The organism is Terrabacter sp. Soil811 (assembly GCF_001429655.1).
Taxonomy (GTDB): Bacteria; Actinomycetota; Actinomycetes; order Actinomycetales; family Dermatophilaceae; genus Terrabacter.
On record NZ_LMSX01000001.1, the window covers coordinates 401062 to 458036 of the forward strand.

55 protein-coding genes and 1 tRNA gene (2 of these 56 only partly in view) are annotated in these 56975 nt (G+C 72.7%); 23 read left to right on the plus strand and 33 right to left on the minus strand.

Annotation, left to right across the window (positions count from 1 at the left end; translation table 11 throughout):
- Together ASH01_RS01805 and ASH01_RS01810 are read right to left on the minus strand one after the other, a co-directional pair.
- Positions 1–262: the beginning of a phosphomannomutase/phosphoglucomutase gene (locus ASH01_RS01805; protein ID WP_056770624.1), read on the minus strand. 1229 nt of this gene lie to the left of the window's left edge; 262 of the gene's 1491 nt are visible here — the first part of the coding sequence; it begins with the start codon at positions 260–262; its stop codon lies beyond the left edge, outside the window.
- 8 nt (positions 263–270) lie between these two features.
- Positions 271–663, minus strand: a complete 393-nt coding sequence (locus ASH01_RS01810) for a DUF3499 domain-containing protein (RefSeq protein WP_056770627.1) — start codon at positions 661–663, stop codon at positions 271–273.
- 128 nt (positions 664–791) lie between these two features.
- On the opposite strand from ASH01_RS01810, the gene ASH01_RS01815 reads away from it, so the two are divergent.
- Entirely contained in the window at positions 792–1226 is a 435-nt protein-coding gene (locus tag ASH01_RS01815) for a metallopeptidase family protein (RefSeq protein WP_081633808.1), read from the plus strand.
- 31 nt (positions 1227–1257) lie between these two features.
- On the opposite strand, the gene ASH01_RS01820 is transcribed toward ASH01_RS01815, so the two are convergent.
- The 3 genes from ASH01_RS01820 to ASH01_RS01830 form a co-directional block, all read right to left on the minus strand.
- Positions 1258–2727, minus strand: a complete 1470-nt coding sequence (locus ASH01_RS01820; protein ID WP_056770630.1) for a DUF5719 family protein — start codon at positions 2725–2727, stop codon at positions 1258–1260.
- Positions 2724–5852 carry a glycosyltransferase family 2 protein gene (locus ASH01_RS01825; protein ID WP_235509500.1) on the minus strand — a complete coding sequence of 1043 codons (3129 nt, stop codon included), beginning with the start codon at positions 5850–5852 and terminating at the stop codon, positions 2724–2726. Before ASH01_RS01825 ends, ASH01_RS01820 begins: the two co-directional genes overlap by 4 nt.
- A 178-nt stretch (positions 5853–6030) precedes the next feature.
- Positions 6031–6297 (minus strand): WhiB family transcriptional regulator, encoded by a 267-nt coding sequence (locus tag ASH01_RS01830; RefSeq protein WP_020143018.1) that lies wholly within the window; start codon positions 6295–6297, stop codon positions 6031–6033.
- 244 nt (positions 6298–6541) lie between these two features.
- Here ASH01_RS01830 and cofD point away from each other — a divergent pair, with 244 nt between their 5' ends.
- Complete coding sequence (gene cofD / locus ASH01_RS01835) at positions 6542–7546, plus strand: 2-phospho-L-lactate transferase (protein ID WP_056770635.1); 1005 nt, start codon at positions 6542–6544, stop codon at positions 7544–7546.
- Entirely contained in the window at positions 7543–8601 is a 1059-nt protein-coding gene (locus ASH01_RS01840; protein ID WP_056770640.1) for a coenzyme F420-0:L-glutamate ligase, read from the plus strand. Before cofD ends, ASH01_RS01840 begins: the two co-directional genes overlap by 4 nt.
- Before the next feature lie 34 nt (positions 8602–8635).
- Here the strand turns inward: ASH01_RS01840 and ASH01_RS01845 are convergent, their stop codons facing one another.
- Entirely contained in the window at positions 8636–9607 is a 972-nt protein-coding gene (locus ASH01_RS01845) for a zinc-binding dehydrogenase (RefSeq protein WP_056770642.1), read from the minus strand.
- A gap of 52 nt (positions 9608–9659) precedes the next feature.
- Between ASH01_RS01845 and ASH01_RS01850 the strand changes: the two genes are divergently transcribed.
- Genes ASH01_RS01850 through ASH01_RS01860 form a run of 3 tightly spaced genes read left to right on the plus strand, consistent with a single transcriptional unit; the run spans position 9660 to position 11756 of the window.
- Positions 9660–10373, plus strand: a complete 714-nt coding sequence (locus ASH01_RS01850) for a biotin transporter BioY (RefSeq protein ID WP_056770645.1) — start codon at positions 9660–9662, stop codon at positions 10371–10373.
- Between the two features lie 7 nt (positions 10374–10380).
- A complete protein-coding gene (locus tag ASH01_RS01855) occupies positions 10381–11091 on the plus strand; it encodes an energy-coupling factor ABC transporter ATP-binding protein (protein WP_056770646.1) in 711 nt (236 codons plus the stop codon).
- Between the two features lie 41 nt (positions 11092–11132).
- On the plus strand, positions 11133–11756 hold the full coding sequence (locus ASH01_RS01860; RefSeq protein WP_327191904.1) for an energy-coupling factor transporter transmembrane protein EcfT: 624 nt from the start codon (positions 11133–11135) through the stop codon (positions 11754–11756).
- Here ASH01_RS01860 and ASH01_RS01865 read toward each other — a convergent pair.
- The 3 genes from ASH01_RS01865 to ASH01_RS01875 all read right to left on the minus strand — a co-directional run bounded on the left by ASH01_RS01865 (position 11753) and on the right by ASH01_RS01875 (position 15710).
- Positions 11753–12925: an NAD(P)-dependent malic enzyme gene (locus ASH01_RS01865; protein WP_056770649.1), complete on the minus strand. Its 1173-nt coding sequence runs from the start codon at positions 12923–12925 to the stop codon at positions 11753–11755. The genes ASH01_RS01860 and ASH01_RS01865 overlap by 4 nt on opposite strands.
- Before the next feature lie 173 nt (positions 12926–13098).
- Complete coding sequence (locus ASH01_RS01870) at positions 13099–14391, minus strand: HD-GYP domain-containing protein (RefSeq protein WP_056770653.1); 1293 nt, start codon at positions 14389–14391, stop codon at positions 13099–13101.
- Entirely contained in the window at positions 14388–15710 is a 1323-nt protein-coding gene (locus tag ASH01_RS01875) for an HD-GYP domain-containing protein (RefSeq protein WP_056770656.1), read from the minus strand. Before ASH01_RS01875 ends, ASH01_RS01870 begins: the two co-directional genes overlap by 4 nt.
- Positions 15711–16161: 451 nt before the next feature.
- Between ASH01_RS01875 and ASH01_RS23970 the strand changes: the two genes are divergently transcribed.
- A complete protein-coding gene (locus ASH01_RS23970) occupies positions 16162–16236 on the plus strand; it encodes a 50S ribosomal protein bL37 (RefSeq protein ID WP_369791897.1) in 75 nt (24 codons plus the stop codon).
- A gap of 90 nt (positions 16237–16326) precedes the next feature.
- On the opposite strand, the gene rsrA is transcribed toward ASH01_RS23970, so the two are convergent.
- From rsrA to ASH01_RS01895, 4 genes are read right to left on the minus strand one after another with little or no spacing between them, the layout of a single operon-like run.
- Positions 16327–16626 carry a mycothiol system anti-sigma-R factor gene (rsrA, locus tag ASH01_RS01880; protein WP_056770661.1) on the minus strand — a complete coding sequence of 100 codons (300 nt, stop codon included), beginning with the start codon at positions 16624–16626 and terminating at the stop codon, positions 16327–16329.
- The gene (locus tag ASH01_RS01885; protein WP_056770664.1) at positions 16623–17498 is read right to left on the minus strand and encodes a sigma-70 family RNA polymerase sigma factor; all 876 of its coding nucleotides are present in this window, start codon (positions 17496–17498) and stop codon (positions 16623–16625) included. Before ASH01_RS01885 ends, rsrA begins: the two co-directional genes overlap by 4 nt.
- Positions 17499–17515: 17 nt before the next feature.
- Positions 17516–18157: an alpha/beta hydrolase family protein gene (locus ASH01_RS01890; RefSeq protein ID WP_056770668.1), complete on the minus strand. Its 642-nt coding sequence runs from the start codon at positions 18155–18157 to the stop codon at positions 17516–17518.
- A complete protein-coding gene (locus ASH01_RS01895; RefSeq protein WP_056770669.1) occupies positions 18154–19008 on the minus strand; it encodes an SOS response-associated peptidase in 855 nt (284 codons plus the stop codon). The genes ASH01_RS01890 and ASH01_RS01895 overlap by 4 nt, the downstream gene beginning before the upstream one ends.
- 192 nt (positions 19009–19200) lie before the next feature.
- Between ASH01_RS01895 and ASH01_RS01900 the strand changes: the two genes are divergently transcribed.
- The 5 genes from ASH01_RS01900 (at position 19201) to ASH01_RS01920 (ending at position 23729) form a co-directional block, all read left to right on the plus strand.
- On the plus strand, positions 19201–19731 hold the full coding sequence (locus tag ASH01_RS01900) for a DoxX family membrane protein (protein WP_056770672.1): 531 nt from the start codon (positions 19201–19203) through the stop codon (positions 19729–19731).
- A gap of 31 nt (positions 19732–19762) precedes the next feature.
- Positions 19763–21145 carry a 3-phosphoshikimate 1-carboxyvinyltransferase gene (gene aroA / locus ASH01_RS01905; RefSeq protein WP_056770675.1) on the plus strand — a complete coding sequence of 461 codons (1383 nt, stop codon included), beginning with the start codon at positions 19763–19765 and terminating at the stop codon, positions 21143–21145.
- Positions 21142–22188 carry a ribosome small subunit-dependent GTPase A gene (gene rsgA / locus ASH01_RS01910; RefSeq protein WP_020143035.1) on the plus strand — a complete coding sequence of 349 codons (1047 nt, stop codon included), beginning with the start codon at positions 21142–21144 and terminating at the stop codon, positions 22186–22188. Before aroA ends, rsgA begins: the two co-directional genes overlap by 4 nt.
- A 65-nt stretch (positions 22189–22253) precedes the next feature.
- Complete coding sequence (hisN, locus tag ASH01_RS01915) at positions 22254–23045, plus strand: histidinol-phosphatase (protein ID WP_056770676.1); 792 nt, start codon at positions 22254–22256, stop codon at positions 23043–23045.
- 57 nt (positions 23046–23102) lie between these two features.
- Positions 23103–23729, plus strand: coding sequence for a GNAT family N-acetyltransferase (locus tag ASH01_RS01920; protein ID WP_082619343.1), 627 nt, complete (start codon positions 23103–23105; stop codon positions 23727–23729).
- A 54-nt stretch (positions 23730–23783) separates the two neighbouring features.
- On the opposite strand, the gene ASH01_RS01925 is transcribed toward ASH01_RS01920, so the two are convergent.
- The gene (locus tag ASH01_RS01925) at positions 23784–25172 is read right to left on the minus strand and encodes a M16 family metallopeptidase (RefSeq protein ID WP_056770678.1); all 1389 of its coding nucleotides are present in this window, start codon (positions 25170–25172) and stop codon (positions 23784–23786) included.
- Positions 25169–26503, minus strand: coding sequence for a M16 family metallopeptidase (locus ASH01_RS01930; protein ID WP_056770681.1), 1335 nt, complete (start codon positions 26501–26503; stop codon positions 25169–25171). The genes ASH01_RS01925 and ASH01_RS01930 overlap by 4 nt, the downstream gene beginning before the upstream one ends.
- A 152-nt stretch (positions 26504–26655) precedes the next feature.
- Between ASH01_RS01930 and ASH01_RS01935 the strand changes: the two genes are divergently transcribed.
- Together ASH01_RS01935 and ASH01_RS01940 are read left to right on the plus strand one after the other, a co-directional pair.
- Entirely contained in the window at positions 26656–26994 is a 339-nt protein-coding gene (locus ASH01_RS01935; protein ID WP_156415375.1) for a hypothetical protein, read from the plus strand.
- An 84-nt stretch (positions 26995–27078) separates the two neighbouring features.
- A complete protein-coding gene (locus ASH01_RS01940; protein ID WP_056772553.1) occupies positions 27079–28779 on the plus strand; it encodes an aminotransferase class V-fold PLP-dependent enzyme in 1701 nt (566 codons plus the stop codon).
- Positions 28780–28797: 18 nt separating this feature from the next.
- Here ASH01_RS01940 and ASH01_RS01945 read toward each other — a convergent pair whose 3' ends face one another.
- From ASH01_RS01945 to ASH01_RS01960, 4 genes are all read right to left on the minus strand, one after another.
- On the minus strand, positions 28798–29697 hold the full coding sequence (locus tag ASH01_RS01945) for an NADP-dependent oxidoreductase (RefSeq protein WP_056770686.1): 900 nt from the start codon (positions 29695–29697) through the stop codon (positions 28798–28800).
- Positions 29694–30293, minus strand: coding sequence for a hypothetical protein (locus ASH01_RS01950; RefSeq protein WP_056770689.1), 600 nt, complete (start codon positions 30291–30293; stop codon positions 29694–29696). Before ASH01_RS01950 ends, ASH01_RS01945 begins: the two co-directional genes overlap by 4 nt.
- A 306-nt stretch (positions 30294–30599) precedes the next feature.
- Complete coding sequence (locus tag ASH01_RS01955) at positions 30600–33176, minus strand: polynucleotide kinase-phosphatase (RefSeq protein ID WP_056770692.1); 2577 nt, start codon at positions 33174–33176, stop codon at positions 30600–30602.
- On the minus strand, positions 33173–34639 hold the full coding sequence (locus tag ASH01_RS01960; RefSeq protein ID WP_056772555.1) for a 3' terminal RNA ribose 2'-O-methyltransferase Hen1: 1467 nt from the start codon (positions 34637–34639) through the stop codon (positions 33173–33175). Before ASH01_RS01960 ends, ASH01_RS01955 begins: the two co-directional genes overlap by 4 nt.
- 105 nt (positions 34640–34744) lie before the next feature.
- On the opposite strand from ASH01_RS01960, the gene ASH01_RS01965 reads away from it, so the two are divergent.
- Positions 34745–35305, plus strand: coding sequence for a DUF1990 family protein (locus ASH01_RS01965; RefSeq protein WP_056770693.1), 561 nt, complete (start codon positions 34745–34747; stop codon positions 35303–35305).
- Between the two features lie 63 nt (positions 35306–35368).
- Here ASH01_RS01965 and ASH01_RS01970 read toward each other — a convergent pair whose 3' ends face one another.
- The 3 genes from ASH01_RS01970 to ASH01_RS01980 all read right to left on the minus strand — a co-directional run bounded on the left by ASH01_RS01970 (position 35369) and on the right by ASH01_RS01980 (position 39261).
- Complete coding sequence (locus ASH01_RS01970) at positions 35369–35875, minus strand: hypothetical protein (RefSeq protein ID WP_156415377.1); 507 nt, start codon at positions 35873–35875, stop codon at positions 35369–35371.
- A 144-nt stretch (positions 35876–36019) separates the two neighbouring features.
- Positions 36020–36093 (minus strand) — tRNA-Met (locus tag ASH01_RS01975).
- Positions 36094–36237: 144 nt separating this feature from the next.
- A complete protein-coding gene (locus ASH01_RS01980; protein ID WP_056770700.1) occupies positions 36238–39261 on the minus strand; it encodes a UPF0182 family membrane protein in 3024 nt (1007 codons plus the stop codon).
- A 283-nt stretch (positions 39262–39544) separates the two neighbouring features.
- Between ASH01_RS01980 and ASH01_RS01985 the strand changes: the two genes are divergently transcribed.
- The gene (locus tag ASH01_RS01985; RefSeq protein ID WP_082619344.1) at positions 39545–40075 is read left to right on the plus strand and encodes a PPA1309 family protein; all 531 of its coding nucleotides are present in this window, start codon (positions 39545–39547) and stop codon (positions 40073–40075) included.
- A 26-nt stretch (positions 40076–40101) separates the two neighbouring features.
- Here ASH01_RS01985 and ASH01_RS01990 read toward each other — a convergent pair whose 3' ends face one another.
- Positions 40102–41220 (minus strand): YlbL family protein, encoded by a 1119-nt coding sequence (locus ASH01_RS01990; protein ID WP_235509502.1) that lies wholly within the window; start codon positions 41218–41220, stop codon positions 40102–40104.
- Between the two features lie 14 nt (positions 41221–41234).
- Positions 41235–41684, minus strand: coding sequence for a molybdenum cofactor biosynthesis protein MoaE (locus tag ASH01_RS01995; protein WP_056770703.1), 450 nt, complete (start codon positions 41682–41684; stop codon positions 41235–41237).
- Between the two features lie 172 nt (positions 41685–41856).
- On the opposite strand from ASH01_RS01995, the gene ASH01_RS02000 reads away from it, so the two are divergent.
- The gene (locus ASH01_RS02000; RefSeq protein ID WP_056770705.1) at positions 41857–43695 is read left to right on the plus strand and encodes a zinc-dependent metalloprotease; all 1839 of its coding nucleotides are present in this window, start codon (positions 41857–41859) and stop codon (positions 43693–43695) included.
- Positions 43696–43715: 20 nt separating this feature from the next.
- Positions 43716–44330 (plus strand): NUDIX hydrolase, encoded by a 615-nt coding sequence (locus ASH01_RS02005; RefSeq protein ID WP_056772563.1) that lies wholly within the window; start codon positions 43716–43718, stop codon positions 44328–44330.
- A gap of 73 nt (positions 44331–44403) precedes the next feature.
- Here the strand turns inward: ASH01_RS02005 and ASH01_RS02010 are convergent, their stop codons facing one another.
- Positions 44404–44955 (minus strand): M48 family metallopeptidase, encoded by a 552-nt coding sequence (locus tag ASH01_RS02010; protein WP_056772564.1) that lies wholly within the window; start codon positions 44953–44955, stop codon positions 44404–44406.
- Positions 44956–45144: 189 nt separating this feature from the next.
- Here ASH01_RS02010 and ASH01_RS23300 point away from each other — a divergent pair, with 189 nt between their 5' ends.
- From ASH01_RS23300 to ASH01_RS02020, 3 genes are all read left to right on the plus strand, one after another.
- Positions 45145–45306 (plus strand): DUF5679 domain-containing protein, encoded by a 162-nt coding sequence (locus ASH01_RS23300; RefSeq protein ID WP_020143053.1) that lies wholly within the window; start codon positions 45145–45147, stop codon positions 45304–45306.
- Between the two features lie 250 nt (positions 45307–45556).
- Positions 45557–46531, plus strand: a complete 975-nt coding sequence (locus ASH01_RS02015; RefSeq protein WP_056824152.1) for a hypothetical protein — start codon at positions 45557–45559, stop codon at positions 46529–46531.
- A 172-nt stretch (positions 46532–46703) separates the two neighbouring features.
- A complete protein-coding gene (locus tag ASH01_RS02020) occupies positions 46704–48035 on the plus strand; it encodes an ABC1 kinase family protein (RefSeq protein ID WP_056770709.1) in 1332 nt (443 codons plus the stop codon).
- 50 nt (positions 48036–48085) lie between these two features.
- Here ASH01_RS02020 and ASH01_RS02025 read toward each other — a convergent pair whose 3' ends face one another.
- The 6 genes from ASH01_RS02025 to ppk2 all read right to left on the minus strand — a co-directional run bounded on the left by ASH01_RS02025 (position 48086) and on the right by ppk2 (position 52702).
- Positions 48086–48316: a hypothetical protein gene (locus ASH01_RS02025; RefSeq protein ID WP_056770712.1), complete on the minus strand. Its 231-nt coding sequence runs from the start codon at positions 48314–48316 to the stop codon at positions 48086–48088.
- Between the two features lie 215 nt (positions 48317–48531).
- The gene (locus ASH01_RS23820; RefSeq protein WP_255358381.1) at positions 48532–48666 is read right to left on the minus strand and encodes a hypothetical protein; all 135 of its coding nucleotides are present in this window, start codon (positions 48664–48666) and stop codon (positions 48532–48534) included.
- A gap of 74 nt (positions 48667–48740) precedes the next feature.
- Positions 48741–49028 (minus strand): WhiB family transcriptional regulator, encoded by a 288-nt coding sequence (locus ASH01_RS02030; protein ID WP_020143058.1) that lies wholly within the window; start codon positions 49026–49028, stop codon positions 48741–48743.
- Positions 49029–49317: 289 nt separating this feature from the next.
- Complete coding sequence (locus ASH01_RS02035) at positions 49318–49581, minus strand: hypothetical protein (RefSeq protein ID WP_056770716.1); 264 nt, start codon at positions 49579–49581, stop codon at positions 49318–49320.
- Between the two features lie 155 nt (positions 49582–49736).
- Entirely contained in the window at positions 49737–51866 is a 2130-nt protein-coding gene (locus ASH01_RS02040; RefSeq protein ID WP_056770720.1) for an ATP-dependent DNA helicase UvrD2, read from the minus strand.
- Positions 51863–52702, minus strand: a complete 840-nt coding sequence (gene ppk2, locus ASH01_RS02045) for a polyphosphate kinase 2 (RefSeq protein ID WP_235509504.1) — start codon at positions 52700–52702, stop codon at positions 51863–51865. Before ppk2 ends, ASH01_RS02040 begins: the two co-directional genes overlap by 4 nt.
- Positions 52703–52785: 83 nt before the next feature.
- On the opposite strand from ppk2, the gene ASH01_RS02050 reads away from it, so the two are divergent.
- Positions 52786–53055, plus strand: coding sequence for a mycoredoxin (locus ASH01_RS02050; protein WP_020143062.1), 270 nt, complete (start codon positions 52786–52788; stop codon positions 53053–53055).
- Between the two features lie 19 nt (positions 53056–53074).
- On the opposite strand, the gene nudC is transcribed toward ASH01_RS02050, so the two are convergent.
- On the minus strand, positions 53075–54052 hold the full coding sequence (gene nudC, locus ASH01_RS02055) for an NAD(+) diphosphatase (protein WP_327191897.1): 978 nt from the start codon (positions 54050–54052) through the stop codon (positions 53075–53077).
- 118 nt (positions 54053–54170) lie between these two features.
- Here nudC and ASH01_RS02060 point away from each other — a divergent pair, with 118 nt between their 5' ends.
- Positions 54171–55628 carry a phosphotransferase gene (locus ASH01_RS02060; RefSeq protein ID WP_056770727.1) on the plus strand — a complete coding sequence of 486 codons (1458 nt, stop codon included), beginning with the start codon at positions 54171–54173 and terminating at the stop codon, positions 55626–55628.
- A gap of 172 nt (positions 55629–55800) precedes the next feature.
- Here the strand turns inward: ASH01_RS02060 and ASH01_RS02065 are convergent, their stop codons facing one another.
- Positions 55801–56975, minus strand: partial view of an ATP-dependent helicase gene (locus ASH01_RS02065; protein ID WP_056770730.1) — the end only. It continues 2326 nt past the right edge of the window; only the last 1175 of its 3501 coding nucleotides appear in the window; its start codon lies beyond the right edge, outside the window; the stop codon is at positions 55801–55803.

Genomic DNA, 56975 nt, shown 5'->3' on the forward strand with positions numbered 1-56975 from the left:
GGCCGTCGGTCGAGCAGAGCCCGATGACGGTCACGTCGACGCCGCGCGAGGTCACACCGGCGGCGAAGGCCGCGGAGAGCTCCGGCGAGCTGGGGCGCATGTCGTGGCCGATGACGACACCGCTGGCCCCGTCCGGGACGGCGACGACCTCGGCGAACGCGGCGCCGAGGGCGTGGGCCACGTCGGGTGAGAGCTGGTCGGGCACGATTCCACGTACGTCGTAGGCCTTGACGAAGTCTGCGAGGTGGGGCACGCCGAACACCCTAGTGGTCAGGAGTCCTTGAGGATGCGCAGGTGTCCGCGGCGGCCGGACTCGACGGCGCCGGACTCGGCCTCCGCGGTGGCCTGGCCCCGTGACGTCGTGCGGGTCTCTCCGGGGCGGCTCGTGCGCGGGCGGCCGGCCTCGCGGACGGCGTCGGCCAGGGCGAGGAGGTCGTCGGCGGCCAGGGCCGGCTCGGGGAAGTCTCCACCCACACGCACGACCTCCCAGCCACGGGGAGCGGTCATCCGCTCGGCGTGCTCGAGGCACAGGTCGTAGGTGTGCGGCTCCGCGTAGGTCGCGAGCGGGCCCACGACGACCGCACGGTCGGCGTATGCGTACGTCAGGGTCGCGACGGCAGGACGGGCGCATCCCGTCTTCGAGCAACCACGTGTCAGACCCACGATCCGGGACTCTAGTCCGCCCTCCCGAAGAGGACGAATCACCACGCCGTCCGAGCACGAGATCACCGAGGGCGTATGCCGCCGGGTGGCGTCCGTGCGCGAGGTGACGGTCGATCTAGAGTGGAGACGTGGACACCGCCTCACCCCGCACGCCCGGGCGCCGTCGTCGGCGTGACCGGCACGGACGTGGCCGCCGGGGGCCTCTGGCCTGGCCGCCGGTCCCCGCCATGACCTCGCGCCGCGACGAGTTCGACGACTTCGTCCTCGACGCCGCGGCCCGGCTCGAGGCGACGTGCGGGCGTGCCTTTCCCGCAGTGGAGTTCGCCGTCGAGGACGTGCCCCGCGGACCTGCTCCGTGGGACCACCGCGAGGTGCCGCTCGGCCGGCTCTACCCGGCGACGAGCGCGCGTCCGGCGCGGATCGTCGTCTATCGTCGGCCCGTCGAGACGCGCGTCACCGACCGGCGAGACGTCGCTGCCCTCGTGGCCGACATCGTGACGGAGCAGGTCGCCGGGCTGCTCGGGGTCGCTCCCGAGGAGCTCGACCCCGGCTTCGGCGAGTGACCCGCCGACACCGGGCCGGGCGGGGCCGTCGCTAGTTGCGCACCTGACGCACCGGCACCGACAGGGCCCGCACGGGCGCGTCACTGAGCGAGGCCACCGAGAAGAACGGCACTCCCCCGTCGATCCCTGCCACGGAGACGGCGCCTCGCAGTGTCCCCTTCGTCGGCACGACCCACGCGCCCTTCGCGTCCTTGGCGTCGACGGCCACGGTCGAGTCGGCCGGCACGTCGACGGTGGACACTTGGGCGCTGTCGCCGGAGCCGAGCCGCACCTGAGCCGTCGCGGGAGCCGAACCTGCTGTGAGAAGAAGGCGTTTCGTGGTGCCGTCGAGTCCGGGCAGCAGGACTCCGGCGACTCCCCGGAGGGCCGGGGTCGCGGGCGTCCAGGCGAAGTCGCCCATCTGGTCCCCGGTCGTCGCCCGGCGCTCGGTCCAGGCCGCAGCCACGAGCGGCTGGTCGGACCGGACACCGACACCCATGGCAGCCGGGTTGGACGGGATCGCCACGTCGAGCGTCGAGCCCGCCGGCACGCGTACGGCCCGGAGGTCCTCCGGCTGAACCGCCCCCTTGTCGGTGAGCAGTCGCACCTGGGCCAGGGCCTCGGTGCTGCCGGGGTTGGCCAGGCGCAGCGAGACGCCGCCGCCGGTCTCGACACCGGGCACGACGAGGTCGGTGCTCGGCGAGGCGGCGCGGGTCGCGTCGTCGATGCCGCGGCCGGTGGCACCGAGGATCCACTGCTCGTCGAGCACGGCCGACACGACGCCACCGGTGGCGGTGACGTGGACGACCGGACCGGCCTCGTCGGGCGCGAGGGCGTCGAGCGAGACGACCTCCCGCGAGAGAGGCGGGATGGAGATGCTGCGCGCGCCGGCCGCGTCGACGGGCCCCACTCGCCCCAGGACCTCGAGGGAGACGGACACGGCGTTGGCTCCGGGGTTGCTGACGATGACGCGCTCGGTGCGCGAGGGCCCCCCACCGCCACCGACGAGCCAGACGTCGGACGACGGCAGCTGGCAGGGGGTCACGGTCAGACCGCGGTCGTCGTCACCGCCGTGGCGCCACACCTGGGTGGCCACGAGCCCCGGGGCGAAGGCGCCCCGCGCCCTCGCGATGACGACGTCGGGGGCGGCGGTGCCGGCCGAGACCTCCGTTCCCCGGTCTGAGCTCTGGGCGAGCCCGGTGGACGACGACCCGCCGAGCAGCGCCACGGTGCCGGAGCCGCCCGCCGGCGCACCGGCGACGACACCCTGGTCGGGAGTGGCCGCCGCGACGGTGACGGTGCCCTCGACGTCCCTCAGCCCCGTGGCTCCGAGTCGCTGCTGGCCTGGGCACACGAGGGAGGACTCGTCGAGCAGGACGGTGGAGGACTCGGGCAGGCCGGCCTGCCCGCCCGGGGTCGCGAGCTGCACGGAGCCGCTCACCCGGGTCGCTCCGACCGCGAGTCCCGCGGCGACGAGCGCCACGGCACCCGCCCGGACCATTCCGGGCACGTTCGTCGTCATGTGCGCCTCCTCGAGCGTCGGTTGCCGAAGGGCACGGCCATGAACACCACGAAGCCGAGCAGCAGACCCTGGCCGAGCCGCCACCACGGCTGTGCTGCAGCGAGATCGATCTCGAGCTCCCCGGCGGTGGGGGGCACGGCATACGTGGGCTGGGCGGCCCCGGCCACCGGTAGGAGCTCTCGGCCGTCGAAGGTCACGAGCGCCTGCTGCGACCACTCGGCGGGCTCGGCCAGGACGACGAAGCGTGCAGCTTTCCCGGCCGGAAGCATCGTGTCGACCGCGGCGTGCGGTCCCGACGTGGGCACGACCCGCAGCAGCGCTCCGTCGGCGTCGACGAGGCGGGCCCGGGACGGAGCGGTCGCAGCGACCCCGCCGTCGGCGGCCGGCAGCGGCTGCACCTTCCAGAGGATGCCGCGCTCGCTCGTGCCGAGACGGCTCAGACCCTCGGAGGAGTCGAGGCGGCGGGCGAGCGCGGAGTCGGCCGTCGCCCGCACCTGCACGAAGCCGACGCCGAGGCGGGCCAGGGCGGTGGAGTCGAGGGAGTCGGCCCCGCGGCCGCCCACGAGGTTGGCCACGGCATCGACGAGCGGCGCGTCATCGGCGTCGGGGGTGCGGTCGAGGTCACGCAGCAGCTCGCCCGGCTCCTGACCGGCGAGGACGAAGTCCACGACGTCGTCGGACGGGCGCAGGAGCAGCAGGCGGTTGCCGAGCGGGCCGCTGCCCTGCTCGATCGCGACGGCGGGGAGGGTGGCCTGCCCCACCGAGAGCGTGTGGCCGATTCCTTGGACGCCCCAGGAGGCGGCGCTTGCCAGGACCGGGACGACGGCGAGCGCCGCGGCGGCGACGGCTGCGGCGAACCCCCAGCGACGACCCGGACGGGCCAGCGACTCGAGCACGGGCCTGCTGCCCGCCAGCACCCCGACGAGCAGGCCGGCCAGCCAGAGCTGCACGCCGACGCCCGCCCAGAGGTGTGCCGTGGCGGACTGTCCGACCCCGGTCTCGGCCGAGCCGAGGACGACCCGCCCGGACAATAGGGCGGCGGCGAGCCCGAGCAGCGCGAGCACCCCACCGACGACCAGACCGACGGACTCGGCGCGGCTGCGTCCCCGCGTCGCGAGTCCGAGGACCCCGAGCACGACGAGCGGCGCACCGAGCCACACGGCCCAGCTGGTCGCCCCCGGCTCGCCGAGGACGTGCGCGAGCACCTCCGACGGGCCGCGGTCGTCGACGGTCGTGACGAGGCCGGGACCGGAGAGGAGCAGCCGTGCGTCCTCGACGAACTGGGCCACCCACGGTCCGAGGAGCGCGGTGGGCACGACGAGCAGGACGAGAGCACGGGCCCGGCGCAGGCCCGGGCCGAGGACGAGGACCAGCAGGGCCGCGACGACCGAGAGCGCGAGCAGCGGCGGCGCGAAGGCCCCGACCACCGCCGTCGCGAGCGCCGTCGCGAAGGAGGCGGTGAAGGTGCCGTCGCGGCGGGCCGCGAGGCAGAAGCCGGCGAGGACGAAGGGCAGCAGGACGTGGACGACGGCCACGCCGACCCGGCCCTGCGCGATGCCGGTCGCGGCGACGCCGGCCGTGCCCCAGGCCAGGGCACCCAGCGCCCGGGCGACCCGCGAGGAGGTGACGACGCGTCCGGCGAGGTAGGCCGACCACGTCGCGAGCACCGGTGTGAGGAAGAGCAGCCAGGCGATGGTCACCCCGGCGCTCGACCGGCTCTCGGCGACGCCGGGGACCCGCTCGGCGAGCCACGTCAGGGCGGAGAGCACGGCGAGATGGGGGCCGGACTCGGCGCCGGTGCCGAGTCCCGCGCCGTGCCAGGCGTCGCGGAACGCGTGCCACAGGCCAGAGGCGTCGGTCGACATGGGTCGCAGCTCGCCGCCGGCCACGCCTGCGTTCGTGGGTGAGAGCGCCCCGGCCCGGATGGCGTCGCGCCAGGCGGCCGTCGTCGCGACGAGCACGGCGAGGACGGCGAGGAACCCGGGGTGCGAGACGATGCGACGCGGCAGCGATGCCGGCAGGTGGTCGAGCGACTCGGAGTCGTCGGCGACGGGGCCGGTCTCGGTGGTGAGGGCCGCCTCGCGCCGCGCGCGGCTGCGCTCGGGGGTGATGGCGTCCTGGATGTGGTCGATGGTGGTGCGGGCGGCCACGGCCGGTGCGACGAAGAGCGTGCCGAGGTGGTCCCGACGCAACCGCTTGGTCCGGCGTCCACGCCAGCGGGCGCCGAGGGTCGCGAACGGGTGGAGCAGCGCGCTGACGTCGGTCAGCTCGCGCCAGGCCTGCCTCGGGCGCTTGGCCACGAGCAGGGTCACGGACGACACGAGGGCGGACAGCGCCATCCAGACGGCGAGGAACGGTGCGGCCAGCGGCGAGCAGCGGGCCAGCGTGACCTGTCGGGCGGCCCGGCGCCCGCGGCGTTCGAGCTCACGTGGCCTGGGGACACCCGGGCGCTCACCGTCGATGCCGGCGGAGGCGTCGCGCACGACCGCACCCGGCACGACGATGACGCGGTGGCCGGCGAGCTGCGCCCGCCAGCCGAGGTCGAGATCGGCTCCATGCTCGACGAACGCGGGGTCGAAGCCACCGATGTCGTCGTAGGCGGAGCGTCGCACGAGCATGCCGCTCGTGCTCACCGCGAGGACGTCCGCGCGGTGGTCGTACTGGCCCTGGTCGGCCTCCCCGCGGGCGGGCGAGGCCAGGCGGCGGCCCGTGCGGGTGATCTGGATGCCCATCTCGACGAGGCGTCGCGGGTCGTCCCAGTCGACGATCTTGGGCCCTGCCACCCCGACGGACTTCGAGCGGAGCCCGGCCTGGAGCAGCTGGGCGAGCGCGTTGGCACGCGGCACGGTGTCGTCGTGGAGCACCCACACCCAGCTCGTGGACGCGTCGGCGCCGACGGGGAGCGCCGCCACACCGGCGTCGATGGCGCGACCGATCGGCACGCGGCCGTCGAGACGCACGATCTCGACGGAGGGGATCGCCCGACGCACGCCGGTGTGGGCGCGCGCGATGGCGTTCGACGTGTCGCTGCTCGCGACGTCGACGATGACGAGCCGCGCTGGCGGCAGTGTCTGGGCGGCCAGGCCGTCGAGACACTGCGCCAGCCACGCAGCTCCGTTGTGCACGACGACGATCGCGTCGACCGTTCCGTTCGGTCGCTGCCCGGTGGAGGGAGGGGCGGACAACGACACGGACGACGCACTCCCCGCGCCAGCGGGGGTGCTCAGGTCTTCGGCGAGCTCGTCGGGCACAGCGGCTACCTGCACCCGGACACCAGCGAGGTGCCGGGCTGGAACCTCACGATCAGACCGCGCGCTTCTTCAGCTTGCGGCGCTCTCGCTCGGACAGTCCGCCCCAGATGCCGAATCTCTCGTCATTGGACAGGGCGTACTCGAGGCACTCGGATCGCACCTCGCATCCCACGCAGACCTTCTTGGCCTCGCGGGTGGAGCCGCCCTTCTCAGGGAAGAACGCCTCCGGGTCGGTCTGGGCGCAGAGCGAACGCTCCTGCCAGGAGAGCTCACCCTCCTGCTCGCCCGTGTCCGACCAAACCACCATCAACTCGTGCATGACCCCTCCTCGACCCTGACTGCACTTTGTGTCAGCACTGTCGCACCGAGCGGCACCGTTCTCCGGAGGTTCCGGACAAATGCGTCCAAGATTCCCAGCGATCCAACCCCGACCGAATACAACAATGAAATTACATGCGTGTCATATGCCCTACGTCAAGCCCGTTGGTGATATTCGCAGGTTCGAAATGTCCGGGCCGACCCCGCACGACGGGACGGGGGCAGACTGCTGAGAGGATCGGCGCATGCGCATCACCGCCCTGGCCGGAGGAGTCGGCGGCGCCCGGTTCCTCCGGGGCCTGCTCCACCACGCCCGACAGACCTACCCACTGGTCGCCGATCCCGACCGCCCCGATCCGCTCGAGCTGACGGTCATCGGCAACACCGGCGACGACATCACGCTCTTCGGCCTGCGGGTGTGCCCCGACATCGACACGCTGCTCTACACCCTGGGCGGAGGCATCCACGAGGGGCAGGGCTGGGGGCGCGCCGACGAGTCGCACCACCTCGCCGAGGAGCTCGCCGCGCTCGGCGCCGAGCCACAGTGGTTCACCTTGGGAGACAGGGACTTCGGCACCCACGTCTACCGCTCACAGCTGCTCGGCCAGGGTATGCCGCTGAGCGGCGTCGTCGAGCGGCTCTCCGAACGCTGGGGGCTCGGTGAGCTCGGCGTACGCCTCCTGCCGATGACCGACACCCCCGTCGAGACGCACGTCGTCGTCGAGCAGGACGGCGAGCAGCGGGCGATCCACTTCCAGGAGTGGTGGGTGCGCCACCGCGCAGAGCTCGCAGCCGACCGGTTCGTCGTGGCCGGCCTCGACCGGGCCACGCCGGCTCCCGGCGTGCTCGACGCGATCCGCGAGGCCGACGTCGTCATCCTGCCGCCGAGCAACCCCGTCGTCTCGATCGGCATCATCCTCGGCGTCCCGGGTGTGCGTGACGCGCTGCGCGGCACCCGCGCGCCGGTCGTCGGGGTCTCCCCCCTCGTCGGGGGGCGCCCGGTGCGGGGCCACGCCGACGTGTGCCTGCGCACGATCGGGGTCGAGGAGTCGAGCGCCGGCGTCGCCGGGCTCTACGCCGACTTCCTCGACGGCTGGCTCGTCGACGAGGACGACCCCATGCCGGCACGCCGGGGTCTCGAGGTCCTGCGCCGCCCGCTGCTCATGAGCTCGGTCGAGGCGGCGGCCGACATGGCCGGGGCGGCCCTCGACCTCGGTCTGCGGCTGCGCACGGAGCGAGCCCGGGCGTGACCGCGCCGATCACGATCACCCCGCTCACCGGCATACCCGAGGTGCGCGAGGGGGACGACCTCGCCGATGTGCTCCAGGTCGGTCTCGACCACGCGGGCATCCGGCTCGCCGACGGCGACGTCGTCGTCGTCTCGAGCAAGATCGCGAGCAAGGCCCTCGGTCTCGTGACGCACGACCCCGACAAGGACCGCGTCGTGCACGGCGAGACCGAGTACGTCGTCGCCGAGCGTTCGGTGGGCGACCGCGTCACGCGGATCGTCCGCGCCAAGGCCGGGCCCATCATGGCGGCTGCGGGTGTCGACGGCTCCAACACGGGGGCGCGCGGCGGGTGGCTGCTGCTCCCCCACGACCCCGACGGCATCTGTGAGCAGGTCCATGACGCCCTCGTCGCGCGGCACGGCGTCCGGGTCGGGGTGGTCCTGAGCGACACCGCCGGACGTGCCTGGCGCGTCGGACAGGTCGACTTCGCCCTCGGCGCCCACGGGCTGCGCGTCCTCGACGACCTGCGCGGGGGCACCGACGCCGACGGCAAGCCGCTCGAGGTGACGACCCGCGCGGTCGCCGACGAGATCGCCGCCGCGGCAGACCTCGCGAAGGGCAAGGTGTCCGCCGTGCCCGCCGCCGTGCTGCGGGGGCTGCCGGGGATCCTCGTTGACGAGCCCCTCGAGTCCCACCCCCGGGGACGCGACCTCGTGCGCACCGGCCCCGGGGACTGGTTCGGCTACGGACGCGTCGAGGCCGTGCGTGCCGCTCTGGGCATCGAGCCGGGCAGCCCGGAGGCCGTTGCCGTGGGCATCGCCCCCGCCGGCACCGACACCCGCCTCGACGCGGTGTCCCGGGCGGTTCGCGCTGCGCTGCACGGCGTCGAGTCGGGCACCGCCGACGTGGGCCGGCTCTCGGTCACGCTCGGCGCCGAGAGCCCCTACGAGCTCGGACAGCTCGTCGCCCGGCTGCGGGCCGCGCTGTGGTGCGAGTGGCTGGTCGGCGAGGCCGGCTCGCCGTCGGCGGACGGCCTGTCGGCGGTCGTGCACGTCTCGGGCGCGCACGGGTCGTGACCTCCGGGGGCAGGGCGGGACGAACCCGCGGACGTCACCCGACGGTGAAGACGACCTTGCCGAAGACGTCGCCGTCGACCATCCGTGCGAAGCCGTCACGGGCCCGGGCGAGTGGCAGGACCGAGTCGACGACCGGCTCGATGCGTGCCTGCTCGACGAGGCGGGCCAGCTGCCCGAGCTCCTCGCGGGTGCCCATCGTCGAGCCGACGACGCGCAGCTGCTTGAAGAAGATCTTCGTCAGCTCGGCCTTCGCCGGGGCGTCGCCGGACGTCGCCCCGGAGATGACGATCGTCCCGCCGGGGCGGAGCGAGTTGACCGAGTGCGACCACGTCGCCGCGCCGACGGTCTCCATGACGGCGTCGACGCGGTCGGGCAGCCGCTCGCCCGAGCCGAAGACGCGGTCAGCGCCGATCTCGAGGGCCCGCTGACCCCGGGCTTCGTCGCGGGAGGTGGCCCACATCCGGTAGCCGGCGGCCGAGCCGAGCTGGATGAGCGCCGTGGCGACACCGCCACCGGCGCCCTGGACGAGCACCGTGCCGCCCGGCTGCACTCCGGAGTTGGTGAAGAGCATGCGATATGCCGTGAGCCACGCCGTCGAGAGGCAGGCAGCCGTCTCCCACGACATCGACGCCGGCTTCGGCACGACGTTGCCCTCGGGGACGAGGACCTTCTCGGCGAGGGTGCCGTCGTGCAGCTCTGACAGGAGGGTGCGTCGCGGGTCGAGGGTCTCGTCGCCGCGCCAGCCCTCCGAGGGGACGACGGCGTGGACGATGACCTCGTTTCCGTCGGCGTCGACCCCGGCGCCATCGCAGCCGAGGACCATCGGCAGCCGGTCCGCCGCGAGGCCGACGCCACGCAGCGACCACACGTCGTGGTGGTTGAGCGCGGCGGCGCGCAGGTCGACGACGGTCCAGCCCGGGCGGGCCTCCGGATCGGGGCGGTCCCCGACGACGAGACCGGAGAGCGGGTCGGAGGCGGACTGACCGGCGGCGTAGGCAGCGAGCATTCCAGCACCATAGTGACCGGAGGCCGAACGGCGCCCCGGTAGGGTCCTGCCCGTGACCGACAACACCCCCGTGCGCTACGAGCCCGCGCAGACGACGACGGCGACCCGGGACCGTGCCGAGTCGAGCGCCACCACGACCGGCCAGGCCTCCCGGGCCGGCGATCGCGGCGCCGGTCAGCAGACCCACGGCGTCGACGCGCAGTCGGTCGCTCTCGTCGCCGTCTTCACGGCGCTCCTCGTCGCGGCCGCCGTCGTGCCCGGCATCCCCGTGGGCGGGTTCGGGGTGCCGATCACGCTGCAGACCCTCGCCGTCGTGCTCACCGGGCTCGTGCTCGGGCCCCTCCGCGGCGGCCTCGCCGTGGCGCTCTACCTGCTGCTCGGCTTCGTCGGGCTGCCGGTCTTCAGCCGGGGTCAGTCCGGCCTGCAGGTGCTGAGCGGACCGACGGCCGGCTACCTCGTGTCGTTCCTCGTCGCGGCGCTCGTCGTGGGGGTTGCCGCCCGCGTGGTCGTCCGCCGCACCAACCGGTCGCTCTGGGTGCCACTGCTCCTGCTCGCCTCCTTCGCGACGACCGTCGCGGTCGTCCACGCGCTCGGGGTCGTCGGGCTCATGGTCAACCTCCGGCTGCCGCTGTCGGCCGCGATCAGCGCGGACCTGCCCTTCCTCCCGGGCGACCTCGTCAAGGACGTCGTCGCGGTCGTCGCCGCCGTCGCCGTGCACCGCGCCTTCCCGGACGTCCTCGTGCGCCCGCGGCGCCCCAGCGCGTGACCCGTCCGTGACGGAGGTCCGCCTCGAGGCCGCGACGGTGACCGTGCCCGTCGACGGTTCGCCCGGGCAGCGGACGCGCACCATCCTCGGTCCCGTCGACCTCGTCCTGACCGAGTCGCGGGTGACGGTCATCGGCGCCAACGGGTCGGGCAAGTCGACGTTGCTCCGCCTCCTCAACGGTCTCGTCACCCCGACGTCGGGCACCGTCACCGTCGACGCCCTCGACACGGTGCGTCACGGGGCCCGCGTGCGCCGCCGCGTCGCGTTCGCCTTCACCGACCCGATCTCGCAGCTCGTCATGCCCACGGGGCGCGAGGACGTCGAGCTCTCCCTGCGGCGCCTGCACCGGTCGCGCACCGAGCGCCGGGCCGCCGCCGAGCGGGTGCTCGAGCGCTTCGGACTGGCCCCCCTCGCCGACCAGAGCGTCTACGACCTGTCCGGGGGTGAGCGTCAGCTCATGGCCCTCGCCGTCGTCCTCGCCACCGAACCGGGTCTGCTCGTCCTCGACGAGCCGACGACGCTCCTCGACCGACGCAACACCCTCCGGCTGCGCTCCCTGCTCGACTCGCTCCCCCAGTCCGTCGTCGTCGCGACCCACGACCTCGAGCTCGCCCTCCACGCCGACCGGACCCTCGTCGTCGACGAGGGGCGCATCGTCTGCGACGGTGAGCCGGCGACGGCCGTGGAGCGCTACCTCGCGCTGTCCGACGCCACGTGAACGGTCCCGGCCTGTTCACGGCGCACGTCCCCGGCACGTCGGTGGTGCATCGAATGCCTCTGTGGCTCAAGCTCGTCGGCGTCCTCGTCGTCGGGGCGACGCCTTGGTTCGCGCAGTCGGTGTGGCCGCTCGCCGTCACGACCGTCGTCCTGGTCGGGGTCGTGCTGGCAGCGCGCCTCCCGGCGCGCCGCCTCGTGCGCTCGATGCGTGGCCTCCTCCCCGTCCTCGTTGTCCTGCTGGCCTTCCAGTGGTGGTCGCGCGACCTCGCGTATGCCGTCCGCGTCGTCCTCGGCATCGTCAACGCGTTCGTCGCGGCGGGCATCCTCACGGCGACGACGCCGGTCACCGACCTGCTCGACGGCGTGGTGCGGGCGGCCCGCCCGCTGCGCCGCGTCGTCGACCCCGAGGTCGTGGCACTCACCCTCGGCGTCGTCGTGCGCTCGGTGCCCTGGGTGGCGGGGTCGTTCTCCAGCGTGCGCGAGTCGGCCCGCGCCCGAGGTCTCGACCGCAACCCACGGGCCGTCGTCGTGCCGACGGTCGTGCACGTCGTCGCCTTCGCACGCTCGACGGGTGAGGCCCTCGCGGCCAGAGGACTCACCGACCCGGCCGACGACGACGCTCCCGGCCCGGACGGACCGGGAGCGTCGTCACGGTCGGCCGGCTAACGCACTCCCCCGAGGACCCGGCCCGAGACGGCCTCGGCCACGGCCGGCGCCACGCGCTCGTCGAACACGCTCGGCACGATCCGGTCGGCCGTCGGCGCGTCGACGAGCCCGGCGATGGCATGCGCTGCCGCGAGCTTCATCTCCTCGGTGATCCGGCGAGCCCCGGAGTCGAGTGCGCCGCGGAAGATGCCGGGGAAGGCGAGGACGTTGTTGATCTGGTTCGGGAAGTCGGAGCGGCCGGTCGCGACCACCTCGGCGAAGCGGGCGGCGACGGCCGGGTGCACCTCGGGGTCGGGGTTGGCGAGCGCGAAGATGATCGCGCGCGGTGCCATCCGCAGGAGGTCGCGCTCGGCGACCGTGCCCCCGGAGACGCCGATGAGGACGTCGGCCCCGGAGAGCGCGTCGCCGATGGCGCCGGTCACCCCGTACCGGTTGGTCACCTCCCGGAGCTCGCGCTTGTGGGCGGCCAGGTCGTCACGGTCGGGACCGAGCACGCCCCGGGAGTCGACGACGACCACGTCGCCCACGCCGGCCGACACGAGGATCCGGCTCACGGCGACACCGGCGGCGCCGGCGCCGGAGACGACGACCGTGAGGTCGGCGAGGTCCTTGTCGACGACCCTGACCGCGTTGAGCAGGGCGGCCAGGGCCACGATCGCCGTGCCGTGCTGGTCGTCGTGGAAGACCGGGATGTCGAGACGGTCCTGGAGCCGGCACTCGATCTCGAAGCACCGCGGCGCCGAGATGTCCTCGAGGTTGATGCCGCCGTACGTCGGTGCGATCCGCGCCACCGCGTCGACGATCTCGTCGACGCTGCCGGTCTCCATGCAGACGGGGACGGCGTCGACGTCGGCGAAGTGCTTGAAGAGCACCGCCTTGCCCTCCATCACGGGCATGGCGGCCAGCGGTCCGACGTCGCCGAGCCCGAGGACTGCGGTGCCGTCACTGACGACGGCGACAGTGTTGCGTCGGCTCGTGTAGACGGCGGCCAGCGTCGGGTCGGCCGCGATGGCGAGGGAGACCTGGGCGACCCCCGGCGTGTAGAGGAGGGAGAGGTCGGCAGCATCGCGCAGCTCCGACGTGGCGTGTACCCCGAGCTTCCCGCCCACGTGGGCCCGGAAGACCGGGTCGCTGGGGTCGAAGAGCTGGCTGGTGGGCAACGCACTCATGCTGGAACACCTCGTTCGCATGGAGACGAAGAGGGCAGGCGCCCTCACTGGTGGACAGTGCCGGGGGTCTGGCCTGCAGGTTTCGTTCTCGCGACGGGGGTTGCCCGAAGTCGCCATCATGGCACGGCGACACGGACCGACCCAAGGGCCTCCGGCGCGGTGTGACCCCTGTCTCAGGCGTGGGCCGAGGAGCCGAGGGACTTGAGGAGGGCGTCGACGACGCGCGGGTCGTACTCGTAGCCGAGTCCGAGGTAGATGCGTTCGACGGCCGCCTCACGCGCCCGAGCGCTGCGGGCCCCCGCCGTGAGGTCCTCGTAGGCGTTGACGACCTTGACGATGCGGCTCGTCAGGGGGATCTCCTCGCCGAGCTCGCGCACCTGGCGGTAGGGCGTCGTCTGGTGCTCGAGGATCCGCGCGACCCCCTCGAAGACGCCGGTCTCTCGGACGATGGCGACGGTGTCGGCCTCGATGCGCCGCTGGTCGGCCGGCGCCGCGAGGACGGTGGCGCCACCGGGGATCGGCTCGACGAGGGCCACCTGTCCGATGTCGTGGAGCAGCGCGGCGTACTCGAGGTCGAGCAGCTCGCGCTCCGACAGGCCCAGCTCGCGGCCCACCTGGACCGACAGGGCCGCCACGCGCTCGGAGTGCCCGGACGGGGTGTAGCCCGCGGCGTCGGTGAGGCGCGAGAGCGTCCGGATGCTCTGGAGGTAGGTGGCGCGGATGCTGACGTAGCGCCGGAACGCGAAGAGCGTCAGGACGAGCGGGATGAGGAAGAGCGGCAGGGCCACGATGCCGAGGGGCGGGGCGGCGAGCGCGATGAGGACGCCGGTGACCGCGACGGCGATCGACAGCGCGAACGAGGATCGGAACTCCTCGACGAAGATCCGGCGCACGTTGGCGCCGACCGCAAGCCCTTGCAGAAGCGAGGTGAAGAGGGCATCGGTCACCAGGGCCAGCAGACAGATCCCGAGCAGCAGGAGTGCCTGCTGCCACGGGGCGTACGAGCCCTCGCGCAGCGTGGCGCCGGGACTCTGGCCCAGGACGGCGACGCGGTAGACAAGCGTCACCGCGAGGATCGCCACGAAGCGCCCGGCCGCGTCGACGAGGCTCGTGTCGCGCCCGGCGACGACGCGCACGGTGGTGCCGAGCGCCATGGACGCGGCTGTGACCGCCAGCACCAGTGGGGCGCCATAAGGCAGCTGCACCCTCCCGGGCAGCTCCGTGGTCAGTGCCAGTCCGAAGGCAGCGCCCATGGAAATGGGGGCTGCCTCGCGGAATCCGGGTGCGGATACGTGGAACCACTCACCGACCACGATCGCCACGGCGAACACGGCGACGAACCAGATGGTCGTGAGGTCTTGCGCCGAGGGGACGTCCCCGCTTCGGATCGCGACCGCCACAGACGCGACGAGGCCGAGGACGCCGAAGAATCCGGCGACCGGCTCGCGACGGAGAGCACCGTTCACGTCGCCGCCTCCGCGGGTGCGGACGTCGGCAGCCCGTGCCGGTCCAGGGCGGCGATCGCCGCCGCCACGACGTCGGGGTCGAACCGACCCGGGTCGGCGCTCAGAGCGCGCGCCACGTCAGCGACGGTGACGCCAGCGCCGGCGCCGGCGCCGGCGTCGGACGCGTGCACGACTTCGTCGATGGCCGACGTCACGGCCACGATTCGCGCCGCGATGGGGATGTCCTGCCCGGCCCGGCCGTCAGGTCGCCCGCTCCCGTCGAAACGCTCGTGCTGGTGGCGGATGCCCGATCGGGCGTCCTCGAGGAAGTCGATCCCTTCGATCATCCGGGCACCCACGACGCTGTGGCCGTCGATGACGCGCCGCTCGGCAGGACTGAGCGAGGACGGTGCCCGGCGGAGCAGGCGGGTGGCCACTCCCAGGTGTCCGATCTCGTGGAGCGTCGCGGCGTAGCGGACCGTGCCGATCTGGCCGGGCGGCAGGCCCAGCCCCTCGGCGACCCACTCCGCAAGTGCAGCAGCCCGACGACTCCGTCCGACGGCGGCGGGTTCCTTGGTGCCGAGCGCCGTGACGAGGGTGTCGACGGTCCGCTCGTGAGAGCGCAGCTCCTCGCCGAACTGGATGAAGGCCCACCGGGCCGCGAGCAGCGGCGCGAGGACGAGCAATGCACTGAAGGCGCCGAGTCCTGCAGGGAACCACAGGATGACGAAGAGCAGACCGATGACGCCGTAGCCGACGTAGGCGACACCCGAACCGGTCAGCACCTGCCGCATCTGCACCCAGAAGGGCACGCGCTTGTCGAGGCTGATGACACCGGACAGGAGTGCCGCGTTGACCAGGCAGGCGGCGATGTCAGCGGCCAGCAGGGGCCAGCCGACATCGGAGGCAAGCCTGACCGGTCCCATGCCGACCATCGCGTCTCCCTCGACGCCGCCGAGGAGCGCGTACGTGAGAGCACTGCTCGCGCCGAGGAGACTGCACATCGCCGCGTTGAACATCGTGACGCTCCGACGTGGCTGCTCCCTGTCAACGAGCATGGACAGGGCTCCGACCAGCCAGGCACCGAACATCCCGACGATCGCGGCCGAGGCCACGAGGATGATCGAGAGGAAGGAGAAGCTGATGCGCAGACCCAGCTCCGGCTCGCGGATCTGATAGCTGACCAGGCCCATGATGCAGAGGAGGACGAGCGGGCCGAAGGACGGCCGAGGCAACAGGAACCAGGAGGAGACACCGACGGTAAGCGAGGTCGTGACGACGAGCGCCAGATAGTACGGGAGCCAGCGCGACTGGGCGCTCGCCATGGCCGTTGTCGTCACGGAAGCCACGGTAGTGCCACGGCGTCGGGACCTAGCGAGGGTCCCGACGCCGTCCGGCAAGGCAGAGTGCTCAGCCGCCCGTCCAGCCCCAGACGCCAGCGAGGGAGATGATGGCGCGGGTGGCGAGGTCGTTGGACGCGAGTGCCGACAGGAGGGCAGCGAACATGTGGGGGCTCCTTCATAGATGGATGTTCCGGATGCGTGCGCCATGGAGGGGCGTTGCTGCGGCAGCACAGAACAACAGAGGTTTCCCTCAATGCACAGGATGCCTTGCGCGCGCGGGCGCACGGAAGCAGATCCGGCGTACCCATGCCGGATCTATACGAAGATTTTAAGGTTTGCAGGGCAAACCTGCGACCAAATTGGCCACTCGCGCAGGATGTGGAAGAATCGGGTCTTCGTGTCCCGCACCGGGGCCCGAGACCACTGTACGACCCATTAGGAGCCGACGATGAGCAAGCGCGCCCGCAAGCGCCGCTCCCGCAAGGGCAACGCCGCCAACCACGGCCGCAAGCCCAACGCCTGAGCCGCAGACGTCAGAGGCCCGCACCCGAGCAGCTCGGGGCGGGCCTTCGTCGTGTCCGTGGGACCCGACGTTGACGTCGTGGGCCGCTGTTCAGCCGCGGTCGACCTGGATCATGGTCATCGAGATGCGCGACATGATGGTCAGGCGCAGCGCCTCCGGCGCCTGCTCGCACTCGCACGAACGCTTGATGAGGGACTTGAGGGTCGTGTCGAGGTCGTACTCCTTGAGGCACGGCCCGCACTCGTCGAGGTGCGCCTGGATCTTGGCGCACTCGTCGGGGCCCAGCTCGCCGTCGAGGTACTCGTAGACCCTCAGCAACGCCTCGGAGCAGTCGGTGCGCGTCATCGCGCTGTCCGACGCACCCTGTCCACCCGTCGTGTGGTCGTTCATGACCGGCTTCCTTCCGTGCCAGCAGCGATCCCCGCACTCATCGCCGCACCCTCGGAGGTGCCGGCCGCCGCGAAACCGCGGTCGGCGGCATACTCCGAGAGGAGCTCGCGCAGCTGACGGCGGCCGCGGTGCAGGCGGCTCATGACGGTGCCGATGGGCGTGTCCATGATCTCGGCGATCTCCTTGTAGGCGTAGCCCTCGACGTCGGCGAAGTAGACCGCGAGGCGGAACTCCTCGGGGATCGCCTGCAGGGCGCGCTTGACGTCGCTGTCGGGGAGGTGGTCGAGCGCCTCGGCCTCGGCGGACCGGAGCCCGACCGACGTGTGCGACTCGGCCCGCGCCAGCTGGTAGTCCTCGATCTCGGCCGAGTCGGACTCGAGGGGCTGGCGCTGCTTCTTGCGGTAGCTGTTGATGTAGGTGTTGGTGAGGATGCGGTACATCCACGCCTTGAGGTTGGTGCCCGGCTTGTACTGGTGGAACGCGGCGTATGCCTTGGCGAACGTCTCCTGCACGAGGTCCTCGGCGTCGCTCGGGTTGCGCGTCGTGCGCAGAGCAGCGCTGTAGAGCTGGTCGAGCAGGGGCATCGCCTCGCGCTCGAAGCGCGCTCGACGTTCGTGCTCGCTCTCGCTCGCGACGTCGACGGTCGCATCGGCGCGCGCGAGGTCGTCGGGGTCGGACGGTGCAGGCGTCGCCCCCCGGGTCGTCGCGCTCGTGTCGGTGCTCGGGTCCGTCAGCCGCAGGGCGGCGCTCGGATCGGTCTTCTTGTCCTTTGCCATCGCCTCCCAGCCTAGACCGGTGGGCTGCGTCAGCAGACCGTGCTCGGTCGGCACGGTCGCGATGCTCTCGGGCTCACGGGTGGGGCAGGTGACCATGCTCCGTGCAACGACACCTAGCCGGGCAGCATTCCCGCGATCGTGCCGAGAGCCTCGGTGAGGGCGCTGCGCGAGCCCTTCGGGAAGCTGTGCGCGCCGGGTACCTCGACGAGCGTCGTGCCCACCGGCAGGTGCGCGCGCACCTCGTCGGGCGTGCCGAACGTGTCCTTGGTGCCCTGAACCACCCATGACGGCTCTGGCGCGAGCGCGAGCTCGTGGGCGCGCAGCTTCTCCGGCTGACCCGGCAGGTGGAGGGGGAAGCTGAGCAGGAGGCCGGCATCGGCCTCGAGCGGTCCGGCCGTGCGGCACGCCACGCGCGCGCCCGCACTGCGGCCGCCGACGACGAGGGGGCGCGGCAGGCGGCCCCTGCCGGTCATGAGCGCCTCGACGATCGGCACCCAGGCGACGTCGAGCGTGGGCGGGCGACCGGCCACCTTGCGACCGGCCACGAGCCACGGCTGCTCGACGAGCACGACCGCCCAGCCCGCGCCGACGAGCACCTCGCGGGCGATCGCGAGGTCGATCGCTCCGAGCCCTCCCCCGGCGCCGTGGCCGAGGACGACGGTGCCGCGTGGGCGTGCGGGTCGCTGGATGTGGGCGCGTCCGGGCCCACCGGGCGTCTCGATCTCGCGGACCGCCTCACGGGCCGGTGCGCTCACGCGCCGACCACCTCACCGGTCATCGGGTCTACGACACCTTCGAGCTCGGACTCGGGGACGGGCTCGACGAGGGCGGGACCGTTGTTGCGCGTCGCACCCACCGCACGGCTGACCGGGTGCGCCTCGAAGCGTCCGGGCGCGGCGAACTCGAGGACGCCCTGGACGTAGCCCGGGTCCTTCTCGTCGGGATCGAGCCAGTGCTCCCACTGGGCGGGCTCGAGGACGAGGGGCTGGCGGTCGTGGATGCGGTCCATGCCGGGGTCGGCGGCGGTCGTGATGATCGTGAAGGTCGTCAACCACGCCGCCGGGTCGCCCTCGGGCAGCTCGCGGTCGCGCCAGAACTCGTAGAGCCCGGCGAAGGCGACGGGGGCGCCGTCGGCGCGGTGGATGAAGAAGGGCTGCTTGCGCGGCTTGCCCTTGGCGTCGACCGCGGTCGGCGAGACCTGCCACTCGTACCACCCGTCGGCCGGCACGAGGCAGCGGCGCGAGAGGGCGGCCTTGGCGAAGGCACCCTTGCCGAGCACCGACTCCGCGCGCGCGTTGGTCATGCGCAGACCCGTCGAGACGTCCTTGGACCACGCCGGCACCAGACCCCACGTGAGCATCCGGAGCTGCCGGGCGGGGACGGCCTCCTCGTCTGCGCCGTCGGTGCCTCCGGTGCCGCGAGGCCTCCGGGTCAGGACGACCAACGCCTGCTTGGACGGGGCCATGTTCCAGTCGGGCTCGCCGGCCGGCGGGCTCTGGGGGTTCTTGAGCACGCTGCGCGCGGGCTCGTCGGTGTGGTCCTCGTCGACGTCGAAGGCCTCGATGAGCTCGTCGGGCCGCGCGCTCGCGGCATACCTCCCGCACATGCGCCACAGCGTATGCCGGGTGGCCGGCGACATGGATCGTGACGGCATACGCGTCCGTCACGACCGCGACGACCGCGAGGGCCAGCGTGGGCGGCACGTCCTGCGCCGCGGGTATGTCGATACCGTAGGTGTCCACAGGTCCACGATGGTCACGACGCGTTCGAACGGGTCGCGGCCAGAGGAGGAAAACGCATGATCGTCCGTCGTCTCGCCCGCCCGCTGCTCGCATCCGTCTTCGTCGCCGCCGGCGTGGAGGCGCTCCGCCACCCGGCTGCGCGCACCGACCAGGCCGCCCACCTGCTCCAGAAGGTGCCGGGCCAGGTGCCGGGGGCCGAGGTCGCCGCGAAGGACCCCGACCTCTTCGTCCGGATCAACGGCGCCGCCCTGCTCGGCGGGGGGCTCCTGCTCGCCTCCGGTCGGATGCCGCGGCTCGCCTCGACGGTGCTCGCCGCCTCGGTCGTGCCGACGACGGCGATCGAGCACGCCTTCTGGGAGGAGACCGACCCCACCCGCAAGGCGCAGAGCCGCAGCCTCTTCCTCAAGAACGTCGGCCTGCTCGGCGGCCTGCTCCTCGCCGCCGTCGACACCGAGGGCAAGCCGGGCCTGGCCTGGCGCGCCCAGCACGCCACGAAGACGACGCGCCGCGAGGCCCGTCACGCCCAGCGGGCCGCCAAGCGTGAGGCGCGCCTGCTCGCCCATCGAGCCCAGGACGTCGTGAGCTGAGTTGAGTCCCGCTGATCCATCGCCCCACCCCATGTCCGTGACGGACGGCGCCACCGACGGCGCCACCCTGACCGAGGAGCCCGACTGGGCGGCGCCGCTCGCGCCCGGACCGCTCGATGCCACGGTCGTCCTGCCGGGTAGCAAGTCCCTGACCAACCGCTACCTCGTGCTCGCCGCACTGGCCAGCGACCGTTCACGGCTGCGGGCGCCACTGCGCTCGCGTGACACGCTCCTCATGGCCGACGCGCTGCGCGCCCTGGGCGTACGCATCGACGACGTCGCGCCGGAAGGTGAGTCCGGCAGCGGTGGGGTCGGTGCGGTCGGCGGCGTGCTCGACTGGGTGGTGACGCCGCCCGAGACGTTGAGCGGTGACGTGACGGTCGACTGCGGCCTGGCGGGCACCGTGATGCGCTTCCTGCCCGCCGTGGCGGCGCTCGCCGACGGGCCGGTCCGGCTCGACGGCGACCCCCAGGCGCGGGTGCGCCCGATGGGGCCGGTCACCGACGCGCTGCGCGCGCTCGGGGTCGAGGTCGACGACCACGACGGGCACCTGCCGGTCACGGTCCACGGGCGCGGACGGGTGCCGGGCGGGTCGGTGACGATGGACGCGTCGGCCTCGTCGCAGTTCATCTCGGCGCTGCTCCTCGCCGGGGCACGCTACGACGAGGGCGTCACGGTGCACCACGACGGCAAGCCGGTGCCGAGCGAGCCGCACATCCTCATGACGGTCGAGACGCTGCGCGACGCGGGCGCGATCGTCGACGACAGCGAGCCCGACACCTGGCGTGTCGAGCCGTCCGAGATCAACGCCCTCGACGTGTCGGTCGAGCCGGACCTGTCCAACGCCGGGCCCTTCGTCGCGGCGGCCCTCGTCGTCGGCGGGACGGTGCGGGTGCCCGGATGGCCCCAGCACACGACCCAGGCCGGCGACCTCCTCCGCGAGATCCTCGACACCATGGGCGCCGACGTGCGCCTCGACCGCTCGGGACTCACGGTCGTCGGCAGCGGTGAGCTCGTCGGCATCGACATCGACCTGCACGACGCGGCCGAGCTGACCCCGACGGTGGCTGCTCTCGCAGCGCTCGCGTCGACGCCGACGTGGATCCGGGGCGTGGCCCACATCCGCGGTCACGAGACCGACCGTCTCGCGGCCCTCACGGCAGAGCTCGGTCGGGTCGGGTCGCACGTCACCGAGACCGACGACGGGCTGCGCATCTCGCCGGCACCCTTGCACGGTGGCCGGTTCCGCACCTACCACGACCATCGCATGGCCACCGCAGGCGCGATCATCGGACTGCGCGTGCCCGGCGTGCACGTCGAGGACATCGACACGACGCGCAAGACGCTGCCCGACTTCGTCGGGCTGTGGCAGGGCATGCTCGACGGCTCACGCCCGGTGGTGCTCACTCGATGAGCTGGCGGGACCTCGACGAGGGAGACATCCGGGTCCGCCCCAGTCGCAAGGGGTCCCGGCCCCGCACGAAGGAGCGGCCCGCCCACGCGGACGCCGTCGTCGCCATGGTCATCGGCGTCGACCGTGGCCGCTACACGTGCCTCATCCCCAAGGGTTCGCTCGGCAAGAAGGAGCCCGAGCGCGTCGTCACGGCCATGAAGGCCCGTGAGATCGGCCGCACGAGGGTCGTCGTCGGTGACGACGTCGCCCTCGTCGGCGACCTGGCTGGCGGTCCGGACGCGCTCGCCCGCATCGTGCGCATCGAGGAGCGTCGGTCGGTGCTGCGACGCACGGCCGACGACACGGACCCCTACGAGCGGATCATCGTGGCCAACGCCGACCAGCTCGTCATCGTGACGGCCCTGGCCGACCCCGAGCCGCGGCCGCGCATGGTCGACCGCTGCCTCGTCGCGGCCTACGACGCGGACCTCGAGCCGCTGCTCGCGCTGACGAAGGCCGATCTCGTCGACCCGAGCGACTTCCTCGCGCACTACACGCCGCTCGAGGTCGAGCACGTCGTGACGTCGTGGAAGGACGGCGACTTCTCCGGCCTCGAGGACCTCCGCGCCAGGCTCTCCGGCAAGGTCTCCGTTCTCGTCGGGCACTCCGGCGTCGGCAAGAGCACTCTCGTCAACGGCCTCGTCCCCGGCGCCCTGCGCGCCACCGGCGTCGTCAACGACACGACCGGCCGCGGGCGCCACACATCGACGAACGCCGTGGCACTGCGGCTGCACGGTGCCGACGGCTCCGACGACGGCTGGGTCATCGACACGCCGGGCATCCGGTCGTTCGGACTCGCCCACATCGACGTCGACCACATCATCGACCACTTCCCCGACCTCGCCGAGGGCACCGACAACTGCCCCCGCGGCTGCACGCACGACGAGGAGGAGTGCGCGCTCGACGCCTGGGTGGCCGACGGTCACGCCGGACCGGCCGGCGCGTCACGTCTCGAGTCGCTGCGTCGCCTGCTCAGCAGCCGGAGCACGACCGAGGAGCACTGAGCCGCAGCGACCTTCGTCGCCGGGCTCAGCGCCACTGCTCGGACCGATGCCGCTAGGTTGAGCCGGTGACCTCCTACGACGACGACCTTCGTCTGGCCCATGTCCTCGCGGATGCCGTCGAGAGGGTGACGATGGCACGCTTCCGTGCCGCCGACCTCGTCGTCGAGAGCAAGCCGGACCTCACGCCCGTCACCGACGCCGACCGGGCCGCCGAGGAGCTCGTCCGGCTGCAGCTCAAGCGCACCCGCCCGCGTGACGCCGTCGAGGGCGAGGAGTTCGACACGACCGGGCACGGTCCGCGGCGGTGGATCATCGACCCCATCGACGGCACGAAGAACTTCGTCCGCGGCGTGCCCGTGTGGGCCACGCTCATCGGCCTCGTCGTCGACAACGTCCCGGTGCTGGGCCTCGTCGCCGCGCCGGCCCTGCAGCGTCGCTGGTGGGCCGCGACCGGCTCAGGCGCCTGGAGCGGCCGCTCCCTGTCGTCGGCCAAGCGCATCTCGGTGTCCCAGGTCGGACGGCTCGGCGACGCGTCGCTGTCGTACTCGTCGCTCGCCGGCTGGCGGGTGCGCGGGCGGCGTGACGACTTCCTCGACCTCATGGACGACTGCTGGCGGACCCGTGCCTACGGCGACTTCTGGTCCTACATGCTCGTGGCCGAGGGGGCCGCCGACATCGCGGCCGAGCCCGAGCTCGCCGTCCACGACATGGCCGCGCTCGTCGCGATCGTGCAGGAGGCCGGTGGGCGGTTCACCGGACTCGACGGCAAGGACGGCTGCTGGAGCGGCAACGCGCTCGCGACCAACGGCCTGCTGCACGACGAGGTGCTCTCGCGCATCGGCACCTCGCCTGCCTGAGGCCGCGCTGGGCGGGATGCACTGGGCGGGATGCACTGGGCGGCATAGCCTTTCGGCATGAGCACCGACTCCCCCGACCCCGCCGACTCCTCCGACTCCGCGGTACCCGCCCCGGCGGTCCCCGTCGCATCGGTCCGCCCTGCCCGCGAGGCTGACGTGCCAGCGCTGGCCGAGGTCGCCGCAGCGACGTTCGTGCTCGCGTGTCCGCCGTCGATGACGCGTGACCGTGTCGAGGCGTTCGTCGAGGAGGTCCTCTCCCCCGCCCGCTTCACCGACTACGTCACCGACGCCCACCGCCACGTCCTCCTGGCCGAGCGCGACGGGACCGCACTGGGGTACGCGATGCTCGTTGCCGGCGACCCACGGGACGAGGACGTCAGCGCCGCGATCCGGCTCCGCCCGACCGTCGAGCTGTCCAAGATCTACGTCCTGCCGCAGGCTCATGGCACGGGCGCTGCCGCGCTGCTCATGAGCCGGGCCCTGGACTGGGCAAGCGACTCCGGCGCCGCCGGCGTGTGGCTGGGCGTCAACCAGCAGAACGAGCGCGCCCAGCGCTTCTACGGCAAGAGCGGCTTCGACCGAGTCGGCACCAAGCGCTTCCTCGTCGGAGGTGTGTACGAGGACGACTACGTCATGGAGCGCCCGCTCCAGCCGACCGACACACAGTCCCCTGGTTCGAGGTGATGCCGAGACGCACCCGGGTGTCGGCATCACCTCGACCGCGAGGTCGTTCCGGGGTCAGGCGTCGGTGACGACGGTGACGTCGCCGAGGCCGAGGGCCTCGATGCTTGGCAGGTGGGCCGCGGCGTCGCCGACGACGACGATCGTCCACCCGGCTCCGGGTTCGCCGCTGCCGATGCCGGCTCCTCCGGCGAAGCGGGCGTAGGCCGCCTCGACCCGGCTGCGGTCGACGGTTGCGAGGTCGCGGAGGTTGTCGGTCGTGAACGCCGTGGTGCGACCGTCGAGAGCCATGCCCACCGCCTCGTCGGCGATGGAGTCAGCGGTGGCGTAGCGACCCGGCGCGGTCTTGGAGATGAAGTCGACACCGGAGCGGATCTCCTTGTCGCTGAACCCGTCCCGGCCGCTCTCGAGGATCTCGACGAGGAGCCTCAGAGATTCCGCGGTCGAGTCGGCGCGCACGGAGCCGGACGTGAGGAACACACCGCCGCGACGCCGCGGGCGGAAGCTCGACCGGATGCCGTAGGTGTAGCCCTTCTCCTCGCGCAGGACGGCGTCGATGCGAGCGTTCGGAGAGCCTCCCAGGACGAAGCCGAGCACCGGGTAGGGCGCCCACCCACCCTCGACGGAGCGGTCGGGTCCTGGCGCCCCGATGACGAACTCGGTCTGCACCGAGCCCGGGCGGGACACGAGGACGATGCGACCGCGGTCGGGCGCGAGGACGGCGGCGTGCTGGAGGTAGCGCTCCCGGTCCCGCGGACCGTGGGCCCACCCACCGAGGGCGGCCTCGACGAGGGCCGGCACGTCGAGCCCGTCGAGGTCCCCGGCGACGACCACCGTGCCGCCGGCGGCGACGACGTGCTCCGCGTGGAAGTCCACGACGTCGTCTCGCGTGATCGACGAGACGGTCTCGCGCGTGCCGCCCGTGGGCCGGGACGAGCGGTCGTCGGAGGCGTAGAACGTGCGGACGAACTCGAGCCCGGCGCGGTGCGCGGCGACCGAGCGCTCCTGCTCGATCTCGGCGAGACGGGTGCGCACCTGGCGGGCGACCTCGGTCTGCGGGAAGGCCGGCTCGGTGAGGATCTGCCGGAGCAGGTCGAGCGCGGGCTCGAGGTTGCCCTTGACGACGTCGAGGTCGAGGGAGAGACCGGCGTCCGCCATCCCCGCGCCGAAGCTGACACCCTTGCGCTCGAGCAGCCGGGCGAACTCCTCAGCCGTGTGCTCGTCGGTGCCCTCGTCGAGGGTGCGGGACATGATCGAGGCCACCCCCTCGCGCTCGCGCGGCTCGTCCCGGAGCGACACGGGCAGGCCGAGGCGCACCGAGACGACGTACTGGCCGGGGACGTCGTAGGTGAGCAGGCGCAGGCCGTTGGGCAGGTCGTGGGCGCTGCCCTCGGGAAAGTCCCACGGCTCGGGCGGTGCGACGACGGGGCGGGCGACGGCGGTCATGCGGCCTCCTCCGAGTCCTTGTCGGTGCGGTCGGTGTCGTCGGACTGGTCAGCGTCCTTGCTCGTCTCGGCGAGGTAGCGCACGACCGCCCGCGACGCGGGGTCGAGCCACGCCGCCGCGGCGGCGCGGGCCTGCTCTGCGGTCACCGCGCGGATGCGCTCGACGAAGGTGTTGACGTATGCCGGGTCGCCCGTGAGCAGCGCGTGGTGGCTGATGTGGTCGGCGCGCTCCTCGATGCTCGCGAGCGCGCTCAGCCACGAGCGTTCGGTGTCGGCGATGACCGACTCGAGCTCGGCGGCATCCGGCCCCTCGTCGATGAAGCGGCCGATCTCCTCGCACACCGCGGCCTCGACCTTCTCGACGTCGGCGCCTGCGGACACGTCCACGGTGATGGTGCCGAGGCCGACGCCGTCGACGAGTCCCATCGTCCAGCCGCCCACGGCCACGGCGGTCTCGTCGGTGCGGACGAGACGGCGCACGAGCCGAGAGCTCGCCAGTCCGCCGAGCACGTCGACGGCGACCTGGCAGGCGAGGTAGTCGGGGGTCGTGTCGACGGGGAGCCGGAAGGAGACGTAGATCCGGTCGTTGGGGACGTCACCGACGCGGTCGAGCCGGACCGGCTCGGAGAGCGGTGGCAGCTGCGCGTGCCGCTCCCGCGGGTGCAGCTCGATGGCCGGGAGGCCGCCGAAGTACGTCTCGGCAGCGGCGAAGCCCTCCTCCGGGGTCACGTCGCCGACGAGGGTGAGGACGGTGTTGTTCGGCCCGTAGTGCGCGCGGAAGAAGGCGTGGACGTCCTCGAGCGTCGCGGCGTCGAGGTCTTCCATCGACCCGATCGTCGGGTGGTGGTAGGGGTGGTCCTCGGGGAACGCGGTCGCGTAGATGTCGATGAGCGCCGAGCCGTAGGGCACGTTGTCGTAGCGCTGGCGCTTCTCCTCCTTGACGACGTCGCGCTGGTTGTCGAGGTTCTCCTGCGTCACGGCGTCGAGGAGGTGGCCGTGCCGGTCGGCCTCGAGCCACAGCGCGAGCTCGAGTGCACCGGTCGGCACCGTCTCGAAGTAGTTCGTGCGGTCGAACCACGTCGTGGCGTTGAGCCGGGCACCCTCGTCCATGAGGGCCGAGAAGTGCTCGCCCGACGCGACGTCGCGGCTGCCCTGGAACATCAGGTGCTCGAAGAGGTGAGCGAAGCCGGTGCGTCCGGGGGTCTCGTGGCGGGAGCCGACGCCGACCCACAGGTTCACCGCGACGTTGGGCACCGTGTGGTCCTCGCTGACGATGACGCGCAGGCCGTTGGCGAGCGTGTGCTCCGCGAGCGGATAGGAGATCGCTGTCACGGATCGACCCTATGCGACGGAGCGCGGGAGGTGACGAGTCGTGAACGCAACACCTGGGCGTCGAGTACGTGCAGAATGCGGGGGCCACCTCCCGCCACCACCCCGCCACGACTGGAGTCCTCACGTTGACCGACTCGCCACAGGACGGCTCCATGCCGAAGCCTGCACACGCCTCGAGCCTCCGGCGCTTCGGCCCGTTACTGCTTGCGGTCCTGGCCTTTCTGGTCTTCCGCGCCGTGACCTCCGACGATGCCGCCCAGGACATCTCGACGGGCCAGTGCGTCACTGCGGACCCGGCCCGAGACGTGCGGGCCGTCGACTGCTCGGACCCGTCCGCTCTGGGCAGGGTCGTCTTCGTGCAGCGAGAAGCGTTCACCGACGACTCCTCGGTCCGCCGCATCTGCGCCGATCACGGCTCGACGCGCGCGTTCACGAGTGCCGTGTCGCAGGGCGGCACCGGGACGGTCGTGTGCGTCGTGCCGCTCACATAACCGCACCCTCGACGCGCTCTGCATCTCATGTAACTAATAGTTATGCTCTTCTTGGCTAGCATCACCATGCGGTATGCTTGGGTCATGGCTGGAGTCCCGGAGAACGACCTGCTGACCACGATCCGCGCGAGCGTCATCGGCGACGACCAGGTGATGCACGGCCCCTACGGCCCACGCCGCGTCACCTACGCGGACTACACCGCGTCGGGCCGCGGCCTGACCTTCATCGAGGACTTCATCCGCGACGAGGTGCTCCCCCGCTACGCCAACACCCACACCGAGAGCTCTGGCACCGGGCTGCAGACGACGCGGCTGCGCGAGGACGCCCGGCGCACCATCCGCGACGCCGTGGGTGGTGACGACGAGACGGTCGTCGTCTTCGCCGGCTCGGGCTGCACCGGGGCCATCGACAAGCTCGTCGGCATCCTCGGCCTGCGCATCCCGTCGAACTTCGAGGACCGTTGGCACGCCAGCGATCTCGTGCCCGCCGATCAGCGGCCCGTCATCTTCATCGGGCCCTACGAGCACCACTCCAACGAGGTGATGTGGCGCGAGTGCGTCGCCGACGTCGTCGTCATCCCGCAGGACCTCGACGGGCACGTCGACATCGAGGTGCTCCGCGAGCGTCTCGTCGAGCACGCCGACCGGCCCCTGCTCATCGGCTCGTTCTCGGCCGCGAGCAACGTCACCGGCATCGTCACCGACACCGACGCGATCTCCTCCCTGCTCCACGCGCACGGCGCGCTCGCGTTCTGGGACTACGCCGCGGCCGCGCCGTACGTCGACATCGAGATGTACGGCCGGGGCGGCCGGGGCGTCGCCGACCCGACGGCATACAAGGACGCCATCTTCCTCAGCCCGCACAAGTTCATCGGTGGCCCGAGCACGCCCGGCGTCCTCGTCGTGCGCCGCGAACTCATGACCAACCGGGTGCCGGACGTGCCCGGCGGCGGGACCGTCGCCTACGTCAACCCCGACGCCCACGACTACCTCCCCGACCCCGCGCACCGGGAGGAGGGCGGCACGCCCGCCATCATCGAGGCCATCCGCGCCGGGCTCGTCTTCAAGCTCAAGGAGGCCGTCGGCGTGGAGACCATCCGCGCCCGCGAGGACCACTTCCTCCAGCGCGCGGTCACGGCCTGGCGCGACGAGCCCGCCATCGAGATCCTCGGCAACCTCCAGGCCGAGCGCCTGTCGATCGTCTCCTTCGTCGTCCACGCGCAGGGCGAGCGCTACCTCCACCACAACTTCGTCGTCGCCGTGCTCAACGACCTCTTCGGTATCCAGGCCCGCGGCGGCTGCTCGTGCGCGGGGCCCTACGGCCACTACCTCCTGGGCATCGACCTCGAGCGCTCGCACGAGTTCGAGCGCGAGATCGGGCGCGGCTGCGAGGGCATCAAGCCCGGCTGGGTCCGGGTCAACTTCAACTACTTCATCTCCGACGTCGTCGCCGACTACGTCATCGAGGCCGTCCGCCTTGTGGCCCGCGACGGCTGGCGACTGCTCGGCGACTACGACTTCGAGCCCGCGACAGGGCTCTGGCGCCACCAGGACGGGCCTGTCGAGCCCCCGCTACGGCTGCACCAGGTGAGCTTCGAGCAGGGCCACCTGACCTACCCGGCGCAGCTCGAGCGGGCTGGGGAGGACGCACTCGCCGGACACCTCGACGACGCGCGTGCCGTCCTCGCCGCTGCGACGCCGGAGCGGTGCGACGAGGCGCACGTCAACGTCGACTTCGACCACCTCAGGTGGTTCGAGCTGCCCGTCCGCAGCCTCTCGCGCTGAGGCGCAGGGTGCCCGAGGTCAGGGGACGAGCACGAGCTTGCCGCCGGCGCGGCCGCTGTCGCTGAGCGCCTGCGCCGCGGCCGCCTCGGCGAGCGGCAGCACGCGCGAGATGGTCGTCGTGACGGCGCCGGACGCCCGCTGGGCCACGAGGTCGGCGAGCTCCTGCGCCAAACGCTGCGACGTGCCGCTGAAGGTGATGCCCGTGGTGAAGGCGGCCGGGTCGGCGATCGTGACGAGCCGGTCGGGGCTGCCGAGCAGCTCGACCGACTGGTCGAGCACTCCGGCGCCGCTCGCGTCGAGCACGGCGTCCACCCCGTTCGGCGCCAGGGCGCGCACGCGGTCGAGCCAGCCGTCGCCATACGTCGTCGGCGTGGCGCCGAGGGCCGCGACACGCTCCTGGTTGGCGGCCGAGGCCGTGCCGATGACGGTGGCACCGCCCGCGACGGCGAGCTGGGTCGCGACCTCGCCGACCACCCCGCTGGCCCCGTGCACGAGGAGTGTCTCGCCGGGCTGCACGCCCAGGAGGCGCAGGACGCGTCGGGACGTCTCGCCCGCGACGGGCAGCGACACCGCGACGGTGGCGTCGAGCGCGTCGGGCATGACGGCATACGTGCTCAGCACGGCGAGCTCGGCGTAGGCACCGCCCTCCGCGAAGCCGACGACCCGGTCGCCCACGGCGACGTCGGTGACGCCGTCCCCCAGCGCGTCGACGACACCGGCCGCCTCGAGACCGGGCACGAGCGGGAACGTCGTGTCCGGCGAGGCCATGAGGCCGCTGCGCGCCTTGCCGTCGGCGGGGTTGACCCCGACGGCCTCGACCCGGACCCGGACCTGCCCGGGGGCCGGCTGCGGGTCGGGCCGCTGTGCCTCGTGCAGCTCCTCGGGTCCGCCGAACCGGTCGATGACGATGGCCTTCATGGTGCCTCCTGCTGCCCGGGCCGCCCGACGGGCGACGTCACCGGGACAACGACGTGGACCGCTCGCGTATGCCGCCGCGTCCGGTCCCTGGTCACCGCACCCTCACAGCGCAGTCCGCCGTCACGGCGCCATCGCGGCATACCCCGTCGCGTCGTGGACCGCACGCCGGCGTACGTCGCGTAGGCCGCGGCGCCCGAGTCGACCTGGGCGAGCTGGTCGTTCATCCGTGTCTGGGTCTGGCCGTAGAAGGTCTGCTTGACCTCGGTGGGGTCGGTCCCGAGGTCGTTCGTCTCCTGGCCGATCCGGACGGGCCTGCCGAGCGCCGCTGCGGTCCTGAGCTCGGCGGCGGCGATGGCGAGGGTGCCGTCCGGGCCGGCGGCCGTGTTGCGGTAGGCCATGATCGTCACCGCCCAGACGCGCCCCATCGTCTCCGTGTCGAGGGTCGACTTCTTGCCGGCCTTGACCTGGCCGAACCAGAAGGGGATGTCCGCCTCGACGGGGCGGCCACCACTGGCGGCCACGAGCCGGTCGAGCAGGGTGAGGCGGGCTCGTCGCGAGGTCGGGCGGCACGCCCACGAAGAGCGTCCCGACGCCACGGGACTGGGCGAGCTGGACCACGGACCCCGCGTCGGCCCACGACCACACCCACATCGCGCGGCCCGAGCTCGTGGCTGCGGCCGACGACTGCGCCGACAGCACCACGGATCCGAGCATGAGCACGAGCATCGCAGCCGCGGCGGAGAGCCGGGCGCGCACCCCGGGGCGGCCGCTGTCCCGAGTGAGGTGGGACGGCCGACGCACGGCTGTCTGACGCGTGCTCGCTGTCATGACGCACCTCCTGCGTGCCGGACCCCGAGACAGCGGATGTCCCAGACGTGTGCCCGGCGTGGCAGGGGAATGCGTCAGAGTCGGGGGTCGACCGGTTCCGACTCGAGGGCGAGCACGGCGAAGACGGGTTCGTGGACGCGCCACAGCGGCTCGCCCCGGGCCAGTCGCTCCAGGGACTCGAGCCCGAGCGCGTACTCGCGCAGGGCGAGGGACCGCTTGTGCCCGAGGTTGCGCTCCCGGAGCCGTTCGAGGTGGTGCGGCACCGTGTAGTCGGGTCCGTAGATGATGCGGAGGTACTCCCGGCCGCGCACCTTGAGGCCCGGCTGCACGAGACCCGCGCGGGTGCGCAGCAGGCCGGCGGCCGGCTTGACGACCATGCCCTCGCCACCCGAGGCGGTGAGGTCCTCCCACCACCGCACCCCGGCCGCGACCGACGACGGGTCGGCGGTGTCGACGATGAGACGGCGCGTCGTGCGGAATGTCGTCGGGTCGGCGTCGACGAGGCGGTCGATGCGGTCGAGGTGCCACCGGTGCCCGCGCTCGTGCCACGTGCTGCCCTCGCCCGCGAGCAGCTGGAAGGGCGCGAGCTGCACGCCGTCCAGACCGTCGACGTCCCAGCAGTACCGGCGGTATGCCGCCGTGAACGCCTCGGCGTTGGCCCGTCGTGCCGTGGTGCGACCGAGCAGGGCCGCGACGTCGAGACCGCGGCCGGCAGCCCGCTCGAGCACGTCGACGGCAGCCGGCAGCGCGGCGCGTGCCGCCGCGCCGACGGAGGCGTACTGCTCGCGCAGCAGCGCCTCGGCCTTGAGCGACCACGGCAGGAGCTCGGCGTCGAGCAGGAGCCAGTCGGTCCCGAGCTCGTCCCAGAGCCCGGCCTCCCCCACGGCCGTCCGCACCCGCGCGAGGAGGGACTCGGTGAGCGGGCCGTCGAGGAACGACCGACCCGTGCGGGTGTGCACGACCCCGGTCTCGCCCGACCGGGCCCCGAAGCGCCGGGCTCCCGTGGCGGCGTCGCGGCACACGAGCACGACGGCTCGCGAGCCCATGTGCTTCTCCTCGCACACGACCTCACCCACGCCGGCCTCGGCGTAGGCGCCGAAGGCCTCGTCGGGGTGCTCGAGCAGGTCGGGGCGCCGCGACGTCGCGACCGGCGCCATGGTCGGCGGCAGGTAGCCGAGCCAGCGCGGGTGCACGGCGAAGCGGCTCATCACCTCGAGCGCGCCGGCGGCGTTCTCGCCGCGGATCGAGATGCGCCCGTGGTGGGCCGTCTCGACGACGCGGCGCCCGAGGACGTCCGTGAGGTCGAGGTCGTCGTCGCCACGGGCCTGCCCGGCGCGGGTGTCGTCCGCAGCTCCGGTGCCCCCGCCGGCGACCGGGAACGGCTTGGACGGCGCGTACCAGACCTGCTCGGCGGCGACCTGCACGACCTCCTTCTCCGGGTAGCGCAGGGCCGTGAGGCGACCGCCGAAGGCGCACCCGGTGTCGAGGCACATCGTGTTGTTGACCCACTCGGGGTCGGGCGTCGGCGTGTGGCCGTAGAGGACCATCGCCCGGCCGCGGTAGTCGCGCGCCCACGGGTAGCGGACGGGCAGCCCGAACTCGTCGGTCTCCCCCGTCGTGTCGCCGTAGAGGGCGAAGGACCGGACCCGCCCCGAGGCCCGTCCGTGATAGGCCTCCTTGAGCCCCGCGTGGGCGACCACGAGCCGGCCGTCGTCGAGCACGAGGTGCGACACCAGGCCGTAGCACCAGTCGCGCACGGCCGTGCGGAACTCGGCGGGCTCCTGCTCGAGCTGGGCGAGCGTCGTCTCGAGCCCGTGGCTCACCTGGACGCGGGCGCCGTCGAGCGCGCGGACGAGCTTGTGCTCGTGGTTGCCCGGGACCGCGAGGGCGTGCCCCGCCGCCGTCATGCCCATGGCGAGGCGCAGCACCCCCGGGGTGTCGGGACCCCGGTCGACGAGGTCGCCGACGAACACGGCACGGCGGCCCTCGGGGTGCTCGGCGTCGACGGCTCGCCCCTCGTCGTCGCGGACCATCGCGTAGCCGAGCCGGTCGAGCAGCTGCTCCAGCTCGACCCGGCAGCCGTGCACGTCGCCGATGACGTCGAACGGGCCGTGCTCGTCGCGACGGTCGTTGAGCAGTCGCTCGCGGATCACCTCGACCGAGGCGATCTCGTCGACGCCGCTCAGCACGTGAACCTTGCGGAAGCCTTCTCTCCCAAGGCCTTTGAGTGACCGACGGAGCTGGTCGTGGTGCCGTCTGACGACGTGGGCGCCGAAGTCGCGGTCGGGCCGCTCGCGGTTGCGCTCGACGGCAACAGCCACCGGCACGTCGAGGACGACGGCGACGGGCAGCACGTCGTGCGCCTTGGCGAGTTCGACGAGCTGGCGCCGAGCGTCCTTCGAGACGTTGGTCGCGTCGATGACCGTGAGCCGTCCGGCGGCGAGCCGCTTGCCGGCGATGTAGGCGAGCACGTCGAAGGCGTCCTTCGAGGCCGCCTGGTCGTTCTCGTTGTCGGACACGAGGCCACGGCAGAAGTCGCTCGAGATGACCTCGAAGCGGCCGAAGTGCTGTGCCGCGAACGTCGACTTGCCCGACCCGGATGCCCCGACGAGGGCGACGAGGGCGAGCTCCGGGATCGCGATCGTCGTCATGCCGCACCACCTTCGCTCGTCAGGCCGGCGTCGGCCGTGGAGTCCGGACGGAGGTCCACGCGTCGGAAGAGGGCGAGCTGGGTGGGTGACCCGACCTCCGGGTCGACCTCGCCCACGGGACGCAGCTCGACGGCATACCCGTGGGTCTCGGCGACGGCCGAGGCCCACTGCCCGAACTCGGCACGGGTCCACTCGAACCGGTGGTCGGGGTGGCGCATCGCGCCGGCCTCGAGACGCTCGTAACGCACGTTGAACTCGGCGTTCGGCGTGGTCACGACGACCGCCATCGGGCGCGCGTGGCCGAAGACGCTGCGCTCGAGGGCCGGCAGCCGGTCGGGGTCGAGGTGCTCGACCACCTCCATGAGGACGACGGCGTCGAAGCCCTCGAGCGCGCGGTCGCGGTAGGTGGCCGACGACTGGCGCAGCGTCAGGCGCGCACGGACGCTGTCGGGCATCCGCTCCAGCGCCAGCCGGCGCTCGGCACGCTCGAGGGCACCGGCCGCGACGTCGACGCCGACGACCTCGGTGAACGCGGGGTCGGCCAGCAGCTCGCGCAGCAGCGCGCCCTCGCCGCAGCCGAGGTCGACGACGCGGTGCGAGGCCGTGTCGCGCAGGGCGGCGAGGACGGCGGCGGACCGGAGTCGGACGAGCGGGGTCGCCGGCTCGACACCGTCACCGACGGTGGTCGGCTCGGGCTGCAGCGACTCGGCGGCGACGTCGTCGAGCGCGTCGAGGCGCTCGGTGGCCTCCGCGACGAACACGCGCTGGTGCTTGAGGTAGCGACGGGTGACGAGGTCGCGCTCCGGGTGGCTGCCCAGCCATGCGCCGGCGTTCCGGACGAGCTTGTCGACCTCGTCGGTGCTGACCCAGTAGTGCTTCGCGCCGTCGAGCACCGGCAGGAGCACGTAGAGGTGGCTCAGGGCGTCGGCGAGCGGCATGGTGCCCGTCAGCGTCACGTCGGCGTAGCGCGAGTCGCCCCACCGCGGCACCTCGGGGTCGAGCGCGACGGCGTCGGCCCGGACCTGCCAGCCGAGGGGCGCGAAGAGCCGCCGGACGAGGTCCACGCCACCCGAGCAGGGCAGCGCCGGCACGGCGACGGTGAGCGGGAGGGCGGCGCCCTCGAGGTCCGGTCGGGCCGGACACCGTCCCTTGAGCGCCGTGCCCCACACCTTGCCGAGCGCCACCGCGAGCATCGACGACGCGGCATACGGACGGTCGTTGACGTACTGGGCGAGCGCGAACCCGTCGCCGCCGAAGCGTTTGCCCCGGACGATGCCGACGGGGTCGACCTCGAGCAGCAACGCTGCGGTGCACCGCTGCTCGTCCGACTCGGGGTAGAAGACGTGTGCCGTGCCGACCGGCAGCTCGAAGGCCTGCACACGGTCCGGGTGCTTGTGCAGCAGGTAGCCGAGGTCGCTCGCGACCGTGGTCCCCGTCGCCGTCGTCGTGATGGTCAGCAGCACGCGCTCATTGTGCACGCGACGAGGGGTGAGGCCGGGCGACGCGCGGACCTCCTGTGGATGAGCCGTCCTCGTCGCACGACCGCGACGATCGGGCATGCTGGGCGCATGAACGGGCCCCTCCTCCTCGCGGGCGACCGCCTCGCCGAGCTGGCGCTGGCGCCGCTGACCTATCCCGAGGTGGGCGCCAGCCTGCGCAAGGGGCCCCTCCCGGCGGGCTACGGGCACCTGCGACGGCGCGCCGTCGTCGGCCACGGCCCGGACGCCCTCGACCGTGCGACGGAGGCGCTGCTCGGGTGGGCCGTCCAGCGCGGCGCCGGCGTGCGCGTGGTCGCCTCCAGCCCCATCGTGCTGCCCGCCGTCGTCGCCGACCTGCGCCTCGGCCCCGGGCCGCTGTCCCTCCGGGCCCCCGTACGCGTCGTCGACGTCGTCGAGGGACCGCGGCGTCGCGGTTTCGCCTACGGCACGCTCCCGGGACACCCGGAGGCGGGCGAGGAGTCGTTCGTCGTGTCGCTCGGGGAGGACGGCGCGGTCACCTTCACGGTGCGCGCGTTCTCACGCCCGGACGGCGCCCTGGCGCGCCTCAGCGGCCCCGTCGGGCGCCGGGCCCAGCGCCTCGTCGCGAGCCGCTACCTGAGGTCCCTGGGGTCGTTGGTCCAGGGGTCCTGAACCTCGCGGCGCGTCGCGCTCCGCAGAGGGTTCCGGCGGAGTGCCGGCGACCGGTGGCGGAGCTCAGTGCAGGAACGTCTTGGCCGCGACCATGACGACGCCCAGGAGCGCTGCAGCGAGCGACTCCCGGAAGGCCGTGCGCTGGCTCGAGCCGACGGCGCGCGCCCCGAGGTAGCCCACCGCACCCAGCTCGACGACGGTGAGCCACAGGGCGAGGTTCACCGCGAGGGCGGTATCGGCGCCGAGCAGGGTCGCGACGAGCACGACGACGAGGGCGGGCACGCCCCCGAGGAGCACCCGGGACTCGTGGCGCACCGCGGCGGCCATCCGCCGGGGCAACGGCGACCCGGCGTGGATGAACTGGTCGGAGAAGGCCCGCACGTAGACGTCGGCGAGCCAGTAGACGACGAGGACGAAGACCGCCGCGACGACGACGCGCCCCGTCGACGGTGCGTGGTTCGCGGTCGCGCTCATGACGGCGCCGGTGATGATGGCGCCGTAGAGCAGGCCAGCCGGGTTGCCCCGGGCGATGAGTCTCGTGGCCCGCTCCCGGGCTGTCTCCTCCACCACGGTGCCCCCTCAGCGTGCACCACCGGACGCGGCGCCTCGGGCCCAGCCTGCCGCGACGGGACGTCGTCGCGCCAGTGGCTCCGCCCGGGAACGAAGAAGGGCCCCAGATCTCTCTGGGGCCCTTCGTGTCGCTGACGCGATCAGTAGCGGGGGCAGGATTTGAACCTGCGACCTCCGGGTTATGAGCCCGGCGAGCTACCGAGCTGCTCCACCCCGCGTCGGCAAGAGCAACGTTACGCGAAACCTCGCGCAGGACCAAATCGAGGCCCGGTCGTGCTCCGATCCAGCGTGATCGACGCCGGAACGACCTGTGGCAGCACGCGATTCGCGTGCTGCCACAGGTCGTGATCGAGATCGGTCGGTCAGGGTGTCGCGGTCGGCGCCGACCGCGGTGAGGCCTGGACCGCGCGCGTCAGGGCCTCCTTGAGCTTGGCCTGCGCCTGACCGTAGGCGGCGAAGTCACCCCGCTTGAGAGCAGCCTCGCCCTCGACGTACGCCGCCTGGGCGTCCTTGAGCGCCTTCGACAGCGCCGCCGCGTCCGGGCTCCCGGGCGTCGCGGTCGACGACGGCGTCGGCGTCGGCGTCGCCGTGCTGCCCGGTGTCGGTGTCGGAGTCGGGGTCGGAGTCGGAGTCGTGCCGGTGTCACCGGCCTGCGCACCCGACGAACCACCGAAGAGGTCGTTGAGAGCCGCATCGAGCGAGCCGGCCCAGGCGATCTTGTCGCCGAAGGCGACCGCCACGGCCGAGAGGCGCGGGTAGGTACCCGAGCCGCTCGATCGGGCCTGGACGTAGATCGGCTGGACGTAGAGCAGTCCCCCACCGACCGGCAGGGTCAGCTGGTTGCCGAAGATGACGCTGGCCCCGGTCGACGAGGTCGTCGAGATGAACTGCGCGAGGGTCAGCTGGCGACCGAGCGACGCGTCGTTGGAGGTGACGGTCGAGGTCCGCATGTCGTTGTAGACCTGACCGGGGCCGTTGACCGACCCACCCGTCGTCTCGAGAAGGCGCATCTTGCCGTAGGCCGACGACTTCTTGCCGTCCTGGCTGCCCGCGTCGCCGTCCACGGCGAGGAAGCCCGAGAGCACGTTGCGGTCACCGGTCGGCATGAAGGTCGAGGTCAGCGAGAACGCCGGGCTCGACTGGTCGGGCATCGCGAGCGAGAGGTAGTACGGCGGCTGGAGCAGGTTGTCGGCGGGCTGCGTCGGGTCGTCGGGCACGCGCCAGAAGTTCTGGCCGCCGTAGAACGACGCTGCGTCCTGGTCGTGGTACTTCTCCAGCAGCGTGCGCTGCACCTTGAAGAGGTCCTCCGGGTAGCGCAGGTGCGCCATGAGCGAGCCCTTGATGTCGCTGAGCGGCTTGACCGTGCCCGGGAAGATCGACATCCACGCCTTGAGCACCGGGTCCTGCTCGTCCCACTGGTAGAGCGTCACCGTGCCGTCGTAGGCGTCCACCGTCGCCTTGACGGAGTTGCGGACGTAGTTGACCTGGCCGGCCTGCACAGCACGCACCGAGTTGCGGGTGCTCGTCACGGCGTCCTCGGTCGCCGTGTCGAGCGTCGTCGTCTGGGAGTACGGGTAGTTCGCCGACGTCGTGTAGCCGTCGAGGATCCACTGGACCCGACCGTCGACGACCGCGGGGTAGGCGTTGCCGTCGAGCGTCAGCCACGGCGCGACCCGCTGCACGCGCTCACGCGGCGTTCGGTGGTCGAGGACGCGCGAGTCGTTGGTCACCGCGTCGGAGAGGAGGAAGTTGATCTCGCGGTACTTCACGGCATACGCAAGGCGCCGGACGGCGTCGAGCTGCACGCCACCCACGCCGGCGTACGTGTAGTTGATCTGCCCGGTGCCCTGGGGGTCCGGGTAGTCGAACTCCTGCTTGTTGCCGCCGACGATGGAGTACTCGGGCGAGTTCTCGCCGAAGTAGATGCGCGGCTCGTACTTCCCGAGCGCACCCTCGGTGCCGATCTGCGACTCGATGAAGGTCGGACGACCGTCGGGTTCCCGCGTGTTGCCCTTGGCCGCGACGACGCCGTAGCCGTGGGTGTAGACGGTGTGGTCGTTGAGCCAGTTGCGCTGGCCGTCGGGCACGCCGCTGAGGTCGAGCTCGCGGGCCGCGATGACGGTGTCCTGCGACTTGCCCTCGATCTGGTAGCGGTCGACGTCGAGCACGTCGGCGAACTGGTAGTAGCCCTTGCTCGCCTCGAGCTGCTTGAACGTCGGGCCGACGACGTTGGGGTCGATGAGTCGGATGCCCGGCACGGTGGCCGCGTCGCCACGCAGCTGGCCGGGCGCCGCGACGGTCTTCGTGTCGTACGAGTCGACCTTGATCGCACTGAAGCCGTAGGCCGCCCGGGTCGCGTTGATGTTGCGCTGGATGTACGGGACCTCGAGGGACTTCTCCGACGGACGCACCTTGAGCGACTGCACGAGGGCCGGGTAGATGCCACCGACCGCGACGACGATGACCGCCAGCACGGCGACGCCGACGAGCGGCAGGCGCCACGAGCGCGTCCAGATCGTCGTGAGGAACATGATCGCGCACATGACGGCGGCCAGCGCGAGGATGCCCTTCGTCGGGATGATCGCGTGCGACTCGGTGTACTGGATGCCGGTGATCTTCGTCGACTGCGCGGTCGCGAGGTTGTAGCGGTCGACCCAGAAGGCGACGGCGCGCACGAGCACGAGGGCCGCCGCGATGACCGACAGGTGCACGCGGGCGGCCTGGGTCGAGCGCATCTTGTTGCCGGCGACGATGCCCCCGTAGAGGTAGTGCGTGAAGGCGGCCGTGATGAAGCCGATGACGAGGATCATCGTCAGGAACGCGACGACGAAGTTGATCCACGGCAGGTCGAAGACGAAGAAGCCGATGTCGAGGCCGAACTCGGGGTCGGTGGTGCCGAACGGGCTGCCGTTGCGCCACAGCAGGAAGGTGTCCCACTGCGTCGCTGCCGACAGACCGGCGAAGAGGCCGACCGCGAGCGGTGCGGCGATCGTCGCGGTGCGACGCATCGGTTCGACGAGCTGGCGGTAGTGCTCCATGGCCTGCGTGTCGGGCGACGGGGCGTAGATCGGACGGTTGCGGAAGGCGAAGTGGATGCTCGACCACACCATCGCCGCTGTCAGCAGCCCACCGACGAGACCCAGCAGGATCTTCGTGACGATCTGGGTGCTGAAGACCCCCGCGAAGCCGACCGACTGGTACCACAGCACCTCGGTCCAGAACTGCGCCGCGATGGCGATGACCACGAGCAGCGCGGCCGCCACGACGAGGGACGTGACGAGCGGGCGTCGGGTGGGCGGCAGCGTGGCCGCGTCGGGGCGTCGGGGCGAGCCCGAGTCGTCGTCGTTGAAGTTGCCCGGCGGGGGGCCGAAGTTGCTGTCGCTCACGTGGAGTGCCTTGGGTGCTGGGGCGGGCAGGTGGTCGGGCGGACCCGTGGGCAGCCTCCTGAGGCCGCCTGCGGCAACCATAACCCGCGCTCGTGCGGCACCCGCGGCGCGATACCGCAACGTGACCGGCACGAGACCCCGAGCGTCGAGGGCGTATGCCTTGGGCCCGTCCCGGGGGCGGCGCCCCGTCCGCGCCGGGTCCGCGCCGCGTCATCGCCGGGTCAGCGCCGGGTCAGCGCCGGGTCAGCACCGGCCACCCGACGGCATACGGCAGCATGGGGGCGTGAACGCGCAGCCCGTCATCGACCCTCTCGCCATCGCCGCCCTCGACACCGAGCGGCACGTCGCGGCCTCCGGCTGGGACCAGCCCGCCCGGCTCTTCGCGCTCGTGCGCACGGCTGACCTGCTCGAGCGCGAGCCGCAGCTGCGCGACCAGATGGGGCGCTCCGACCTCGCTGACGGCGCCCTGACCGCCATCGAGCAGGAGGGCCTGCCCACGACGAGCTCGCTCGAGACGCTGCTCGGCCGGCTCGCCTGGCCCGACGAGGTCGAGGGCTGCGCCTTCGCGATCGAGCGCATGGTCGTGCCGCCGGAGGCCGAGCGCGAGCTGCCCTCCCGCGGCGACGACGCCGTCGACCACCTCGCGGCCCACCCGGACCGCAAGGACGTACGGCTCGTCGTGGCCGTCCTGCGCGACGGCACCTCGATCTGCCTGCTGCGCCAGCGCGACCACGACTCGGACGACGCCGTCGCGACCGGCAAGGACATCGCGCCCGGGCTCGTCGAGGCCCTCAAGGCGACCTTCGAGGACTGAGCACCTGAGGGCTCACTCCCGCGACGTCAGCAGCGGGGCAGCGAGCCCGTCTGGCCCTTGGCGATGGCCTCGACCGCGGTGCGAGCCTCGTCGAAGGTGCCCACCTTGAAGACGTCGAGGCCGTCGGGCACGTGGCCCACCACCTCGTTGCAGTTGTCGGCCGGGGCGAGGAAGTAGGCGGCGCCGTCCGAGCGGGCACCGGCGAGCTTCTGCCGGATGCCGCCGATGGGGCCGACCTTGCCCTCGTCGTCGATCGTGCCGGTGCCGGCGACCTGGTGACCCCCGGCCAGCGGGCCGGGCGTCAGCTTGTCGTAGATGCCGAGGGAGAACATGAGTCCCGCAGACGGACCGCCGATGGCGCCGGCATCGATGGTGACCTTGGCCGGGAAGTCGTGGTCGAGCCCGAGGAGGACCCCGAGAGCCGTGCGGCCACCCTGGCCCTCGACGGTCGGGACGTCGACCGTCACCTCCTTGCCGGCGCGCGTGACCGTGAGGGACACGCTCTCGCCGGGCTTCTTCTTCTGGAGGGCGTCGCGCAGGGCCTGCGTCGTCGTGACGGGCTCGCCGTCGATGCTGTCGAGACGGTCGCCGACCTTGAGCAGACCCTTGGCCTTCGACGAGTCGGTGATGCCGGCGATGGCGACGTGGGTCGGCACCTCCTTGCCGATCGCGCGGAGCGCGACGGCCGTGGCCTCCTCCTGCGAGCCCTCCATCTGGACGGCGTTCGCCTCGGCCACCTGCTCCTGGGTGACCTGCGGGTCGAAGACGTCGTCGACGGGGAAGACGTCGCGGGCGGGGTCGACCCACGCCTGCAGGATGTCCCACGCGTCGACGGGGTAGCCCGGTCCGCCCTCGACGCGCACCGTGGTGAAGCGCAGCGCCCCGTCGGTCGGGTAGGTCGGCAACCCCGAGATCGCGATGATCGGCTTGTTCTGGGCGCCGGACGTGCCGAGGGTGTCCTGCGTCGGCCCGGGGCTCATGACGGCATACGGCAGGTGGACGACCGACCCGATGACCATGACGACGAGGGCGACGAAGAACGCCGCCAGGACCGCCTTGTTACCGCGGGTGAGCCTGCCGGTGTCCTCACCCTCGAGCACCTCGGCACGAGTGGGCAGGTCGGTACCGGTGGGCTGCTCCGGCACGCGCTTGATCGTCCTCACGGCAGGCCGACCCACTCGTCGGCACCGTCGGCGAAACGCTGGTGCTTCCAGATCGGGATCGTCGCCTTGAACTCGTCGATGAGCTCGCGGCAGACGTCGAACGCCTCGCCGCGGTGCTCGGCGCTGACGCCGACGACCACCGCGACGTCACCGACCTCGAGGTGACCCACCCGGTGGACGACGGCCAGCCGGACGGAGCGTCCATCGGCTGCGAGACGGGCGGCGAGCGCACGGGCCGCCTCGGCCGCCTGCGGGTGCGCGGAGTAGTCGAGGGCGGCCACCGTCTTGTCCGCGGTCTCCTCGGCGACGTCGCCGGCGGGCCCGTCGTGGTCGCGCACCGTGCCGACGAAGAGGCAGACGCCTCCCGCCTTGGGCGAGGAGACGCTCGTGAGCACCTCGTCGACCGACAGAGGTGTCTCACGGATCTCGGCAAGGGTGACCGTCACGCCCGCAATCGTATGCCGCCGCGCGGGCCCTCGCGTTCCGCGCCCGCGCCCATGCCCGCGCCCGTGCCCGCGCCCGTGCCCGGGGTGGGGAACCAACGAGGTCGATCCGTGGTTGTCTTGGTGTACGGCCAGACGGCCGGCACGAGATCCGTTCGAGTGGGGATGAGCAGGCATGGCCGACGACCGTGGACGCGGTGACGACAACCACAGCGACAAGGACGACGTGTCCGGCGAGGAGCAGGGCGACGCGGGCCAGCAGGGCGACGCCGGCCAGGCCGACGCGGGCCAGCCGGGCGACGCCGGCGACCAGGTCGGCCAGCCCGATGCGGGCCGGGCGCCCGGCGAGTCCCCCTTCGGCCTGCCGCTGAACCGGCCTGGCGGCGGCTCACCCGGCTCGGGAGCCGGCCCGGCCGGCTTCGGCAGCGGCTTCGGGGGCGGCTTCGGCGGCGGCTTCGGTGAGGGCTTCCCCGGCCTGCCGGACCTCGGCGGGATGGACCCGTCCGACCTCGGGGCCATGCTCGAGAAGGTGCTCGGCGAGGCCGCCGACAACCCCGAGCTCGCCGAGGCGATGAAGAGCATGGGCGTCGACCCCCGCGACCCGGCCACCCAAGCCGCGATGCGTGCCCAGCTCGGCACCTTCATGGCTGCGCAGGACTCCCCGACCGGCTCGCGTGACCTGGCCACCGAGGTCGCCCGCCGACACGTGATGGCGGCGCAGGGCAACGACGTGCACGACGAGGCCGCCGCACGCGCGGTCGCCGATGCGGTCGCCGTGGCGACCCTGTGGCTCGACGAGCAGACGACGCTGGCCTCCCCCGCCTGGCGCGCGACCGGCCTGAGCCGCGCCGAGTGGGTCGAGGCGACGATGCCGCGCTGGTTCGAGCTCATCGAGCCGGTCTCCGACGGCGTCACCGCCGCGACGTCCGACGCGATGCGCAAGCAGGTCGGAGAGCTCGGCCCGGAGGCCTTCGGCGAGGCCCTGCCCGAGGGGCTGCCGGAGGGCTTCGACCCGCGGCAGATGGTCGAGCAGTGGGCGCCGATGCTCGGCAACCTCAGCCGCCAGATGTTCTCGGCCCAGCTCGGCCAGGCCGTCGGCACGCTCGCCACCGAGGTCGTGACCGGCACCGAGGTCGGCCTCCCCCTCACCGAGCCGGGCGTCGTCGCCCTGCTTCCCGGCAACGTCGCCGAGCTCGCCGAGTCGCTCGAGATCGACATCGCGCAGGTGCGCCTCTACCTCGCGGTCCGCGAGGCGGCCCGCGTCCGCCTCTTCTCCGAGGTGCCATGGCTCGGGCCACAGCTGCTCTCGGCCGTCTCCGACTACGCCCGCAACATCACGATCGACACCGACGCCATCGAGTCGGCCCTGTCGACCATCGACCCCTCGGACCCCGAGGCGCTGCGCACGGCCCTGCAGGGCAACCTCTTCCGGCCGCAGCCGACCCCTGCACAGCGCGCCGCCCTCGACCGGCTCGAGACGCTCCTCGCCCTGGCCGAGGGCTGGGTCGACCACGTGACCGACCGCACGACGGCCCGGCACCTGCCGCTGTCGGCGGCGCTGGCCGAGACGATCCGCCGGCGTCGGGTGGGCGGAGCGGCCCAGAAGACGTTCGCCGGGCTCGTCGGGCTCGAGCTGCGCCCGCGCCGGCTGCGCGACGCCGCGAACCTCTGGGCCGCGCTCGAGAGCGCCGGCGGGGCGACCCTCCGCGACGGCCGCTGGGCCCACCCCGACCTCGCCCCCACGTCGGCCGACCTCGACGACCCGATCGGCTACGTCGAGCGGGCGACCGGCACCTCCTCGACGAGCGCGCTGCCCGAGGGCGGCGACAACCTGGGCGCGGACCTCGACTCCGTGCTCCAGGGCATCCTCGAGGAGGCCGACCGCGAGCGCGGCACCGACAGCGGCACCGACAGAGGCACCGACACAGGCACCGACACGGGCACGGCCACCGGCGACGACGGCGACACCAGTGGCGACACCGGTGGCGACACCGGCGCCGGCCCTCAGCGGTGACGGGGGCGCACCGCCCGCCGGTGCCGCGGGACCCGCGCGGGTCCCGCGAGCCCCTCGAGCCCCTCGAGGGGCCGAACGCGGCCGCCTGGCGCCGCCTGCACGACGACGCCGTCGCACGGCTGGAGTCGTGGGCTGCGCCGGACGAGCGGCAGGAGCGCCTTCGCAGGGAGTTCCTCGACCACCTCCACGCCCATCCGGATGCGATGAGCAAGGCCGGACCGCCGGCACACCTCACGGGCAGCGTCATCGTGCTCGACGACGACGGCGACGCCGCGCTGCTGACCCTGCACCGCCGGGCGCGGGCGTGGTTCCAGTTCGGCGGACACTTCGAGCCCGGGGACGCGTCGGTGTGGCACGCGGCCACTCGTGAGGCGCGTGAGGAGTCGGGCATTGCGGACATCACGGCCTTTCCGGAGATCGCGCAGCTCGATCGACATCTTCTTTCCGGAGATTTCGGCACGTGCCGTGAGCACCTCGACATCCGCTTCGCGGCGCGCACCCCGAAGTCGGCCGAGTCGGCTGTCAGCACCGAGTCGATCGACGTCCGGTGGTGGCCGGTGGACGCCCTCCCCGAGGGGACACGAGAGGACCTGCGCCCCCTCGTGGATGCCGGCCTGAGACTGCACCAACGCTGACCGACGGGCCGGCGCGCGCGGGGCGTCACGGCATACGTGGTCGTATGCCGTCAGGCGGAGCGCGTCGTCGCGTTCACTCGTCGCTGAGGTCGAGCCCGGCGGCGGCCGAGACGCCCTGGAGGTAGCCGCGGGCACGCTCGAGACGCGGGTAGCCCTGCAGCAGGGCCCAGAACTCCGCGCCGTGCCCCGGCTGCAGCAGGTGGGCCAGCTCGTGGAGCAGGACGTAGTCGACGACCCAGCTCGGCATGCCACGGAGCTTGTCGGACAAGCGAATCGAGCCCTCGGCCGGGGTGCACGAACCCCAGCGGGAGTTCTGGTTGGAGACCCAGCGAACGCTCGCGGGAACGGCGCGCCCGCCGAGGTGCTCGCGCGACAGGGCGAGCGCGCGCTGCTCGAGGTCGCCGTCACTGCGCTGGCGGCGCTGCTCGGACGCGGCGACCCGAGCGACCATGGTGCGCACCCACTCCCCCTCCTCGGCGCGGCTCATCCGCGCCGGGACGAGGACGACGAGGCGCCCCTCCTGGCGATAGGCCGACACGGTGCGGCGACGCTTGGCGCTGCGGCGGACCTCGACGGTCACCCCGTCGACCACCGTGTGCACCACCTCACGTCGCACCGTCGCCATGAGGGCAGGGTAGGCCAGCGTGGGGACAACGCCCCGGAGCACGGGCCCGACACGGCCGCGCTCGCGCGTCATACCTCATCGCGGACGGGCGCGCCAAGCGGGGATGAGCATGATTTCGTGCTCAGCGTGCTCTAGGGTTGAACGAGTCGAGGCACCCGTCGGATGGGTGCCATCTACAAGGAGACATCAATGGCTGACGAGACCTACAAGGGCGAGTTCTACTGCGTGAAGTGCAAGGAGAAGCGCGAGGCCGAGGGCAAGGTTGTCGTTTCTGACAACGGTCGCCGCATGGCCAAGGGACAGTGCCCCGTCTGTGGCACGAACCTGAACCGCATTCTGGGCAAGGCCTGACCAGGTCGCGGCGGCGTCGCTGACGCTGCAGATCGAGGGGGCGGGACCACACGGTCCCGCCCCCTCGCGCGTACCCGCCTCGAGCCGGCCCGCAGGCCGACTCAGGCCCCGCCGACGCCCGACCGGAGGCGTCAGGTCCTCGACCCGCCGTCAGGGGCTGTGGACGACGAGCACCGCCGCACCCGGGCGGCTGCGAGCCTGACGACCGAGGGTGGCGCACGCTGGTGGCGCCACCGGGTCTGGAGGTCCGATGTCCGCTGCTGCCGTCCCACCCCACCCCCGCGTGCCCGTCTGGCTGCGTCCGCTGACGAGACGACGCGGCGAGGTCCAGTTCGGCGTGCTCCCGGGCGGTCCTGTCGTCACGGGGGTCAGCGACACCGAGGCCGCCCTGCTCGCCCGTCTCGACGGCGCCCTCCCCCTCGTCTCGACCGAGCGCGTGGCGGCCGACGCTGGCATCGCTCCAGCACGATGGCGTGCCCTGCTCGAGCTCGTCGCCGAGCTCGGCGTGCTCACCGACCGGCACCCGGCGGGGGTGTCGTCGTCCGGCTCCGCTGCCGCTGCACGCGCCAGCGCCTCCGGGCGGGTCGTCGTCGATGGCTGTGGCCACGTCGCCACCGACATCGCCGCGGCGCTGGCGCACGCCGGCACGCTCGTCGTGCACGGCCGGACCGCGGTCGACAGAGCGGTCGCCGCGCCGCTGCGCCCACGGCCCGACCTCGTCGTCCTCGTGGGGTCACCCGTCGTCGACCCTCGTCGTGGCGACCTCTGGCTGCGTCATGGCGTCCCGCACCTGCCCGTGGCCCCGGCCGGGCCCCGTACGGTGATCGGTCCGCTCGTCGACGGCTCCCCCGGCGCGCCGTGCCTCTGGTGCCTCGACCGGCACCGGGCCGACCGCGACGACGCGTGGCCGACACTGATGAGCCAGGCGACGCCGACACGGGCCCTCGCGCCGGCCGGGTCGCCCGAGGGCGAGCACGACGGCCTCGCTCCGGGCCTGTCCCATCTCGTCGTCGGCAGCGTGACCCTCCTCGTGAACGGGGTCCTCGAGGGCCACCCTCCCCCGCCCGGGGTCTCGGTCGAGGTGAGCCCACCGTGGCCACGGATGGACCACCGACGCTGGCCGACGCACCCGCTCTGCCCGGCGCACCCTGCCTCAGGCGGCACGAGCGGCCCCGGCGGCGCGTGGACTGGCACCGGGGATGCGTCGCTCCGCCGCGGGGCGTGACCGACGCAGGGCCAAGGCTGGACAGATGGTCGGGCGCACCAGCCCGGGCGGGTACACATAGAGTCGAGGGTGGGCTCGACCCGCCGCCGCGCGATGTTGTCTCGTTCACCGGCGCCGGACCGACCACACTCGCGCCCGCACGAGACCGTCGACCCGCCCGAGGAGGTGCGCCGTGACCGACCTGCCACGCAAGGCCGTCGTACGCTCGGCCAAGCTCGCCTCGGTGCCGCTTGGCTTCGCCGGTCGGACCGCACTCGGCCTCGGCAAACGGCTCGGTGGTCGCCCGGCGGAGATCGTGGCCGCGGAGCTGCAGGCCCGCACGGCGCAGCAGCTCTTCCAGGTCCTCGGCGAGCTCAAGGGCGGCGCCATGAAGTTCGGGCAGGCGCTCTCGATCTTCGAGGCAGCGCTGCCCGAGGACCTCGCCGTGCACTACCGGACCATGCTGACCAAGCTGCAGGACAGCGCCCCGCCGATGCCGACCACCTCCGTGCACGGCGTGCTCCGCGCCCAGATGGGCACACGGTGGCGCAGCAGGTTCGAGTCCTTCGACGACCACCCCGTGGCCTCCGCCTCGATCGGGCAGGTGCACCGGGCCGTCTGGAAGGACGGTCGCGACGTCGCGGTCAAGATCCAGTACCCCGGCGCCGGCGCCGCGCTGATGAGCGACATCCGGCAGATCAGCCGGGTCGCCAAGGTCGCGGCGAGCTGGGTGCCCGGCATCGAGCTCGGCCCGATCCTCGACGAGCTGCGCGACCGGATGGCCGAGGAGCTCGACTACCGCCTCGAGGCCGAGTCCCAGGCGACCTTCGCTGCCGCCTTCGACGGCGACCCCGACTTCGCCGTGCCGCACGTCGTCGACGGCCGCGAGCACGTCATCGTCTCGGAGTGGCTCGACGGGCTCCCCCTCTCGCGGATCATCGCCGAGGGCACCCAGGAGCAGCGCGACACCGCCTCGCAGCTGTACCTGCGCTTCCTGCTCGCGGGGCCTGCCAGAGCCGGGCTGCTGCACGCCGACCCGCACCCCGGCAACTTCCGCATGACGCCCGACGGGCGCCTGGGCGTCATCGACTTCGGGGCCGTGAACCGGCTCCCGAACGGCATGCCGCCCGAGATCGGGCCGCTGCTCACCACCGGCCTCGAGGGCAGCGCCGAGGACGTGCTCGAGGGTCTGCGCGGGATCGGCTTCGTCAAGGACAACATCGACCTCGACCCTCAGCGGCTCCTCGACTACCTCGAGCCCTTCATGGCGCCGTTCCGCACCGACACGTTCACCTTCAGCCGGGACTGGCTCCGGGGCGTCTTCGCGCACATCAACGACCCGCGCCAGCCCAACTACGCCGTCGCCTACAAGCTCAACCTGCCGCCGGAGTACCTCCTCATCCACCGGGTGTGGGGTGGCGGGATCGGCGTGCTCAGCCAGCTGGGCGGCACCGTCCACGGGCGCGCCATCGTCGACGAGCTGCTCCCCGGGGCGGACCTACCGCCCGTGGTCGACGCCGACTGACGGACGCCATTGACGGATGATCGCCCGGAGCGCTCACACGGCCTTGCTCGTCACCACCAGACGGGGTCGAGCTTGCTCTCGATCGAGCGGAGGTTCTCGCGGCTGCATCGCTCGCACGTCCAGGTCGTGCGCCCGGCGTCGGCGCCTCGGCTCCACGTGAGCCGGGCTGCGGACCGGTCCTCGGGCCGCGGGGTCGTGCCGCACCCGGAGCAGACGAGGGACTCGTCACTGGCTGCGGCGTCGGTAGCTGGTTCGCTCGCCGCTTCGGTAGAGGTGTTCACGGGGTTCTCCCTTCTCCTTCTTCGAGTATCCGCCGACGTGGGGGTGGTTCGTGGCGCCACGCGGGATCTCGGCCCGGGCAAGGAGGGAGCTGGGCAGGGGGTTCAGGAGCTGGGCGAACGGCCCCGGACGTGCGGAACCGCGGGTGACGTGCGCGTCACCCGCGGCTCGCTCACTCGATTCAGTTGTCCTGCAACGCGCCTCGTGGCGCGGTCGTTCACTTCTGGCTGTGGCGTCGACTGTCCCGGATCTCCTGGGCGATCAGCCGGGCGCTGCGACGGATGCCGCTGCGTTCCTGGCGCTGACTGCGCTGGTTGATCCGGTCGCGAGCCAGCATCTCGAGCTGGTTCATGACGATCTCCTGGTCTGTGAAGAAAAGTGCTGGTGGTGGCCGTGGGCGTCTGGGTCATGCGTGGTCACGCAGGCTCAGGCAGCCACGGGGTGCTTGCGCGGACGGCCGCGGGGCCGCTTGCGAGCCACGATGGCGCCCTGGACGAGCAGCTGCCCGCCCCAGACTCCCCACGGCTCCTGGCGCTCGAGGGCGCCGGCGAGGCACTGGACCCGCGCCGGGCAGAGCCCGCAGAGCGTCTTGGCGAACTCGACGTCCTCGGGTCGCTCGGCGAACCAGAGCTCCGCGTCGTAGTCGCGGCACGGAATGGTCTCGCCGACCTGCTCCGCCTCGGTTCTCATGTCGATCAGTTCGCTCAGCTGCATCGTTCTCACCTCCGTCTCCTGGGCGCCCGTGGTGGGGTGCCCCTGCTCACTCGTGTCTGGCTTGGTCCGCAGGCCTGCACCGGTGGTGCGGGTCTCGGTCCTGCTGCTCGGCATCCGGGGAGTCATCTGTGTCCCTGATCTGTCAGGCACCCGGTCGGGTGCTCATCTGTCGGTGTCGGTTGGTGCGGTGTGGGAGCGGCATTCGGCCGGGGAACTCCCCCGGGTAACACGAAGGCCGCGGACCCGGTGATGTCGGGTTCGCGGCCTGGAGGTGAGGCTTCGGGTCTTGTCAGACCGGTGGCCTCCCAGAACGGGAGCGAACGACATCGAGGGTCTTGTAGGCGGGGGCGGACGTGAGGCCGGTGACCGAGACGTCTCCCTGGATCGGGGCGCGGAAGTCGGCGACACGGCCGCCCATGGCGGCGGCGATGGACACAGTGGTCCCCTGCTCCGGAGCGCGCGTGGCCGCCAGGCGGACATCGCCGGTGGTCGGCCGCAGACGCACGGAAAGGACGCAGGAGACTGCGCTCATCGTCATCGTGGTGTTGTCCATCAGGCCGACCTCCTCACTTCTGCTCACGGGCCCCAGCTGGCCACCGAGACCACTGGGCTTGACTTCGTCAAGGGTACGCGTGCGCCTCGCGGGCGAACAACTGATTTAACGAAGTTTTCCGAACTTATTTTGGGCCAATGCGTCTAACCCGCGGATTACTTTGCCGCAGAACGGCTTTCGATGATTTCTTGCGGGTCGGCACCGGCCAGGATGGCAAGGACGTCGCTGCCGTACTGCTCGAGCTTGCGCGCGCCGACGCCGCTGATGACCGACAGACGACCCTCGTCGGAGGGCGCGTCCTCGGCGATCGCGGTGAGCGTCGCGTCGGTGAAGACGACGAATGCCGGCACGCTCGCCTCGCGCGCGACGGCAAGGCGCCACGTGCGCAGCCGCTCGAACGTCGCCTCGTCGTAGGTGGGCGGACAGTCGTCGCAGCGGCCGGTCTTGCGCTGCGCCGCGGAGACGAGCTCGGCGCCACAGCCGCGGCAGTGCGCGAGGGGTGCCACCTTCGGCGCGGACCGCTTGGACCCGCCCGACCTCGCCTCGCTGCGGGCGCCCTGGCCGAGGATGTCGGCCGCCGGCGCGAGGAACCTCGAGACGCGGCGGGTGGCCCGGGCTCCCGGCGTGCGGGCGCCGGACCACGACAGGAAGAGCTGTTTGCGGGCGCGCGTGAGCCCGACGTAGAGCAGGCGTCGCTCCTCCTCGACGGCGTCGGGACCCTCGGCCATCGAGATGGGCATGAGGCCGTCGGAGGCGCCGACGAGGAAGACGGTGTCCCACTCCAAGCCCTTGGCGGCGTGCAGGCTGGCGAGCGTCACGCCCTGCACGGCCGGCGCGTGCTGCTCGGCCGCCCGCCGCTCGAGCTCGGCGACGAGCTCGGGCAGCCGGGCGTCGGGGGCCGCTGCCGCGATGTCGTCGGCGAGCGTCGCGAGCGCGGTCAGCGACTCCCACCGCTCTCGGGTGGCCCCGCTGCCCGACGGGGGCTGATGCGACCAGCCCGCACCGGTGATGACGTCGCGGGTGATCTCGCCGAGCGGCTTCTCGCCGTCGTCGCTGCGGGCGGCGCCGCGCAGCAGCAGGACCGCATCGCGCACCTCCTTGCGGGCGAAGAAGCGGTCGCCACCCCGCACGAGGTAGGCCACCCCGGCGTCGGTGAGAGCCGACTCGAAGGCCTCGGACTGGGCGTTGGTGCGGAAGAGGATGGCGATCTCGGCCGCCTGGTGCCCGCCGGCGACGAGCGTGCGGATGCGGTCGGCGACCGCGGCAGCCTCGGCCGGGTCGTCGGGATAGCTCGTCAGCTCGGGCGCGGGACCCGGCTCGGACTGCGCGAGGAGACGCACCGACCCGTCGCGCGCCGCCTGGGTGCCGGACGCGACGATGGTGGTGGCGAGCCCGACGATCTGGGGTGTGGAGCGGTAGTTGCGCACGAGACGCACGACCTGCGCCCCCGGGAAGCGCTGGGGGAAGCCGACGAGGTGTCGCGGGCTGGCCCCGGTGAAGGAGTAGATCGTCTGGGCCGGGTCGCCGACGACGCAGAGGTCCTTGCGCTCCCCCAGCCACTGGTCGAGGAGCCGCTGCTGGAGGTCGTTGACGTCCTGGTACTCGTCGACGACGAACTGGCGGTACTGGCCGCGGACGGTGCGGGCGATGTCCTCGCGTTCGTCGAGGATGCCGACGGTGAGGAGCAGGACGTCCTCGAAGTCGATGACGCCGCGACGCTGCTTGACGTCCTCGTACGCCTCGAAGAGCCGTGCCATGGCGGTGAGGTCGAGGCCCGGGGGCTCGCGTCGCTGCTCACGGGCGCGGGCGGCATACGACTGCGGCGTCAGGAGGTTGACCTTGGCCCACTCGATCTCGGCTGCGAGGTCGCGGACGGTCGTGCGGTCGAACTGCACGCGCAGCCGGCTCGCCGCCTCGGCGACGGCCGCCGCCTTGTGGCTCATCACCTCGGGGGCGGCGCCGCCGATGGCCTGCGGCCAGAAGAAGTGCAGCTGCCGGAGCGCGGCGGCGTGGAAGGTGCGGGCCTGGACGCCCTGCACCCCGAGCCCACGCAGGCGCGTGCGCATCTCACCGGCGGCGCGGGCCGTGAAGGTCAGCGCGAGCACCCGCTGCGGCTGCTGCGCACCCGAGTGGACGGCATACGCGATGCGGTGGGTGATGGCGCGCGTCTTGCCCGTGCCGGCACCCGCGAGGATGCACAGGGGGCCCGGCGGGGCCATCGCGACCTCGCGCTGCTCCGGGTCGAGCCCGGCGAGGATCTCGTCGGCGGACGGTACTGCGCTCAGGAGCGATCACCCTTCGAGGCGGCCAGCACGCTCGCGGCGTGGTCCGGCACGTAGTTCTGCTCGTGCTGCGGCGGCCGCTCGTAGCCGCGCGGAGCCGGGCGCTTGGGGACGGGCGGCACGACGGGCGCCACCGCGGCGTGCGGGATGGAGCTGAGCAGGTGGTGCATGACGTTGACCCGCGAGCGCCGCTTGTCCTCGGACTCGACGACGTGCCACGGCGCCCAGTCGGTGCTCGTCGCGGCCATCATGATGTCCTTGGCCTCGGAGTAGTCCTCCCAGCGGGTGATGGACTCGAGGTCCATCGGCGAGAGCTTCCACTGGCGCATGGGGTCCTTGGCGCGGCTGCGGAACCGGCGCTCCTGCTCGACGTCGGAGACGCTGAACCAGTACTTGCGCACGATGACACCGTCATCGACGAGCATCTGCTCGAAGAGCGGGGCCTGCTCGAGGAACCGGGCGTACTGATCGTCGGTGCAGAACCCCATGACCCGCTCGACGCCGGCGCGGTTGTACCAGGACCGGTCGAAGAGCACGATCTCTCCGGCCGCGGGCAGGTGGGCGATGTAGCGCTGGAAGTACCACTGCGTCTTCTCGCGGTCGGTCGGCGCCGGGAGGGCCGCGATCCGGGCGACGCGAGGGCTGAGGTACTCGGTGATCCGCTTGATCGCCGATCCCTTGCCGGCGGCATCGCGCCCCTCGAAGACGACGACGACCCGCTGACCCGTCGAGCGCACCCACTCCTGGAACGCGACGAGCTCGGCCTGCAGCCGACGGACCTCGGTCTCGTAGACGTCGAGGTCCATCCTCGGGGATCGTTTTGCGCCGCGCTTGGCCATGGGGTCATCCTTGCACCGAGGGACGACGCCCGTTGGGGCCGTCCCCACCACCACGCACGACGTCGCGACACGAGTAGGAACCGATGCCCCAGTCCACGCAGGTCACGCCCGACGAGGGCTCGATCACGATGTTCACGACCACGTGGTGCGGCTACTGCACACGCCTCAAGGGCCAGCTGACCCGCGAGGGCGTGCCGTTCACCGAGATCGACCTCGAGGCCAATCCCGAGCACGTCGACTTCGTCGAGCACGTCAACGGCGGCAACCGCACGGTCCCGACCGTCGTCTTCCCCGACGGCTCGGCCGCGACGAACCCCTCGCTCGCCGAGGTCCGTTCGCGCCTCGCGGGCTGACGGGCCGCGCCGACTAGGCTCAGAAGCTCGTCCCCGTGCCCGGCTCGACGACGGACTCGACCGTCTGGCCGAGCCAGTGCTCGATGATCCGCTTGGCGATCGAGATGCCGCTCGGCGTGCGGATCGAGCCGTCGCGGAGCAGGTCGCGGTACTCCTCACGGCTCACCCAGCGCGCCTCGGCCATCTCGACGGGGTCGATCCTCAGCTCGGTCTCGCGCGTCGTCGCCTGGAAACCGATCATCACCGACGAGGGGAACGGCCACGGCTGGTTGCCGAGGTAGTGCGCCGCCTCGACGGAGATGCCGACCTCCTCGGCGACCTCGCGGGCGACCGCGGACTCGAACGACTCCCCCGGCTCGACGAAGCCGGCGAGCACGGAAAAACGACCCTCGGGCCAGTGCGCCCCCCGGCCCAGCAGCAGCCGGTCGTCGGGGTCGACGACCGACATGATGACCGCCGGGTCGGTGCGCGGGTAGTGCTCGCTGCCCTCGCGCTCGCAGCGCCGCACCCAGCCACCCTGTCGGGGATGGGTCGGGGCGCCACAGCGAGGGCAGAAGCGGTGCGTCGCGTGCCAGTGGGCCAGTGCCAGCGCGGTCGTGAAGACGCCTGCGTCGCGGGGTGCGAGCGCCTCGCCTGCCTGCCGCAGCGTGAGCCAGCCTTCCGGCGGCCGGTCCTCGTCGGCCGCGCTCCCGTCGTCCGTCGAGACGACGCCCACGTATGCCGTACCGTCGCCGTCGCGGCCGAGGTGCAGTCCGAGCCGGGCGTGGTCCTCGGGCTCGGGGGCGCGCAGGACGAGCGCCAGCCCGTCGTCACCGGCCACCTGTGCGCCGTCTGGGGCCGACACCTGCATGCGGTCACCCCGGACCTCGGCGACGCGGGTCTGCGGGTCGTCGAGCAGCTCGGTGAGGACCTCGGGCCGCCGACGCTCGAGCGCCACCCGGTCCAGTGAGCTGCGCGAGAGCGCGAGGTCGGCCAGGGTCTCGTCGGTCACTGCCACGCGACCCACCCTAGGGCGGCGAGCCGGCACCGGCGCACCGGTGTCGAGCCTGCACCGAACCGACCGGCGCGGGCGTCGCCTCCCACGCTCGGCGCGCTGCTCGACCTACGGTGGACACGTGACGCGCAGCCCGCTCTTCCTCGCCGCCCTGGCGAGCTCGGCCGTGCCGGGCCTCGACCCGGTGACGGTGGAGGGTGTCCCGGGCCGTCCCGGCGACCTCTTCGAGATCGCCTACGTCCAGGACAGCCAGGACCGCCGCTGGGTCGTCAAGGCGCCGTGCACGTCGGCGGCCGGCGCGATGCTCGACGACATCTCCGCCCTGTCCGGCCTGCTCGGGCGCCGGCTCGACGTGGCCATGCCCATGGTCCGCGGCCTCGCCCAGGTGCCGGAGGGCCGAGCGGCCGTCTACCTGCGCGTCCCCGGTCGACCCCTCTACTTCGCGGGGCTCCGTCCGGGCCCGTTGACGGCCGAGGTGGGTCGCACCCTCGCGCACATCCACAATGTCGAGCACCTGCTCTACGAGGAGGCCGGGCGACCCTCGTACGACGCCGAGGCGTACCGCCGCCGCCAGCTCTCCGAGCTCGACCGGGCCGCCGCGACGGGGCACGTGCCCACCGGGCTCCTCACGCGCTGGGAGCACGCACTCGAGGACGTCTCGCTGTGGCGCTTCGCCCCGACCACGGTACACGGCACCTTCACCGGCGAGAACGTCCTCGCGTCGTTCGACGACGATGACGACTCGTCGAGCGGTCACGTGCGTGGCGTCCTGGCCTGGGAGGCAAGCCGCGTCGGCGACCCGGCGGACGACTTCGCCGAGCTCGCCAGCCTGGCGCCGGCCGAGACGCTCGATGCCGTGCTCGAGGCCTACGCCGAGTCGCGCATCGAGCGACCTGACGTGCACCTCGTGCGCCGCGCCCGGCTCGCGGCCGAGATGGCGCCGCTGCGGACCCTGCTCCACGCCCTCGCGTCGGGCCAGCTCGACGTCGTCGAGCGCACCGCCGACGAGCTGCGCGCCCTCGACGGCCGGGTCGAGGACGACGACCGTCGTCACGCGCAGGAGGACGCCGAGCGCAGCGAGCGCACCCGACAGTCGCGAGAGCGTGCCGCAGCGGTCCTCGACCCCGACGACCCCGAGCGGCCCGAGCCCGAGTGGGACGCGACCCAGCCGCACGTGCCCTTCCCGATGCTCGGCGAGACCCAGGCGATCTCGATGACCTCGCTGCTCGACGAGCCGCAGGTCCCCGATGACTGGACCGCCGGGGACGCCGAGCCGCCCACGACGTCGCCGGGGACGGCCGATGCCGCACCGGGTGACGCCGTCGCCGCCGACGACGTGCCAGCGGTCCCCGGAGGCACGGCCGGGCCGGACCGGTCACCGTGGCACGCCGAGGCCGTGGAGGAGTCCCAGCCCGTGCCGCTCACGGCCGCGGACGCCGACGCCTCCACCTTCGAGATCGACGAGGTCGAGGCCCTGCCCGAGGACGCCGACGGCGTGCTCGACCTCCACGAGGGCGCCTCCGACTTCGTGCCGGTCGAGCACCGTCCCGAGCACCCCGCCCACGACGCGCGCACCTGACGGGCCCAAGCCGCGTCGTCGAGTGGCCCCGAGACCCCACCCGTCACTCCCGTCGAGTGGCCCCGGAACCCCACCGGTCCCACACCGACGGACCGGATCGAGTGTGACGACGGGGCCACTCGAGTGGGACAGGGCGCTCACTCGAGTGGGACGGGGCGCTCACTCGAGGGGGCTAGTCGGGGAGGGTGCGGAGCAGGTCGACGAGGGCGGCCTCGCCCGGGAGGTCGGGACGCACCGTGACACCTTCGCCCGCGTAGTAGAACGCCGCGTCGACGAGCGACGGGTCGACGCCGCGCAGCCGGGCGAAGGCGACGGCATACGCCGCGAGCTGGAGCGCGCGGACGGTCGCGTCGCGCCCGGTCGGCCTGGCACCCGTCTTCCAGTCGACGACCGTCCAACCGCCGTCGTCGCGAGGGAAGACGGCGTCGACCCGGCCGCGGACGGCGATCCCGTCGATGACCGTCTCGATCGACATCTCGATCTCCTCGGGGATGCGGTCGGCCCACTCGCTGGCGAGGAAGCGCTCCTTCATCCCGTCCAGGTCGCCGTCGTCGGCCGCCCCCTCGTCGGCGCTGCCCGGGAGGTCGAGCAGGTCGACGAACGCGGCGCGAGCGTAGTGCTCCTCGATCCACGCGTGGAAGGCCGTGCCCTGCCGCGCGGCGACGGCCGGCGGGCTCGGCATCGGACGCCGGAGGGACATCGCGAACGCCTCCGCGTCCCGGGCCAGCGAGACGACCGCGGACGCCGAGAGGTGGCGCGGGACGTCGACGACGGACTCATCACGAGACCGCCGGGCCGCCTGCTCGGCGAGCAGGATGCGGAGGTCGTCGACGCGCGGATCCCCTTGCGGCACAGTTGGACCCGCGTCGACGAGGGCGGCGATCCGTCGGTGCGCGTCGAGCAGGCCTGCGCGCCTCGCCCCCATCGGGTCGTGGGGCCACAGCTGTGAGATCGGGACGGCGAGGTGCGGGTTGGTCGGCGCCGACGCCTTGCCCTTGTCGTCGAGGACCGGCTCGGGGTCCGGCGCCCAGGCGGTGCGCACGACGGACCCGGGCAGGGTCTCCTCGACCTCGGTCAGGAAGCGCGACGGCACCGACAGGGTCTTCTTCGTGGCACCCCAGAGGTGGGTCGTCAGGAGCATCGAGGCGCGTGCGCGGGTCAGCGCGACGTAGGCGAGGCGCCGCTCCTCGGCCACGGCATGCCGCCCGCCGTCGAGGACGAACGCGTCGATGGCAGCGCTGAGCGCCTTGCGGTCGGGCACCCCGCGCCAGTCGAGGTGCGGCAGGCCGGCTCGGTCGCCGCGCAGGTCGTAGGGCAGCGAGTCGAGCCCGATGAGCCAGCCCTTGT

Coding starts and splice junctions, on each gene's coding strand:
- ASH01_RS01820 (WP_056770630.1), bottom strand. CDS start 2,727: ATGACGACGAACGTGCCCGGAATGGTCCGGGCGGGTGCCGTGGCGCTC.
- ASH01_RS01830 (WP_020143018.1), bottom strand. CDS start 6,297: ATGCACGAGTTGATGGTGGTTTGGTCGGACACGGGCGAGCAGGAGGGT.
- cofD (WP_056770635.1), top strand. CDS start 6,542: ATGCGCATCACCGCCCTGGCCGGAGGAGTCGGCGGCGCCCGGTTCCTC.
- ASH01_RS01845 (WP_056770642.1), bottom strand. CDS start 9,607: ATGCTCGCTGCCTACGCCGCCGGTCAGTCCGCCTCCGACCCGCTCTCC.
- ASH01_RS01865 (WP_056770649.1), bottom strand. CDS start 12,925: ATGAGTGCGTTGCCCACCAGCCAGCTCTTCGACCCCAGCGACCCGGTC.
- rsrA (WP_056770661.1), bottom strand. CDS start 16,626: ATGAACGACCACACGACGGGTGGACAGGGTGCGTCGGACAGCGCGATG.
- ASH01_RS01885 (WP_056770664.1), bottom strand. CDS start 17,498: ATGGTCACCTGCCCCACCCGTGAGCCCGAGAGCATCGCGACCGTGCCG.
- ASH01_RS01895 (WP_056770669.1), bottom strand. CDS start 19,008: ATGTGCGGGAGGTATGCCGCGAGCGCGCGGCCCGACGAGCTCATCGAG.
- ASH01_RS01900 (WP_056770672.1), top strand. CDS start 19,201: ATGATCGTCCGTCGTCTCGCCCGCCCGCTGCTCGCATCCGTCTTCGTC.
- aroA (WP_056770675.1), top strand. CDS start 19,763: ATGTCCGTGACGGACGGCGCCACCGACGGCGCCACCCTGACCGAGGAG.
- rsgA (WP_020143035.1), top strand. CDS start 21,142: ATGAGCTGGCGGGACCTCGACGAGGGAGACATCCGGGTCCGCCCCAGT.
- ASH01_RS01920 (WP_082619343.1), top strand. CDS start 23,103: ATGAGCACCGACTCCCCCGACCCCGCCGACTCCTCCGACTCCGCGGTA.
- ASH01_RS01925 (WP_056770678.1), bottom strand. CDS start 25,172: ATGACCGCCGTCGCCCGCCCCGTCGTCGCACCGCCCGAGCCGTGGGAC.
- ASH01_RS01935 (WP_156415375.1), top strand. CDS start 26,656: ATGCCGAAGCCTGCACACGCCTCGAGCCTCCGGCGCTTCGGCCCGTTA.
- ASH01_RS01940 (WP_056772553.1), top strand. CDS start 27,079: ATGGCTGGAGTCCCGGAGAACGACCTGCTGACCACGATCCGCGCGAGC.
- ASH01_RS01945 (WP_056770686.1), bottom strand. CDS start 29,697: ATGAAGGCCATCGTCATCGACCGGTTCGGCGGACCCGAGGAGCTGCAC.
- ASH01_RS01955 (WP_056770692.1), bottom strand. CDS start 33,176: ATGACGACGATCGCGATCCCGGAGCTCGCCCTCGTCGCCCTCGTCGGG.
- ASH01_RS01965 (WP_056770693.1), top strand. CDS start 34,745: ATGAACGGGCCCCTCCTCCTCGCGGGCGACCGCCTCGCCGAGCTGGCG.
- ASH01_RS02000 (WP_056770705.1), top strand. CDS start 41,857: ATGGCCGACGACCGTGGACGCGGTGACGACAACCACAGCGACAAGGAC.
- ASH01_RS02010 (WP_056772564.1), bottom strand. CDS start 44,955: ATGGCGACGGTGCGACGTGAGGTGGTGCACACGGTGGTCGACGGGGTG.
- ASH01_RS23300 (WP_020143053.1), top strand. CDS start 45,145: ATGGCTGACGAGACCTACAAGGGCGAGTTCTACTGCGTGAAGTGCAAG.
- ASH01_RS02015 (WP_056824152.1), top strand. CDS start 45,557: ATGTCCGCTGCTGCCGTCCCACCCCACCCCCGCGTGCCCGTCTGGCTG.
- ASH01_RS23820 (WP_255358381.1), bottom strand. CDS start 48,666: ATGAACCAGCTCGAGATGCTGGCTCGCGACCGGATCAACCAGCGCAGT.
- ASH01_RS02030 (WP_020143058.1), bottom strand. CDS start 49,028: ATGCAGCTGAGCGAACTGATCGACATGAGAACCGAGGCGGAGCAGGTC.
- ASH01_RS02035 (WP_056770716.1), bottom strand. CDS start 49,581: ATGGACAACACCACGATGACGATGAGCGCAGTCTCCTGCGTCCTTTCC.
- ppk2 (WP_235509504.1), bottom strand. CDS start 52,702: ATGGCCAAGCGCGGCGCAAAACGATCCCCGAGGATGGACCTCGACGTC.
- ASH01_RS02050 (WP_020143062.1), top strand. CDS start 52,786: ATGCCCCAGTCCACGCAGGTCACGCCCGACGAGGGCTCGATCACGATG.